Genomic DNA, 57,671 nt, shown 5'->3' with positions numbered 1-57,671 from the left:
TCTTTGTCAATAGCTCCCTTAGTGGCATTTGTATATCTCCTTTCTTTAAAGACTTTTGGTCTGCAGAAAACAAAAGAGGTAATTCTTCCATTAATTGCCGATTTTTTCCCTCCCAATTTTATAGAGGTAATAAAGTTTTTGCTGACAAGGGAGAAAGGTTTTCCACCTACTGATAAATCAACCTTTGCAGGTGTTACCATCGTAACGTTTATACTTGGAACGGTTAATTATTTTGCACAGCTTAAGGATTCTATAGAACTTATTTGGGGAGATATCCGAGATCGCTTTGGTGTTATAGAAGCAATTAAAAGAAATTATGATGATGTTAAAACTACTGTGTCTTCATTATTTGTTGTTACCATCTTTGTAATAATAAATGGCATATTGCCCCATCCTTATTTAGGCCATTCGCTGGTGATTTCCCTTGATCATGATTTTGGCATTGAAATATTGAAAGTTGTAATACAAATAGTTTTTATATCTGTTCTCTATACATTTTTCTTCAAATCGATGCCTCCCCATTCTGTAAGCATAAGGGAAGCTCTTCCTGCCGGAATTCTTGGAGGGATACTGCAGGAAATAGGAAGAGAAATTATGATTGTAATTGTAGGGAAAGAAACAGATACCAGTATAACTGCATCCTTACTGGCATTCCAGCTTTGGTTCTTTTACAGCAATTGTGTACTTATGTATTCAGCTGAGTTTTCTAAGGTATATGTGTTTTATAAAAGGAATACTACATTGAAGAATATAAAATCTTTTTACCCTAAAAATGAGTGAGAAGAAGAAGCATAGTGGAAAAAGGCTGAAGTTCCCTGAGGATATAATAGCAGCAGCTACTGGAGGGATTGCGGCCCTTCCTGATGGGATGGCTACCGGAGCTATGGCTGGTGTAAATCCGGTACATGGATTATATGCAGCAATTATTGGTCCCTTTGTTGGTGCCTGGACTACAGGCTCCGTATATATGGCTATATCTACAACCGGTGCCCTGGCTCTTGCTGTAAGAGGATCATTGAATGGTTTAGAAGAAAAGGATAAACTTTCTGCTTTAGTATTGATAACGATACTTGCTGGGATTATCCAGTTTCTGATGGGAGTCTTTAAAATGGGCTTTCTAATGAGATTTGTATCAAACTCAGTCATGAGAGGATTTTTAAGTGCAGTTGCGATATCTATTGTCCTAAGTCAGTTTGCAGATGTCTTTGGTTACTATAGAAGTAAGCATAGTAATAAAATATTACAGACCCTGGATATAGCCTTACACTATAAGGATTTTAACCTGGCTGCAATGGGAGTAGCTGGGCTGACAATTATATTGATACTTTTTCTTGATAGAACAAAATTGAAGAACTTCTCTATGTTTTTTTCTTTAATAGCGGTATCATTCCTCAGCTATCTGATGAAAAATTCATCTCTCAAGCTCGTGGGGCATGAAAATCAAATACCAAATGAATTGCCAAATTTTGTTTTACCACAGTATGAAAATATCACTGACATAATAATTCCTTCTATAGCCATCGCATTGATTGGATTTATTCAAGGGGCAGGAGTAAGTCATTTGAAAACAAATCCTGATGGAAAATACCCTGATGAGAATAAGGATCTTAGAGGAGAGGGACTTGCAAATGTTGCTTCAGGAATATGCACAGGAATTCCTATATGTGGGTCAGTAGGTCAAACGTCTTTAATGATTTCTGCAGGAGCTTATTCAAGATGGGCTAATTTTATATCAGCAATTATCATTGCGATAGGCGTATTCACAATGGGTGAATTAATTGAGCAAATACCAATGGCTACTCTTGGAGGAATACTTATTATTTCAGGATTCTCTTCTCTTAAATGGGATGACATTGCCACTATATGGGATACAAGTATTCAGGCAAGGTGCATGATGGGGTTTTCCTTTATCGCAACCCTCATCTTACCTGTTCAGTTTGCAGTACTGGGTTCTGTAGTCCTTACATTTATCCTGCAGATAGTTAGGTCTTCTAATAGAGTAAGGTTAAATTCTTTGGTTTTATCCGAAGATGGTTTTCTGAAAGAAATACCTTCTCCTAAAGAAGTTAAAAATAATGAGGTTATTGTGCTCAATCCATCGGGAAGCCTTTTTTTTGCAGGATCTTATGTCTTGGAAGATCTTTTGCCAACAGCCGACAATGCTAAAAATTCTGTAGTGATAATAGTTTTGAGAGGAAGAAAAGAAGTAGGAAGTACATTTATTTCTGTGATCAGAAAATATCAGAAACATCTGAAAGACCATAATTGTATTTTAAAATTAGTAGGAGTAGATAAAGGTGTTCATGAGCAGCTTGACCGGACAGATCTGGAAGAGGATATAGGAAGGGAGAATATCTATAGGTTCGATTCTGAAATCGGAAAAAGCCTGATTCAGGCCCGGAATGACGGATATGACTGGATTAAAAAGCAACAATAACTTTTAAACATATCTACGAGCTTGTATTATTCGGAGGTTCTAAAGTATACTGGGAATAACTAACCTACAAAATATAAAATCTTTTTACCCTAAAAATGAGTGAGAAGAAGAAGCATAGTGGCAAAAAACTGAAGTTCCCTCAGGATATAATAGCAGCAGCTATTGGAAGCATTGCGGCACTTCCTGAAGGTATGGCCCTTGGTGCTATGGCCGGTATGAATCCTATTCATGGTTTGTATGCCTCTATTATCGGCCCTTTTATTGGATCCTGGACTACTAGTTCTGTATACATGGTTGTGTCAACCACCGGGGCACTTGCTTTGGCAACTAGGAGTGCACTGCATGGCATTAGTGAAGATGAGAAGATTGCCGTGCTGGTATTGATTACAGTTCTAGCTGGTCTTATCCAGATACTGATGGGTATTTTTAGACTTGGCTTTCTCATGAGATTTGTTTCAAATTCTGTGATGCGAGGCTTTTTGAGTGCAGTAGCTATAACTATTGTTCTGAGTCAGTTTGCCGATGTTTCCGGTTATTATGGAAGTAAGCATAGTAATAAGGTAATGAAGGCTGTGGATGTTATTTTACACCACAAAGAATGGAATCTATATGCAATTGGCATAGCAATGTTGACAATCCTTCTGATACTTTATCTAGAAAGAACCAGACTCAAAAATTTTGCTATGTTTTTTTCTTTAGCAGTAGCAACGCTTATAACTTTTTTTGTAAAAATATCAACCCTCAAACTTGTAGGGAATGAAAATAAAATTCCAAATGAATTGCCTTCATTTGTATTACCCAAGTATGAAATTATTCCAGACGTTTTAATTTCATCTTTAGCCATTGCTTTAATAGGTTTCATACAAGGTGCAGGTGTGAGTCATATGAGACCAAACCCTAACGGAAAATATCCGGACTCGAGTAAGGATTTAAGAGGTGAAGGAGTTGCTAATGTCATTTCTGGAATTTTTACAGGAATCCCGGTTGGTGGGTCAGTAAGTCATACGTCAGTATTGACTTCGGCAGGAGCATATTCAAGATGGTCTGGTTTTATTTCAGCCATATTGATTGCATTGCTTGTATTTACAATGAGTGCCTTCATAGAACAATTACCAATGGCGGCTTTAGGAGGAATATTGATCATCTCCGGTTTTTCATCTCTTAACCGGGAAGGGATTTTTACAATATGGGAAACAAGTATTCAGTCCAGATGTATTATGGGGGTTACTTTTATAGCTACTCTCTCCGTCCCTATTCAGTTTGCTGTGCTTGGATCTGTGATACTTACTTTTATCTTGCATACAGTAGAGGCTTCTAATAGAGTTAAGTTAAAAGCAGTGACAGTGGCAGATGATGGTTTTCTTAAAGAAATTCCCCCGCCATCCGAAATCAAAAGCAATGAAGTGATAATGCTACATCCATCCGGTAGTCTTTTCTTCGCAGGAGCATACGTGCTAAAGGACCTTTTGCCAAATGCTGATAATGCAGAACATTCTGTAGTGATTATAGGATTGCGTGGAAGAAAAGAGATTGGAAGTACATTTATTACTGTTATTAAAGAATATGATGAACATCTTAAAGAACATAATTGTATTTTGAAATTGGTGGGAGTAGGCCAGTTAGTTTATCATCAGCTGGACAGAACAGATTTGTTAGAAGAGATAGGGAAAGAAAATGTGTATCGTTTTGATTCTGAATTAGGAAGACCTTTGATGCACGCCCGCAGAGATGGATATCAGTGGATTAAAGAGCAGCAGTAACTTTTAAACATATATTTTTACAGGAGGTTTGTATCATTGGTTTACAACAGATGCATACCTATGAAAGATATTACTATTCGTCCTGATAAATCTGATATAGTTAATGATGCCCCTCATCCATGTATGGTCTGGGTGCCAGGTGGGAAGTTTACGATGGGATCAGATAAACATTATCCAGAGGAAAGTCCTGCTCATGAGGTTCAGGTAGAAGGATTCTGGATGGATAAGTTCAATGTTACCAATCAGGAATTTGAAAGATTTGTACAGGAGACTTCCTATGTTACCGTAGCGGAAAGACCTCTAAATGCGGAAGACTATCCAGGTGCTGATCCTTCCATGCTTCTGCCTGGTTCGCTTGTTTTTCAAAAGCCTTCCAAAAGAGTTGATCTGAATAATTATATGAACTGGTGGGCTTTTATACACGGGGCAAACTGGAGACATCCAGAAGGTCCCAATAGTGATCTGGAAGGTAGATGGGAACATCCAGTAACACATGTAGCCTGGGAAGATGTGGAAGCTTATGCTAAATGGATTGGCAAAGAACTTCCTACAGAAGCAGAATGGGAGTTCGCATCAAGAGGTGGCCAAGAAGGTAAAATTTTTGAATGGGGAGATGAGATGACCCCAAACAAAAAGATGATGGCTAATTTCTGGCAAGGAGAGTTCCCATGGCAGAACTTTAACCTTGATGGTTATGAAGGAACTTCACCTGTAGGAGTATATCCACCAAATGGTTATGGCCTGCATGATATGTGTGGCAATGTATGGGAGTGGACCCAGGACTGGTTTGTCTCAAGGCATAAAGTAGATAAATCAAAAGCATGTTGTATCCCATCTAATCCTCGGGGAGGAGAAAGAGATGCTAGTTTTGATCCTCATCAACCTGATATAAAAATACCACGAAAGGTTCTTAAAGGAGGAAGTCATCTCTGTGCCCCCAATTACTGTTTTCGTTTCAGACCGGCAGCCCGCTCTCCTCAAATGATTGATTCAGGATCCTGCCACATAGGGTTCAGATGCATTGTAAGAGTTGAAAACAAAAAGGTGTAAGTTTTAAGAAAAGGGAGTAATACTTAAGCGGAATGTGAAAACCGTAAAGCTTAAAAATAATCATCATCATCAATGAATGTAATATTTAAAAGGATCATGCTGTTGCTTCTTTCAGTAGCAACAGCAATTTTATTTTCCTCTGTTAATTATTTAAATAGTATTGATCCCCTTCCTTCATGGAAGGAAGGGATGAATAAAAAGGCAATCCTTGGATTTGTGGAGAAGGTAACAAGAGAAGGTAGTAATGATTATATAGAGACTGAAAACCGTATAGCTGTATTTGATAATGATGGCACGTTATGGCCGGAACAGCCTCTTATAGAAGGGGTGTTCCTACTAAAGACTGTGAAGGCAATGATTGCCAAAGATCCTTCTTTGAAAACAAAAGAACCCTTTAAAGCTGTGATCGAAAAAGATACAGCTTTCTTTGAATTGAATAACCACAAAGGAATCATGGAATTGGCATTAGCTGCATATGGCAATAAAACTGAGGGAACATTTGAAAAAGACATTACTACCTTTCTTCAGAAAGAAAAGCATCCAAGATTCAATGTACCATTTACTTCATTAGGATATCAACCCATGCTGGAACTTTTAGCATTTTTGAGAGATAAAGGGTTTGAGACTTGGATCTGCTCAGGGGGTAATGCAGAATTTATCAGAGCTTTTTCAGATGATATTTATGGAGTACCTGTACAGCAGGTAATAGGTAGTAAATTGAAATTGGAGTTTAAAAAAGTGGACGGGAAACATGTATTATGGAGAGATACTGTAATGCAAAGTTTTAATGATAAAGAAGAGAAGCCTGTCAATATCAGCTATCATATAGGAAAGGTCCCAGTGTTTGTTGCAGGTAATGAAAAATCAGGAGGAGATATCGCTATGCTTACCTACTCAGATGAAAGAAAAGGAGCTTCATTTCAACTTTTAATCAACCACAATGATGCAGTAAGAGAATTCAGCTATCAGGAAAAAGACAATGCTTCTCTCCAAGCTGCCGCTGCAAATGGCTGGAATGTTATAAGTATTAAAGATGACTGGAAAATAGTTTTTAAAAATAAATAAACAAGGTTGAAACGTAAGTTCTTATTTATTAGAGTTAAAAATGGATTCGTATTTTTAATAAACCCATTCCTTCTGATGAAATGAACTAAGTTTTAAAGAAGCTTCTTTGAAAGTATACCTTTTGGTATAAATAAGCTCTCCATGTCTGTCAAACCTGAAATGTTCGCTTTCACTTACAGAAAGATCTAAAAATATAGAGGAATTGCTGCTTACGATGGTCCAGATTTTGCCAAAAGTAAATTCGTCAAAATAGAGATAAACCTTAGCCTCAGTTTCGGCCTGGCTATCATTTTTAATAAATTCCCCTTTTATAACAGGGTTTTTTACCGATCTGATCTGAATATAGTAAGGCTTTGTTAAATCATTATGATTACCATAGAATTCAAGAATTCCCAGGTCTGAAGCATCATTATTAATCATAAGGTAATTTTCTTTGTGACTTTTGAGCTCCATTAACATTTTAGCCATAATTGAAAGTTTTAGAAGGTTAATTGCCTCTTTTACTTGAATTTACAAATTAACGTTGCAATATTCTAATTTATTATAGTATTTTTCAATACCGTAAATAGGTATTTTTATAAATAATACAATTTTTTAGAATAAAAATCCTAATTGGAGGTTGAAGTAGCTTTTATCTGTACTTAAACCGTATGTTCCCGTAAAGGCTAATCTATTATGTATCTGTAGATAAAGTCCTGGTCCGTATCCGTAATGAAGTTCGTGTGACGTTTCGTTATCAGCCCATACACGACCGTAATCGAAGAATAAAATCAACCCTATTTTACCTGGGAAGAGGTAAAAGTTCACATCAGCTAATTTTATCCTGGCTTCGATGTTTTGATAGAAACTTGACCGTCCATAGTATCTGGTTCTTCTATAGCCTCTCAAATTTGTAGTACCTCCCAGGGTATTGGACTGGAAGAATTTAAATGAGCCAAGATTAGTACCTCCACCGATTCTTGTGGCGAAGGTTGTAAATTTCATGAACTTGGGAGTGTAGAAGAATGATATATCAGGAGCTATGTTTACAAACTGCTGTGTCTTGCTTATTTCTTTGAAATAAGTGATTTGAGTATTGAATCTTATCCCCCTTTTAGGAAAGATATTATTATCAAGGGTATTGTACTGATAGAATAATTTCACTCCCAGATAATTGTTTCTGTCGAAATCAGCAGGTGTAGTTTCTGCTTGTGGAGTGGAGATAAAACGACCAGGTGTATCTTCAATTTCCACATACTGAAATTGTGGACCTATTCCAAAGATCATTTTGGTATTTAAATTTTTATAGAAGAGCGGTGCAAACCTGAAGTTATGGGCTTTTACCCTGTAATAATCAATAGAGGTGTCTGAGGCAATTTGGGTTTCATTGCCCATTCCAAAATAATTGAGTGCATATTTGGGACCGAATACCAATGCATCCAGCATGAGGTTCCACTTTCCTGCTACTTTCTTGAAATCCCCGAAATAGTTAATTGAAAAAGCTTGCGTACGAGTTGAATAGTTGATGGTTCCCGAGTGGTACGTTGCATATGGATACTTTCGGAATCCAAATGATTTTCGCAATAAACCTATTCCCAAAAATATTCCGTCATCAACGTTGTATTGAATTGAAGGTCTGATTGTGGTAAGATTATATTCATAATCGGATCTATCGTATGCAGGTGATTCCGTATTTCTCGCATCGGACCTCATGAAGATGATCTTTGTATTGTTCATTAACTGGTTCCCCAGATTTCCCGTTACATATGAGTATTGATTGAAGAAACTTGCATTATTGATACTATCATTTAGTTCTTTCGCATGGTCGTCTTTTATAACTCTCACTTGAGAATGCCTACTGTGTCTTCCTGTGATGTTGAATACATCATCTCCCCCTAGTCCATATAACCTGATTTCTCTGGTTTCTTTTCCGAATACCAATCTGTGAAATATGGTGTCGGAATCACTGTTTAATACCGTTACTTCTGTATTGTGACCTTCCAGTCTGTTGACGATAAAAGTTTCCTTTTTTGATGAGCCAACTACATCTATATCTTTTGCCAGAAGTTTGTAATACTTTACAGCAGCCTTACCCAGCTCGTCACGGCGTGATTTTAACTTTGCGGTAATTTCACTTCCATGAAGAGGATAAATATTCTCAGGCATATGTTTAACGGCATCTTCAATAACCTTATCTGTCAATTCAGCTTTTAGGCTATCAGCAATATCAAGCCAATCTTGTCTTGTTAGAGCAGCGAGCAATGGCCTGTCTAGAGATTTTGCACTCATGTTGAGCCCTATAATATCTTTATATTTATAAGTGAAGTTTTCATTGTTACGAATGGCCCATTTTTGGCTGGCTATATAAGGAATTACTCCATCGGCTTTATAAAATACATGGTCTCTATCTCTTGGAATAGGTTTGAATAATGTTCCGTTTCCATAGTCATAAGTAGCCCATCTCCACTGGTCTTCATGTCTTCCCCAATCACCAATCAGCATATCAAAAAGTCTGGTTCTGGCAAATAATCTATAGTCAACAATGTTGTCATTGTCCTTGAATTTTTTCTCAAACATTTTTCTGGTGCTTACAACATTCTTTGAATTTCCTGAACTGGCAAGATGAGACATGTCTTCATCAGGTCTTTCTTCTATAAAAGCAAGCATGTTTGCAAAGGTGGGGGCAAATTTCCCTAATGAAGAATCATAAGGAATGTAGATGAGTTTAGGGTTTGTATAAAAAACTCTTGCTGCTCTGGCAAGTGGTGGAATTACCAGTTGGCCATATGGGTTTTCTGAAGAGGCCTGATCTTGCAGAATTTTTGCAATGACAGTTTTCTGAAATTCATCTTCAAGAACACGTGTTGGAGTTTTGTTAATAGATCTGATCACATATTGTCGTCCGATTGAATCTTTGAGGTGCAGGTTGGTTGTTTGTCTGCTGCCGCCTTGTTTCATAGGAGTAAGACCTCCAAAAGCAGTGTCGGCTTTGAATACTTTTACCTGTATAGGTGTTGTCCACTCTTTTCTATAGTGAGTGCCGAGAAGTATTCTTTTTACAAAACCTGCTTTATAATTTTTGTTAGGAATAGTGGTAATCAGAATTCCTTTGGGTTGTTGGCTCTCTTGTGCAATGCCTTGATGTATCCCGAAAAACCAAAGTAACAAGGTTATATAATAAAAATGTTTATATATCAATTTCACGTTGTCGAAGAGAAGATTCTTATGTTTAAACAGGGGCTTCAGGGAAATGTTAAAAAAATGTTAATTGGAATAGGTTGAGTTGATTGGGTTTTATCTTTGAATAAATTTCATTTTTACATAGTATGCTCATTTTCTGAATCATGTGAAATTCCAATAATCTCTTATCTTTAGTAAAATTTTAATTTTTGTTAATTTATTTTCTATGAAAAAACTTTTATCTAATCAATTGGCATCCATAATGCTTGTCGGCGCTCTTTTTTTTAATCTTGATGCGGTCGCTCAAACATTTAAATTTCCAACTTCCGGGAGTACAACAATTACAACCTGTTCAGGTCATTTGTATGATGATGGCGGGGCTGATGGAAATTATACTCCCGAATCCGAAGGAATAGTAACGATACTTCCTGAAAACGGAAAGTTTGTTAAACTTACACTTAATGATTACACTGCTTATTTTTCAGAACTTGAAATTTATTTCGGTGATAATACCAGTGCAAAGTCATTGACATTTGAAAGCTTTCTTGTCCCAAGCTCTGGACCTTATGATGTATTCTATGGTTCTCCCGTCAATGGGGCGATTACTTTAAGATTCAAAGCAGGATATGAAGCATCTGGTCTTGATTTTACTATTGAGTGTATAGATGAATATCCTGCTTATGATTTTTATCTGAGCGATGGTTCTGGAATGATTTCCGATACTGTGTCTAAGGGAGTAAATCTCGGAACGGAATCGTCTCCACAAAATGGATCAGAGACGCCTACAGGGCCTTTTAAGATGAGTTATTTTATTTCCAAAGATAAAATGCTGGATGCAAGTGATCTCAAAGTTTACGAAGATGTCTATACTTCTATCTATAAAGGAACACTCACGTATATCAATGAAGGCATTTTACAAATTCCATTGGAAGTTCCTGTAGGGAAGTATTATTTTTTCACCGTAATGGATTATGATAATTTATTTCCGGAGTCAGATGAAACCAATAATTTTACAATAGATAGTATTTATGTTGTAGAACCTAATATTTCTGCGTCTATAGAAGACTGGGAGCTTGTTCCGGGAGCTAATAATGCAGATAATAAGTTTAGTTTTGAATTTAAAGCTGAATCTGACGGAGAATTACAGACTATTCCAAGTCTTGACTGGGTGGTAAAAGCAGGTACTACAAAAGATATTAAAAATACCTCTGCACAATTTGCCGCAGGAACATTTACTGATGTAGATAGCTATATGTTTGATCCTTATGTAGGTTCATTTATTCCTTCAGAACACGGTTTTACTCAGAATGGAACATACTATGTTTTTCTTCAGTTAGACCCGGAAGGGAAGTTATCACTGGTAGGAGAGAGCGTATTGATAGATTCCTTTAAAGTTGATAATAGTATAGCAAAAGCTTTATTACTACCAGTAACAGGTAATACCGTAATTCATACTTGCACAGGACTTGTTTATGATAATGGAGGTCCTGATGATATTTATGAAGTTCCTACAGATGGAAGTATGACAATTTATCCTGAAAGCTCTGATAAGCTTGTTGCGGTTACTTTAAATAATGTGAGCCTTGGTATCTTTGATGATTTAAAGATTTATGATGGGGATGGAGGTTCTTCTTCTAATCTTTTGGAAGAGATCACTGATGATTTTACTGAAGAGAATAAAAAAACGTTTACAGCTTCAGAACCGGGCAAGCCTTTGACCATACTGTTAAATTCTTCTAACTCGTTTGCGTCTATGAATAACGGATTTGAAGCTGAAATTTCTTGTCCTGCGGTAGCATCAACAAGAAATAGTTTTATAGAAGAGTTTACAATAGGTCCTAATCCTGCAAGTTCTTTTCTTCAGATAAATATGCCACAAGGCATAAATCAGTTTGTAGGAAAGGTTTATTCTAATGATGGAAAATTGATGAAGTCATTTTCTAATGAATCAATTTTGGATCTTGCTGATTTTGGATCTGGAAATTATTTATTGTTGCTGACGTTGCCTGATGGCTCTGTAGAGACAAGAAAATTTATAAAGAGATAGATTGAAGATTCTATTTATAATATTTATATAATCCAATTTTAAACAAGGCTACTATGCAAATGGTAGCCTTGTTTATTGGTAGAATACATTTTCTGATATTTTTTAGCTTGAATTGATAGCTTGGAAAAGTTATCCACATCTTTTAAATTATTTATTTTCCAAGCTTCATTTTTTGATTTATTTAAGTCTCTGAGTAAACAGAATTCCTACTTTGAAGTAATAATGGTATTTATATTGGAAAAAATATAATTTTGCAAAGTAGGATAATCTCGTAAATTTGTTATTATGAAATTGATTACAATTGCACTCAGAACAATAAAAGCTTCAGCAGGTGGTTTGTTTTTCATTTCTATATTCTCGATTCTTTCTTCCGATCCTGCTTTCGGTCAGCAACCAATTGAAACAAATAATGAGCTGAAGCTCGAAGCTGAAAGACTATGGTCTTCAATTGATATTGGTCAATTGAAGAATGAAATAGCTGCAGAAGCTAAGGTTAGCAAGGCTGATGTTAATCTTTTCTTTCGATACCTCGAACCTCAATGGGGTAAAGACAAAGTTATTTGTTTCAGAAAAGTACTGAATGGTGAAATTACCAGTTCAAATTTTGGAGAGTATCTCTCAGATCTTAAGTCCAGGTATGTTTCTTTGTATGCTTCATTTGCTTTAGTGAAGACTGAATACGCAAACGAAATTTCCGCTATTGAAAATCATGTTATGGATGCTACAGGCAAATGTGTTAACATGGATTTTGAGGATGGAAATTTTAATGGCTGGCAAGGTCAAGTGCAGAGCAGAGGTGGACTGGGTGGAACCGGAACAATTGTTACGCGTCCTGGATTTGGCCAGCATTGTATCATGACTAAAACACAAAAAGATCCTTATGTACCCAATTTATCTGTTGTAGCTCCTGGAGGAAATTATTCTGTAAGGCTTGGCAACACTGAAGCCGGTGGACATCTGGCTAAAATGACACAGTCTTTTAAAGTTGATACCAATAATGCCATTCTTACTTACCGCTATGCCGTTGTACTTGAAACACCGACAAATGACCCGAATCACCAGGGTTTAGATAGTCCGCATTTTCAGACAAGACTATATGATAAAGATGGAAATGAAATTACTTGTGGGGAATATACCGTATCCGTTTTGGGGTCAAACCTATCTTCTTATACACATATTTGTGTAAATGCTAATTCAGAGGAAGTGCAGATTACTTCAAACTCTGGATGCGGAAATACAACTACTCTTCCTGCAACTTCAGTTTCAAATCCTAATGCAAATAATCAGTGTGGTAACAACAGAATGGATTTGTATTATAGAAATTGGACGACTGTTGCAATTGCTTTAAAAGATTATATCGGACAAACTGTTACTGTTGAATTTGTGGCTTCGGATTGTGAACCAGGTGGCCATTTGGGCTATGCTTACATAGATACTCAATGTAGTTCAATAACTTCTCCGCAGAGCTCAACCATTTGTTCATTCAAAGAGACAAAAGTACTTACTGGTCCTGCAGGGTTTAAATCATACGAATGGGGGCCAGCAGGAAGCTTTCAGGGGCCAGCTACCAATCAATCTGTTACTATTGACAGAGCAGGGGTATACACTTTGAAAGTAATGACTGTATCAGATAATCCTTGTGTAGTTACTTTAACTTATACAGTAAAAGATAAATGTACTCCCAGAGCCTATAAGGATAGTTTGTGTGAAACAGTGAAAGGCTCAGGCAAGGCTGACGAGGTTGATCTGAATTTCTATAATAGCAAAGTTACTGAAGCCGGAGCATGGGGAACTGTCCAGTCTTGGCACTCCCAAAGACCAACGCCAGCAGATAGTCATGTGATGCCTTCTGTGACAGGTATTACCATTTCTGATGGTGATGTTTATTACGCAGTGACAGTTTTGCCAAACAGAAAAGATACAGTTTCTATCACATTTAATGTTAACAGTCTTCCTGATATTACATTCCCAGATATAAATCCTGTTTGTGTTGGAAGTCCTGCTTTTAAAATTCCAGGTATACTGCCTGCTGGTGGTGTATTTTCCGGAACAGGTATAAATGCTACAGGTACATTTACTCCTAGTACTGTAGGTAGTTTTGATTTGAAATACACATTCACTGATAAGAATACTTGTAAGTTTTTCGTGACTAAACCTATCGTAGTAGAACCTAAGCCAACTGCGGAAGCCGGTCCTCCTCAGGTTTTGTGTGAAAATGCGTCAACCATTAATTTAAGCGGCTCTGTTACCAATGCAACCAGCGGATCCTGGAAAGGGGGAGCAGGTGGTGGTTTTAGTCCTAATGGTCTGACTTCTTCATACACCATAACAGACGCTGACAGAAATACCGGTTCTGTTCTATTTACCTTAACTAGCTCAACAGGTATTTGTCCTCCTGCTACTGATCAGGTTCTTGTTACTTTTGAAAAAATGCCAGTCGCTAATGCCGGAAGTCCTCAAAGCTTTTGTGAAAATACACCTTCTGTAACCCTCAGCGGAAAAGTTACCAATGTCCTTTCTGGAATTTGGGAAGGAGGCATTGGTACTTTCCAGCCAGACAGAATTACTCTCAATGCCACCTATATTCCTCATGCATCAGAAGTAAGTGCTGGTACTGTAAAGCTCACGCTTAAGACTAAAGGTCAGGATAAATGTCCGTTAAATCAGTCTGATGTAACTTTTACATATGAAAAACTTCCAACAGTAGATGCAGGAACAGGAAGTTTGTTGTGCGAAAACGCTACCAATATTAAGCTGAATGGAACATATACCAATGCAATCGGAATATTATGGTATGGAGGAAGTCAATCATTTAATGATCCTACAAAAACAGATGCAGTTTATTCAATATATACCAAAGATAAAACGCTTGACAGCCTCCTAATTTCCATAAAAACCACTGGAAACATATTGTGTCCTCCTGCAATTGATACGGTCATTTATCATTTTGAAAGACTACCAGTTGTAAATGCCGGTACTGGAAGTACTTTATGTGAAAGTAATCCTGTTATCAAGCTTTCAGGAACGTCTTCTAATAGCCCAGGCGTAATTTGGGAAGGGGGAACAGCAAGCGGATTTGTTTCACCATTAAGCCTGAGTACGGATTATATACCAACTGCCACTGAAATCAATGATGGTGCTATTGCTTTTATACTAAGCAGTACTGGAACTAAGGTTTGTCCAGAGTCACAGAGTATTGTGGTTTTTAATTTTGAAAAAATGCCTGAAATCAATGCTGGCCCAGATATCAGTGTATGCGCAAATAATATAAATATTCCTCTTAAGGCGGATGTTAAAAATATTACTGGTGGAATTTGGAATGGAGGAGAAGGTTCTTATGATCCTTCAGTAAAAAATCTTGAAATAATTTATCATCCTACAAAAGCAGAAATTGAATCCGGAAAAATTAATCTAGCGATTTCATCAGAAGGTTCCAAAGTTTGTCCACCTGTGACAGATACTGTTCAGATTTTAATTACTCCTGCACCAACTGTGGATGCCGGCCCGGATGATACAGTCTGTATAGGTTTGCCTCAAGTTCAATTAAGTGGAGTATCTTCTACTGGCAGTGCTATATGGACTGGTGACGGTACTTTTGGGGCAGGGGCATCTTCGCTTGAATATACACCTTCAGATAATGAATTAGCATCTGGAAAAGCTATGCTGATATTAACTTCCGATCAAAATGGTAATTGCCTTCCGGTATCGGATACAATGGAGATTAAGATTGAACCACTACCTTCAGTTGATCTTGGAGAAGATTTAGTTGGCTGTTATGGAAGTGAATTGTCTATCACTGCTGTTAACACTACGAAACTTAAATATATTTGGGAAGAGTCCGGTTCACTGCTTCCGGATACATTAGGTACAATTTCTGTTTCTGTTAAAGATGAAAAAGTAACTTATGTGGTCAAGGGAAAAGATAGACTTGGTTGTGATGCAACTGATAGTATTGATGTTATTGGTATTCCTGAACCTAAAGTAAGTCTTTCAGATACTGCTGTCTGTCTGGGTAATTTAGTAACACTAGATTCTAAACCTTTGAATATAGATAATAATGTTTCTCTAAATCCTTTCTTTACCTGGTACAAAGATGGTATTAATCTAAATGCTAATAATAGTCAGATCCTGTCCGTATCCGAGCCTGGCTTATATTCAGTGACTGCAAGCCTTGGTGCTTGCACCGGAACAGCACAAGCCAGAGTTAATATTTATCCTTTACCAGCAGGCGCTTTGCCAGATAAGATCAAACATTGTTTTGAGACCGGAAAAGACTTAGAGTTGAACGCAGGCACAGGAAAATATTATTTATGGAATCCTTCGGGAGAAACTACCCAGAAGATACTAGTAACTATGCCCGGCACTTATAGTGTAGAGATTACCAATGAATTTAATTGTACCGGAATTGATAAAGTTGAAGTAGATGCGGTTTGCCCTCCAAGACTTTTTATATCAAATTCCTTTAGTCCAAATGCAGATGCTGTCAATGATTTGTACGATGTATTCGGTGCACATATTGGGAAATTCCGAATGCTGATATTCAACAGATGGGGAGAAGTGATATTTGAGAGCAATGACAGGTATGTCTTTTGGGACGGAATATATAAAGGCGAACCAATGGTAGAAGGTGTATATCCTTGGACTATCGTATATGAAGGGGATTCTGAAGAATACAAAGGCCCTTACACAATGACAGGTAGCGTAACAGTAGTGAGATAATAGTTTATGAGTAAATTTATTTTAATCATATTTACAGGAATGTTTTTGTTATCTTGTGCTCCGGAAAGGTACAGGAGGGATAAGGCTAATCGCTTATCAGACAAAGCAGATCTGGCAAGTGATTTTCATGCCAAGCAGGCCGTAAATTTTACTCAGAGGAATATTGATCGTAAGGATAAAACAGAAAGAAAGACAAATAAAAGAAAGGAGAAAATTCAGGATCAGCTTAATGAACTGAATGCTCCTAAGAAGGTTGCCAAAACAACCAGAAGACATACAGGTAGATTTAATCTGTATTAAAATATGAATTACAGTAGGAGTTTAAATAAGGCTATGTGGATACTTATACTGTTTTGCAGTATAAGATTTTCCTATGCCCAAGATATTCAGTTTTCTCAGTTTTATGCAAATGTCTTATATCTAAACCCTGCTTTTGCCGGAAGTGCGCACAGTGTAAGAGCTATAGCTCATCAGAGATTGCAGTGGCCAGGTCTGGAAGCTAGATATACGACCTCATGTGTTTCAATTGATAACTTTTTTAACAGAACTGGCGGAGGTTTAGGTCTTATGTTTTTGAAGGACTGGCAAGGAACAAAAAGGATCAGTTCAACTGAGATCCGCATGCAATATGCCCAGGAAATTAATTTGTCTCCGAAGCTTTCAGCTCGTGCAGGTGCCGAAATAAACTATATCAACAGGTATCTTAATTATTCCTATCTCACATTTCCAGATCAGTTCAATGATGACGGCTTTACTAATACTCAAACGAAAGAACCTTTCGGAGCTACTCAAAAAGGATTTTTCGATATGGGAGTTGGAACGATGCTCTATTCAGAATATTTCTGGGTAGGTTTTTCGGCCCACCATGTAAATACTCCTGATCAGTCTTTTTATGGAAATGGGTCTGATTTGCCAGCAAAGTTTGCCCTAATCGCAGGGTATAAGTTTATGCTTGAGAAAGGAAAAACCAAGGGAGATATACCATCTGATGAAGATGTCTATGTTACCCCAACTATACATTACAAATCTCAAGGGAAATCTGATCAGTTGGATCTTGGAGTTTATGGGCTATATCATAGATTACTTCTAGGTGGCTGGTACAGAGGAATTCCTTTATTAAAACATTACAGAGTTGGCATACAGAATAATGAATCTGTTGTACTTCTGATAGGTTACAAAGTACATCCTATAAGCATTTCATATAGTTATGACTGCACGGTTTCGGACCTCACCAGGGCGGGAACACGTGGTGCTCATGAGCTCAATATCACATATGTATACCACTGGCCCCCAAAAAGACGAAAGCCATATAGGAAGCTTCCTTGTCCTACCTTTAAAGGGTCGTAAAAACCATTGGAGTATATTTTTATTGAATTAAAAGGGTAGGTTTCTGGGTGGGTTTTCCCTTTCGGACTTAGAATTTACACTTCCAGAGATTTTTTCAATCAGTATTATCCTTATTTTTGGATATAAACTATTTGAAAATCAAATCTCTATTTTTATGAAAAACTGTTTCATGTTATTTGCTTTTTTGATCTTTTTCAATTTTGGCTTTGCTCAATCATATGAGAAAGGGAAGTTGTTTATAAAGGTAAAGGCTTCCTATGATATACCATTGGAGTTTTCGGGTAATCGTTTTTTACATTCATTTCCTAATTCAGAAGCCCTCGAGAAAACTTTGAAAAGTCAAAAGGTTCGAGGTATTGCTTCTACCTTTAGAATTAAAAGCAGTGATTTAAACAAGGTCTATACTATTGAATATGATCCTTCAGTTTTGCCTCAGAGTTTAATAAACCTTTTGAAAAGTATCCCTTTTATTGAATATGTGGAGCAAGTTCCTGTTTTTTCAGTTTCGGCAGTTCCGAATGATGTTCATGCATCACAATGGTATCTTCAGCATGTTAAAGCACAAGAAGGATGGCAATTGTCAGGTGGAACAAGCAATGTGGTTGTCGCTGTTGTTGACGATGCTGTTGATTTGACCCATGAAGATTTGAAAGAAAATATCTGGGTTAATAACAAAGAAATTGCTGGCAATAATATAGATGATGATAAGAACGGATATGTAGATGATGTCAATGGTTGGGATGCAGCGGATGTAGATAATGATCCAAATCCTCCTACCAGCGCTGATGAGAATAATTTTTCGCATGGAACACATTGCGCCGGTATAGTAGCTGCAGTGAGTAATAATGGGATCGGTATAGCTTCCATTTCAGGCCATGCTAAAATTATGGCGGTAAAAACTAAAAAGAACAGTACAACAGGTTTGTCTGTAGATGCAGCAATTCAAGGTATTGAATATGCAATAGCTGCTAATGCAGACATTATCAGCATGAGTTTTGGGGGCTATGGTGAAAGCAAGACTTTAAAACAGGTTATAGATCTTGCCTATCAAAAAGGTATCATTCTTATTGCCGCAGCGGGAAATAATAATACAGATTTACCTATTTATCCTGCAGCCTATGAAAGCGTTATAAGTGTAGGAGCAATAGATCAGTCAAATAAGAAAGCATCATTCTCTAATTATGGCTCAACTGTGGATATATTGGCTCCAGGGGTGGATATTTATAATACGGTGTGCCATTCGGCATATGGATATAAGAGCGGAACATCAATGGCTTGTCCGATGGTCAGTAGTCTGGCTGCTCTTTTGCTTTCAAGGAATCAGGCACTGACACCTGAGCAGGTGAGAACATGTATATTGAATAATGCAACCTCTGTTGATCAATTGAATCCAGGCTTTGAAGGCAAACTTGGCGCCGGTTGCATCAATGTATATACAACGCTCACTTGCGCAAGGCCTATAACAGCCAATTTTAAAACGGATTTCACCAATGTGTGTCCAGGTCAGTCAAGAACCTTTCAGGACCTGTCAAATAACAATCCGAAAAGTTGGAAGTGGGAGTTTGAAGGCGGTACTCCATCAACATCTACATTACAAAACCCTGCAATAAAGTACCCAACTTCCGGAAGTTATAAAGTAAAGCTGATAGTCAGCAATACAGAGGGAAGCGATACCATTGTTAAGGTAGATTATATTAAAGTTGAAAGTCCAACCGCTGTACTTTCCGGAATACATGAAATTTACTCGGGTTATAACGCTTATCTGGAAGTTAATTTTTCAGGCACTCCTCCTTTTAGCTTTACATATTCAAATGGGAGTGTCAATACAACAATTTCAGGAATAACTTCCAATAATTATTTCTTTCCTGTAAAACCAACAGCTAATACAAATTATACTTTGGTAAATGCTTCTGATGAAGATTGCAGTGCTTTGATTTCAGGCACAGCTTCAGTTAAGGTTAATAATAGTCCTCTCCCTTGTTACAATGTCATAAGTCATTCCTTGATATCAAGTATAAGTCCAAACTTTTCAGGTCAGCTGGAAGATAATAACAGATTTGGTGAATCTATTGAAAATATCGGAGACCTTGACGGAGATAATATACCGGAAGTTGCTGTAGCTTCTGTAAGTAATAGTACTACGGGTGCAGTCTGGATTTTATTTTTAAATGCAGACGGATCAGTAAGGAAATTTAATAAAATTTCTGGCATAAAAGATTTGAGTAGCATGTTCGGATCCGGAATTGCAGGGTTGGGTGATATGGATAAAGATGGGGTTCCTGATATAGCCATAGCTGACAATTTTTACTGGAATTATAGCGGAGGTCCGAGAGGCGCGGTGCATGTGCTATTCTTAAATAAAGACGGAAGTGTTAAAAAATCAAATGTAATATCAAGTGCAGATGAAGGTTTTGTTTATCCCGCAGATCCGGAACTTGATTTTATAAAACTGGGGCAATCCGTTTCTTGTCTGGGAGATCTTGATAATGACGGTATCAATGATATTGTGGTTGCGGGAGACGTATTGGCAAAACATTTTGCATATATTCTTTACTTAAATAAGAATGGATCTGTTAAGAAATATCAACTTGTAGATAATGCTTCTGCTAATATAAATCTGAACATTGAGAATAATTCTTCATTTGGTATTTCTGTGGAAGGAATCGGAGATCTTGATAAAGATGGAGTTCCTGATATGGCTTTTGGTACACCTGATGACTATGAAGCAGGCAATGGGGCTGGTGCAATTTATCTGGCTCTTTTAAAGAGGGATGGAAGTATTAAAAAATCTTTTAAGATAAATACTCTGAAGGGGAATCTTAATACAAGTACTGTCGGTTCTAATTTTGGTTTCGCTATGTCCTCTAATGGAGATATAGACGGAGATGGAACGGACGATCTCCTTGTAAGTATGTATAGAGATGGTAATTACAAAGGATCTCTGATGATGCTTCTGCTGAATCAGGATGGGACAGTAAAGAAGAAACAAAAGATAGGATATAACAGCGGTAACTTCCAGGCTCCATTAGTTATGTATGACAATTTTGGCATAGGACTTTCTTTCTTAGGTGATATCAATAAAGACGGAGGCCCCGATTTTGCTTCCGGATATCCGGGTAATAAAGATGGTGGAAGTGGAAGGGGAGCCCTCTTTATCTTAAATCTTCAGCCTAACTGTCCTGATTTTTGCAGTAGTCTCAAAGCATCCTTTGAAACTTCAAATGTTTGTATAGGTCAAGAATCAAGTTTTAAAGATATCTCCTTAGACCTTAAGAATACTATTACTTCCAGAACCTGGTATTTTGGTGATGGACAAAAGTCAAGCGGTATTGATATTGCTAAACATCTCTATGCTTCTCCTGGGGATTATCAGGTTAAACTTGTGATAGAAAATGATAATAGTCCTGTCTGTAAGGATTCTATCACTAAAGTTATTCATGTGAGCAATGATCTTGATTTCCTGCTTTCAGCAGATAAGGTAAAGGTTTGTAAAGGTGATAGCGTACATCTGAATGTTTCTGGCATTGTCTGCGGCCAAGCACCATTCAGTTTTAAATGGGGTAGTGATAATGCATCGTCTTCAGATGAGGTTACTTTCAGGCCATTGACTGATCAGAGTTATCAGGTTACTGTCAAGGATTATTTTGGAGCAGAGAAAACAAAGACAATAGCTGTGACTGTAGATCAGACTTGCTGTTCGACTCAGGCCGGAATTCAAAGTGATAAAGGTTATTATTGTAAAGGTGATTCGGTTTTGTTTGCAAATACATCCTATATAACTGGATCGGCATCATATAAATGGACATTTGAAGGTGCAGAGAATCTAACTGCTTATTCTGGAATAACACCTGCTAAAGTTTTCTATAAAAACCCGGGAGCTTATGTGGCAAGACTTATTGTAGAAGACCAATGTGGAAAAGACACGGTATATAAAGAAGTCAGAGTCCTTGAAAAACCGTTATCAGATATTCAAAGAAACGTGGAGGCATGTAAGTTAAATTATACAAGCATTGGAGCGAGCAGCGTTTCAACTTATACCTATAGATGGAATCCTATTACCGGCCTTTCAGATCCACAAAGTGGAAGAACAGATGTATTAGTTGAAAATAATATAGAATATACATTAACAATTACAGATGAAGTAACCGGATGTGTTACGCTGGATAAAGTAAGCATCAAAGCAAAAGATTGTGATCCTTCTTCAGTAAAAGGTAACACTAATAATTTTGTTATATCTGTATTTCCTAATCCTTTTGCTAATCAACTCACCATTGGTCTTGGCAATGAAAGTTATCCCATACAAGCTTCAATTATTAATACGAAAGGTCAGTTAGTGAGAAGTGTAACGCTGATAGGAAAAGAAAATGAATTAGAGTTGTCGGAACTGAATAGTGGAGTTTATTATCTCAACATCAATAACCGAGTATATATGGTTACTAAGATTAAATAATAGCTACGATGTGATTCAAGATAAAATGGCCGGCTAAATATAGCCGGCCGTTTTATTTATGATGGTTTTGATTGTATGTAACATTCTCTTAACAGGAATTTTACCGAATTATAACAATCGTAATGAATGGTGTTTAGTTATATGAGCTACTTTTGACGCTCAATCAAATTAAAAACCAGATGAAAAGATTAATTACAACATTTTGCTTATTGTTAAGCACCCTCACGTGGTTGTCAGCCCAGACAACACTCATCTCATTAGGTTCCTCCTGGAAATATCTTGATAATGGTTCCAATCAGGGCACTAGTTGGAAAAACTCAGGATTTAGTGATGCTTCATGGGCTTCAGGAAATGCTCAATTAGGCTATGGTGATGGAGACGAAGCCACTGTTGTGAGCTATGGTTCCAACTCAAGTTCGAAGTACATCACAACTTATTTCAGGAAATCTATTACAGTAGCGGATGCTTCTCTTTTTACAGGATATACAATAAACGTAAGAAGAGATGATGGAATAGTAGTTTATATCAATGGAACTGAACGATACAGGAATAATATGCCGACAGGCACCATTGCATACAATACCCTTGCAGCGAGCAACTGCTCAGACGATGGAGGAACAATTCAGACTGGTTCAATACCTTCAGGAGCTTTGGTGACAGGAACCAATGTAATTGCTGTTGAAGTACATCAATGTGATATTACCAGTTCTGATGTCAGTTTTGATCTGGAACTTAAGGGAAATACTTCTTCTGCTACAGCTGTGCTTCAAAGAGGGCCATACCTTCAGCTGGGTACATCTTCAAGTATAATTATAAAGTGGAGAACAGACATTGCATCAAATAGTAAAGTATCTTATGGAACAACTGCAGGGAGTTTAACATCTTCAACAAGTGATGCTGCTTCAGTAACCGACCATGAAGTGAAACTTACCGGATTGTCTGCAAATACTAAATATTATTATTCTATTGGCTCATCAACGCAGACGTTGCAGGGAGATGCAAATAATTATTTTATTACAGCGCCTACTGTAGGTACAGAAAAGAAAACTCGTGTTTGGGTTACAGGAGACTGTGGTAATAACTCAACCAATCAGAAAAACTCACGAGATAAATACATTTCTTATCTTGGATCTAACTATACAGATGTTTGGCTGTTAGCGGGTGATAACGCTTATAATAGCGGACTGGATACAGAGTTTCAGACTAATTTCTTTGATATTTATAAAGATAAAATGTTGAAGCAGACTGTACTATGGCCAGCGCCAGGAAACCATGATTATGCTAATAATGCAACAAGACAAAATGATCATAACGTTCCTTATTATAGTAATTTTACCCTGCCCAAAAATGCAGAAGCAGGTGGAGTAGCCTCCAATACAGAAGCTTTTTATTCATTCAATTATGCCAACATTCATTTTGTCTCTCTGGATTCTTATGGAAAGGAGTCAAACACCTATAGATTGTATGATACTTTGGGCCCACAGACAACATGGCTTAAACAAGATTTGGCTGCGAATACCCAAAAATGGACAATTGTATACTGGCATCACCCTCCTTATACAATGGGATCTCATAATTCTGACTCAGAAACGGAGTTAATTAATGTAAGACAGAATTTTATCAGAATTCTTGAGAGATATAAAGTTGATATGGTTATCTGCGGACATAGCCATTGTTATGAGAGAACAAAGCTTATTAAAGGGCACTATGGAAATGAATCTACATTTAATGCAGGTACGCATAATCTGAGCAGCAGCAGTGGAAAATATGATGGTTCTTCATCTTCATGTCCCTATGAGAAAAACGTTTCCTCTTCCTATAATGGAACGATATATGTTGTCTCCGGATCCTCAGGACAGCTTGGAGGAACTCAGTCTTCATTCCCTCATGCAGCAATGCATTATTCAGATGCAACCAATGGCGGATCGCTGGTTCTGGAAATAGATCAGAATAGATTGGATGCAAAGTGGGTTTGTGCAGATGCAGTAGTAAGGGATCAGTTTACAGTTCTTAAAGATGTAAGAAAGACAACCAATATAACTATACAATCAGGGCAAAATACCACGCTGAATGCCTCTTGGGTTGGTAATTACAGCTGGACAACAGGTGCTACTTCACGTGCAATAACTGTAAATCCAACAAGTAATACAACATATTCTGTAGTAGATAATTTTAGTTGTGTTACTGATGTGTTCAATGTTACCGTAACACCAGCAAGACTGGCTGATCTTAATTTTGAAACTGATACGGTTGTTGCACCAGAATTAGAGGTTTTCCCAAATCCGTTTGAGGATAAAACAACTATAAATTATTCTCTACCTTTTGCCGGACAGGTTACACTTTCACTTCAGGCTCTTAATGGGGAATCGAATAAGGTTATCGTTAAAGAATACAAAGATGCAGGCCATTATTCCTTTACATTGCGTGCATCAGAATTAACTATTCCAACTGGTATGTATTTGCTAAAGCTTGTTTGTGGAGATAAGGAAATCCAGAAGAAAGTCAGTATTGTGAAATAATAGCTTTTTAAAGCTCTGAGGTTCTCTGTGTCTTCTCCGTGTTTCTCTCTGTAATTAATATTTTTTCACAGATTGCACCGAGGAGTCACAGAGCTTCCCAGAAAAATGAAAATAAATGATGTTTAAATTTTTGTATATCAGTATGTTATTGGTTGTGTTTGACGTTCAGTTGTTTTGGTTTTGATTTTTTTTTGCTAAAAACTTATTAGAAAATATAGTATATTCGTAGGCTTCGACAGCTTATTATTCAATGTTTTCTAAAGCTCATTATCCTGATATTTTAATGCCTGAAGACCTGGATCTGTATTTGGCAGATGGTTGGTTTCGATGGGGGCAATCCATATTTACTACAAGTTTCCTGAATTTTAATAGCCAATTTTACAGGGCAGTCTGGCTTAGAGTTGTCCTTTCTGATTTTAATGATGATAAGACTTTTAAAAAGCTTTCAAAGTTAAATGCTCCCTTTAGGGTGGAAATACAACAAGCTTCAATAACCTCCGAGAAAGAGGCGCTTTTTCAGGTATATAAAAAGGGGATTACATTTAAAGTTTCAGAGTCCCTGGAAGCTCTTCTTTTTGGAACTGACAAAAAGAGAATTTATGATACTCGCGAGGTATGTATTTATGATAATGATAATGATAAACTCATAGCCTGTGGATTTTTTGATATGGGAAAAGATAGTGCAGCAGGTATCAATAGCTTTTATGATCATGAATACAAGAAGTATAGTCCTGGAAAATTTATCATTTACAGTAAAATGATGTACTGTAAAAACCTTGGATTGCAATACTTTTACCCAGGTTATTTTGCTCCCGGATATCCAGCTTTTGATTACAAATTGGATATCGGAAGATCTGCATTGGAATATCTTGACACAGCCAGTGAACAATGGCTGCATATCAATACTTTTGATTCCGTAATAGGATCGGTAAGTGAGATGAGGGAGAAGCTATCAAATCTTGTCACGCATCTTAATTCAGTAGATGTAGAAGCAAGGGTGCTTACATATAGATATTTTGATGCTAATCTAGTGGCTGATTTTAATGGATACAATTTATTTGATTATCCTATATTCATTTATTGTCTTGAATTTGTTCCTGAAATAATCAATCCTGTTATCGTATATGATTTCCGTGATCAGCATTACCACCTGATCAGGAATATGAGTGTAGGGATGGCTGATAAGATAGAAGATCAGTCAACAGAGTATTCTGCTCACCTGATGAAACCCAAACAAGTAATATTCTCTTCTGATAATCCTGAAATAATGGCTAATATGATTGCGTCAGCATTCAGGAGCAATATTAAAGCTGAAAGCTAAAAGCACAAAGCGTAAAGTTAAAGTTTAAACTATAGGAACAATTTGAAAGCTTAGAAAGGTAGACTTTTCTTTGTCATCCTGAGTCCCACGAAGGATCTGATAACTATAAATAACTTACAGTATTAATCGAGAATAAACCAGATAAGTAAATTTTATTCTTTTTGAAAGCTCAGATACTCCATAAGTTCAGGATAAACAAAAATAAAGATTTACTAAGCTGGTTATTTGTTTAGAAGATTTATTATAGTTTTCAGAGTTGTTAGATATTTTTTTATTTTCATTGGTCAAGCCAAAGTTGATAAAAACTAAGCCCATCATGAAGAGTATTTTTTTCATTGCATAATAAAATTTTACAAGGGAGCTTATAGGTAACATTCACAGAATAAATTTTAATATTTTATTTAATCCTTAATTTTGTTCCGGACCCACCTGAGTTGTCACTATATGGAGTGATGGCAACCATTATTATAATCAATGCTTTCGTGTATGGAATTAAGAGATCAACCTATCTTTTCTTTTTATTCGGGTACTTTCCTTTGTGATAATTATAGTTGCTGAATTCGTTGGCCTTGCTCTATGGCAGTATGCATACAATAGGCTAACTGTGCAATCCTGCCATTGACGCAGTACCTGCTATTCAATAATGTGACCTTGAATTTATGATAGACAGATCTGAATGAGATTTGCTGAACAACCAACATTTATGAAAAAGACGAAAATAAAAAACAGAACAAAACGCATGTTGCGTTGCCTATTGGCTTCGGGGCTTTTGGTACCTGCAGCCTTTACACAGCTTGCATATGGTCAAGCAGATCCTTTGCAACCCTATCAAGGTAAAATAGGGAAGACGCTTGGTGAAACCCAGCAATTCTATATGGACAGGCGTAAGCCTTTGCAGTCCAATGGCGCGCCTAATGTTGTGTATATTTTAATTGATGACATTGGATATGCTGCTTCGTCTGCTTTTGGTGGACTCATTCCTACTCCCACATTAGACAGCTTGGCAAACAATGGTCTTCGCTATACCAATTTCCATACTACTGGTGTTTGTTCGCCCACGAGAACGGCCTTATTGACAGGTCGTAATTCTCATTCCGCTCACGTTGGAAGCAATCAACCTGCTGGTACGCCTGGCTATGACCGTTATATTCCTTTTGAAAAAGGGACAATTGCGGAGGTGCTACGCGAAAATGGTTACAATACATATGCAGTCGGGAAGTGGCATCTTACACCAACCAGCGACTTAACACAAATAGGACCTTTTAATCGTTATCCTACAGGTAGGGGATTTGATCATTATTATGGTTTCTTAGCAGGTGCTACTGATCAATACCATCCTCAGTTATGGGATGATACTAAAAAGATCGAACTTGCTGATGACAATAAAGCACACGTCACCACACTTATCACTGACAAGGCAATCGAATACATCAACAATCAAAAGTCGATTGATCCCAATAAACCTTTCTTCTTGTATTATGCTCCTGGTGCTACCCACTCTCCGCATCAGATTGATAAAGTATGGCGTGATAAGTTCAAGGGTAAGTTTGACAAGGGCTGGGACGCTTATCGCGATGAAGCTTTAGCACTGCAGAAAAAGCTAGGCGTGGTGCCTCAGAATCTTCTGTTGCCACCTTCCGACCCGAACGTGAAGAGATGGGATGACCTTCCTGTTGACGAAAAGAAATTGGCCATCCGCCATTTTGAGATCTATGCAGGATTCCTTGCTCACACTGACTATGAGATTGGGCGTTTTATCAATTATTTAAAGGAAATCAACCAGTTGGATAATACACTTATTTATGTGTCTATTGGAGATAACGGAGCCAGCAAGGCAGGAAGCAGAATCAGAGAACTAGATCCAAAAGCTACCGAAACTCAACGTCTCCAGCAAAACTTAAAAGACATTGATTTAATTGGTACCGAGTTCTCGAATGTGGACTATCCTCTAGGTTGGGCACAGGCAACCAATACTCCTTTCCGCTATTTTAAGGCTGATGCCAACTCTGAAGGTGGTACACACAACCCACTTATTATATTCTGGCCAAAAGGCATAAAGGAGAGAGGTGTGCGTAATCAATACAGCCACATCAATGACCTGACTCCAACTACCATAGAACTGGTGAATGCGAAGGTTCCTACTGTGATCAATGGGTATCCTCAAGAGCCATTTGAAGGTACAAGTTTGGCTTATTCCATTTCCAATGCATCAGCTCCTTCTCGTCATACTGTGCAGTATTATGAGATCTCAGGATCACGTTCTATTTATAAGGACGGGTGGAAGGCCAGTGCCTATCATCCCAAAGGCCAGGGCTTTGATAAAGACAGATGGGAACTATACAATCTTCAAGAGGACTATAACGAACGCATAGATCTGGCGGCTAAAAATCCGGAGAAGCTGCAAGAGTTAAAAGAGCTCTTCGATAGTGAAGCTTATAAATACAACATTTACCCACTTCGGGATGGTACTGAAAATAATCCTATCAATGCTCCATCTGCTTTTGATGGGAAAGATAAATTGGTCTTCTATCCTGGCATTGCTCAAATTACAGAAGTACCAAATTTTACCAATAAATCTTTCTCACTTGTAGCAAACGTAGAGATTCCCTCCAAAGGTGCAGAAGGAGCCTTGTTTGCTTTAGGAGGCCGCGCAACAGGATTTAGCTTTTTTATCCAAAACAAGCAATTGCAGGTGGTCTACAACTATGGCTTTGAAAAGATTGTGATCAATTCCGGTAAGGCGATATTACCCACAGGCAAGACAGAATTGAGATATGACTTTCAACTGGATGGCACTGCTCAAAATCCCACTGGAATCGGTATCTTATATATGAACGGAACCAAAGTAGGAGAGGGTAAGGTAACAAGGCAGGCCAAAGGAACCTATTATGAAGGGATCAGTATCGGAAAGGACATCATTACGCCTGTATCCGAAACCTATGCATCACCTTATGCTTTTACTGGGAAATTGAAAAACATTGTCATCAACTTAAGTCCGGCGATTACTTCAGAAAATAATCAAAAGTAACTTTTCCAAATGTCTTTTGAACGGGCTACTCTTAGAGTAGCCCGTTGTTATTTCTCAACTTTAAAAATGTTACTCTATGAAATTTAGATTTATACAAAATGTTATACTGCTGTTGATGGTTGTTCTTTGTCATTCGGCCTATAGCCAAAAGAAAAAGTACAATGTTCTCTTCATTGCTATCGATGACCTTCGACCGCAATTGGGTTGCTATGGTTTCTCCAATGTCAAATCCCCTAATATCGACAAAGTAGCCGCGGAAGGAGTTGTGTTTGAAAAAGCTTATTGTCAACAGGCATTATGCAGCCCCTCTCGTACTTCTTTACTCACAGGCCTGAATCCTGATGTGACGGGCATTATCACCATTGGTCCACACTTTAGAGACAGCTTACCCAATATAGTGACGCTTCCACAGCATTTTAAAAACAATGGTTATTTCACGCAAGGCTTAGGCAAGATCTTTCATAATGGCTTAGACGATCCCAGAAGCTGGTCTGTTCCCCATGAACAAGGTAAAAATCCTCGTTATGCACCAGAAGGTCAAGCCATCATAGAAGCCAAAAAACAAGAAAAGATCAAGCAAGGTTTAGATTTGACACTAAGAGAAAACAGAGTGTTCGGCCCTCCGGTTGAATCATATGATGTGGCAGACAATTACTTCCTCGATGGAGGCAATACAGAAAACGCGCTGAAAGCTTTGGCAAAGATCAAGGACTCAACTTTTTTCCTGGCTGTAGGTTTTTCCAATCCGCATATTCCTTATGTCAGTCCAAAAAAGTATTGGGACCTTTACGACCGCAGTCAGATCCAATTGCCCAATAACCAGTATGCTCCGGAAGGTGCTCCTGTCTGGGCCTTGCAAAGTCTGGACGAATTGAACGGATATCATAATGTCCCAAAACCTTTGACAGATGATTTTAAACGAGAATTGATTCATGGCTATCTGGCGGCGACTAGTTATGTGGATGCACAGATCGGCCTGCTCATAGATGGTCTTAAGAAAAACGGAGTGTATGAGAATACAGTCATTGTTATTTTTGGTGACCATGGTTATCAGCTAGGCCAGCACGGTATGTGGAGCAACAAACACACCAATTATGAAACCTCTGCCCGCGTGACACTCATCGTGAAAACACCGGAAACGAAGGCCAAAGGCCAGAAGAGCTCCTCTATTGTGCAATTCGTCGATCTGTATCCTACGCTTTCAGATATTGTGGGATTGCCTAAACCGGCTCAAGGACATGGCCACTCGTTTAAACCGTTGCTTACTGATCCTAAGAAGAAATTGAATACTTATGCCTTTAGTCAATACCTCAAAGGTGGCTATTATGGTTATTCTGTTACAGATGGTAAATATCGATTGGTCCAATGGAAAAAAGGAAACGAGACTGTTCTGGAACTGTACGACCACACTTCTGATCCGGATGAAAATAAAAATGTGGCAGGAAATCCAGCATTAAAAGCAGTGGTGACTTCATTGACCGCACAAGTCAACCAGCGAATTGAAAATGATAAGAAAGACAGAAAGATACTTGGACACACATCCCAAGCATTTAATTCAGAGAAATGAAGTTGTTATAATTTCAAAAAAAATAAAAGCCCTATTTCAGGGCTTTTATTTTTTATAGGTGGCTTTTTTATTTTTAATACTTGAATCTTGTAACGATTCATAATTTTATTGTTTATTATTCCAACCCTGTTGCTATCAAAAGATGCGCATAGTGATGTTTCACATGCCAGGCAGACATGGCAATTGCTTGCTTCTGATTTAATGTGATCTTGCGGATAGGATGATAATATGATAACTCAAGTTGTTCAGGAGTTAAAGATCTTATTAAGTTAGCAAATCGTTTAGCTATGCCTTCAAACATCAGAAGAGAATCATCAATAGATGATTGCACACCATCATGCGTATTAGCCCATGCATCAATATTTACCAAAGTAATTTCTTTATAGTCATTTTCAGTGAGTACTTTTTTTAATCTGAAGAAGTGCAACAGTTGCATATCAGCCACGTGGTTGTACAATTGTTGTACATTCCAGGATCCTTCACGATAAGTTGTTGTCAGATCCGTAGAAGAAAGACGTTTGGCTAAATTACGATAATTAGAGGGTGCCTCTTCTATTGTTTTTACTAATGCTTCAAATTCTGCACTGCTTAAGTTCTCAGGTGCAACAAAAGGGCCAATGGGGAATTTAAGTTTGGATAGTTCGGCTTCTGGGGTCATGTCGGGAATCAGTTTATAAAGTTTAAAGTTCAAGATTGAAATTTTTGGGTATTCTGCAAAATTTTTATATTGAATAGTTGGGACTTTTTAATCTTTAGGTAACATGGTTTATATTGGTTAAGCTTATTTTTATGCTGAAGATGAGCATGTTTGGAAAAGTTGAAAGGGGCAAAGGTCAATGAAGAAAAGCGTTATAAATTCGCTATGTAAAAAAGTCTGATTTATATGTGAAGTATAAGACTCTCATCATAAGTTTAATTGAAGTTGTAGAATAATTCCCAAATAAGAGAAAAATTAATGTACTAATTGATCGTATTGTGAACTATCTTGTGTAGTATTGGTAGGGAAGCAGGATGAATTGAAATTCCCCAGTGAATTTAAATAACATGACAAAATCACCCTATCGATACCAGAATAAATAGTGTCTTTGTTAAAATTAAAAAAAAATATACCTTGCTGATACGGTATCCATAAGACAGCAGCACATTTAACCGTATAATTTTTATTTGAATATATGAAGTAGTTGGCGGGAATAGGCGGATTGTAAACGCTCTTGAACCGGAACATTTTTACATTTATTGTTAACTGTATTGATTAAAGAGGAAAGTTAACAAGATAACGGAATACAAATTAGGCCCATAAGCCAATTCTTAAAAGAAATCACTTGAGTCGCACACATTATATGGTAGTGCAGTTGCAACGCAATTTACTTTGCCCCCAACGATATTAAATTATAAAGAATGAAAGAGCAATCCCAAAATAACTCATCTTCTCAATTCCTAAAAACGGATGGCGGGAAAACCAGATCCAATGCTATTGAGGTTCCATCTATTTCTTTACCAAAAGGGGGAGGGGCAATAAAAGGTATAGATGAAAAATTTCAGGTGAATGCTGTAAACGGTACTGCCTCTTTTTCTATTCCACTCCCATTTTCTCCAGCGAGAGGAGCTTCACCTTCGTTAACTTTATCTTATAATTCGGGAGCAGGAAATGGTATTTTTGGTTTGGGTTGGAATTTAAGTTTAGGCTCTATCAAACGAAAAACTGACAAAGGCCTACCTCAATATTTAGATGCTGTTGATTCAGATATTTTTTTGTTTTCTGAAGCTGAAGATCTCGTGCCTGAGTTTAAAAGGAACTCGGATAGAAGTTTTCAATTGGATACAGATGGAGATTATATTATTAATGAAAGAGACTCTTCAGACGGACTTTTTACTATCAGAAATTACAGGCCTCGTATTGAAGGATTATTTGCACGAATAGAACGGTGGACAGAGAAAGCAAATGGCAGAATAAATTGGAGGGTTATTACAAAAGATAATATAACGACTCTTTTTGGATGGACAGATAATTCTATCATCTCCAATCCAGATAATGATACCAATATATTTGAATGGTTACCGGAATTTGTATTTGACGATAAAGGAAACTGTTCTCATTACATATATAAAAGGGAGGATGATAGTGGGATTGATAAATCTTTATTGCATAATCGAAATAGGCTAAAAGGTGGAAACATCACTTATACAAATCTCTATATTGACAAGGTTCTCTATGGTAATATAACTCCTTACAAAAGATTTGGTGATGCCTTTCTAATTGAAACAGACTATATGTTTCAAACTGTTTTTGATTATGGATCACTATTGGCCAATGATTCATTTGAAACAATCAATAGCTGGGATTTTAGACCTGATGCGTTTTCGGATTATAAAGCAGGTTTTGAAATAAGAACAACTCGATTATGTAAGCGAGTCTTGTTGTTTCATGTATTCGAGGAATTGGCTCTATCGTCTGATAATTCTGACAAAAAAACACTCATTAAGTCGGTCAATTTTGACTATGATACTTCTACTGAACAAGATTTTACTTTTCTTAAAACGATTACTTCATTTGGTTACATAAAAAAGCTGGATGGAACTTATTTGCATAAAAAACTTCCACCAATGGAGTTTGAATACCAGAAGCATGATTGGAATAATGAAGTAAAGACAATTTCTTCTGAAGCTTTGGTGCATGCTCCTTCAGGATTGGACGAACAACAACATCAATTCATTGATTTATTCAATGAAGGTTTATCTGGCATTCTGACAGAGCAAGCTAATGGATGGTATTACAAACACAATTTGGGTAATGGGAAATTTGAAGAGGCAAGATTAGTTTCTTCTAAACCTAATTTTGTGGGGTTGGGTGGACAATTTCAATTAGCAGATCTGGATGCAGATGGTGGTAAGCAATTGGTAAGTTTAGGCACAGAACCCAGAGGCTATTTTGAGTTGGATGATGATGATAACTGGCATGGTTTGCATTCATTCAAAACTCTGCCAAATATAAATTTGGGAGATGCCAATACTCGAATGCTGGATTTGAATGGGGATGGAAAGCCTGATGTATTGATTTCAGATGATCAGGTTTTTACATGGTACACTTCTAAAGGAAGAGATGGATTTGCTGCAGGGAAAAAAACTAGTAAATTTTTTGATGAAGAAGAAGGGCCGCATATTGTTTTTGCGGATGAAAAACAAACCATTTATTTGGCCGATATGTCCGGTGATGGCTTGACTGATATAGTGCGCATTAGAAATGGAGAAGTGTGCTATTGGTCTAATTTAGGATACGGTAATTTCGGTCCGAAAGTAGCTATGGACAATGCACCTCTCTTTGATTATCAGGATGCATTCAATCCATCCTATCTGAGATTGGCAGACATCGATGGCTCCGGTACTTCTGACATCATTTATTTAGGTAAAAATAAAATTACCTGTTGGAAAAATCTGAGCGGGAATCGTTTTAGTACAATCCCTTTTGAAATAGACCCTTTTCCGGAAATACATTCTCAAGCTAAAATAACCGTAACAGATTTATTGGGCAATGGTGTTAGCTGCATAGTCTGGTCAAGTCCATTATCAAAAGATGTCAATGCTCCCTTGAAATACATTGACCTTATGAATAACAGGAAACCACACCTCATGGTTTCTTATAAAAATAATCTTGGCAAAGAAGTTTCATTGGAATATACCGCTTCTACTAAATTCTATCTTGAGGATAAGTTAGCTGGTAAGCCCTGGGCAACAAAATTACATTTCCCGGTTCATCTTTTAACCAAAACTACAGTAAGCGATAAATGGAGAAATACCCGGTTTACTTCACAAATCAAATATCATCATGGGTACTATGATCATGCAGAAAGAGAGTTCCGAGGATTTGGCAGAGTAGAGCAGATAGATGCGGAGGATTTTGGAATATTTGCTGCTGCACATGCAAACAGTCCTTACATAACGGATGACTTTTCGCTGTATCAACCGCCCATCAAAACCATAACCTGGTATCATACCGGTGCATTTTTAGATCGTCAAAAAATATTAAATCAATTTCAGGACGAGTACTTTGCTCCGGAATCATTGGATTTTCATGAAAATGCATTACCTGAAACTGATTTAAATATAGAATCATTGTCTAGTATCGAATGGCAACAAGCCTTGCGCTCTTGCAAAGGAATGATCTTAAGACAAGAAGTGTATGAGTTGGAGGTTGATGCATTTAGCAGAGGCGAAGAAAAACGAATAAAACTATTTTCTACTGCTTACCATAATTGTAAAATCAATCTGGTACAACCCAAAGCGTTTAATGAATTTGCTGTTTTCTTCGCTACTGAAAGTGAAGCTATCACATATCAATACGAATTAGATTTAACATCTGATGTACTAATACCTGATCCGCGAATCGCTCATTCATTTAATCTAAAATATGATGAATATGGCAATCTTCTTCAATCACTGGCAGCTACCTATCCTCGAATTGGACAACATACAGAAACCGGTATTGCAGATGAAACGTTAGCACTTATTCAGGAGGTACAGAGAACATCATTGCTTATATTTTCCGAAAATCACTTCAGCAATGATATTATTACAGATCATAACTATCGGTTACGTGTTCCTATTCAGGCAAAGATATTTGAAATTACAGGGATTATTCCCAATAATGGATTTTATTTTTCAATTGAAGAATTCAGGAATTACAATATCTCCGAGGTAGTTGAGGAGATTCCTTATCATTTGCTGCCCAATAGAACCAGCCCGCAGAAAAGATGTGTAGAGCATTCGAGAATACTTTACTTTGCTGATGATTTAGTAAATCCTTTGCCTTGGGGAGAACAAAGCGCTTTGGGATTTTCTTATGAAACCTACAAATTGGCACTCACAGCCGACTTACTTTCTGCAGTGTTCAAACAAGGTCAATTAACGACGGAAATTAAAGATGAGTTGAATGATTCAAGTGTAAGCGGGTACTTGAGTGGAGCACTTCTTCAAGAAAGATTTCCGGACATGAATACATCCGGACAATATTGGATACGATCGGGTATTGCGGGTTTCAATGAAGATGCACCTTTACATTTTTATTTGCCGGAAAGGTACACAGACTCTTTCAATAACATTACACAATTGACCTATGACAGCAGAAATTTATTTATCGAATCTTCTACTGATCCAATTGGAAATATAACCAGGATAGAACACTTCAACTACAGAGTGCTCGCTCCAGAACGTATGATTGATCGTAATGATAATATCTCCGAAGTGGTTTTCGATATTTTGGGCATGCCCACCGCCACAGCCTTATTGGGCAAAGGTGACGAAGGAGATAGTTTAATAGGTTTTGATTACACGCTCCTTCATCCAACTCCTGAAACCATCATATCCTATTTTACTGAAGCGTACAACGAAACTCTTTCCCGCAATCTATTAGGCAATGCCAGCTCCAGAAGCCTATATTATTTTGGAGAACAAATAGAACCGGATGGAAGCATCAGTTATGGTCATCATCCTGCCTGTGCTGCAGGTATTGTGAGGGAAAAACATGTTTCTCAGGAGATGGGTACTCCCGGTTTATTGCAAGCGGCCTTTGTATACTCAGATGCATCAGGCAATGTGATCGTTACTAAAAAGCAAGCGGAACCAGAGCGGGAGGGCCTACATTTACGTTGGCTGGCTAACGGAAAAACTATACTCAATAACAAAGGCAAACCTGTAAAGCAATACGAACCTTATTTCAGTTCAGTAGGCCACCAATACGAAGAGCCCAGAGAAGAAGGTGTAACCCCTATAATATATTACGATGCGGCTGGTCGTCAAATTCGTACTGAAATGCCTGATGGAACTTTTACAAAAGTAACATTTACTCCATGGTTCTCCGCTACCTGGGATGCCAACGATACCATTTTAGAACCGAATAATGCCTGGTTCATAAGAAATTCAACCGGTTCTCCAGCTCAACAAAAAGCAGCAAGGCTCTCAGCTATTCATGCCAACACACCTGCTATAGTTCATTTTGATGGATTAGGAAGGGAAACAATTTTTATAGCTCACAATAAATTAGATCGCGGAGGAAGTATTGTTGAAGAAAAACTGGTTACTTATTCTAAACTAGATACCGAGGGGAAACTCCTGTGGATAGAAGATGCTCGAGGTAATAGGGTGATGGAATACATAAATAGGCCAGGGGCCATCGAAGGTTATTCCCCTTGTTATGACATTGCTGGTAACCTCCTATTCCAGCACAGCATGGATGCAGGAGATAGATGGGTGATTATGGACAGTATGGGCCAGCCATTTTATGGATGGGATGAAAATGAGCATCAGGAAGGTACATCTTCAGTGTACGAATATAGAGTGATTCATTCTTCCTATGATGCTCTTCGCAGGCCTTTAGAAATGCGGTTAAAAATTAACGAAAGAGATTGGCAAGTTATTGAAAGGGTAACCTATGGGGAAGTATTACCTGATGCAAACGAAAGAAACCTCAAAGGGCAGATTTATCAGCATTTCGATTCTGGAGGATTAACCAGTAACATACATTTTGATTTTAAAGGGAATTTACTGGAAGCAACAAGGCAATTGACAGCTTCCTATAGCAACTCGATTATTGATTGGAGTCATGAGATACCTTCCTCCGAGAGATTTGTACAAAGAACTCAATACGATGCCATTGGCAGAATGGTCTATATGGAGAACTGGCATCTTGAAGATAGAACTCCATCTACCTACACACCCTCTTATAACCAACGAGGCGTTTTAAAGAGTGAAATAAATACTGTTAACGGAGTTCCCACAGAAGCTGTGCTCCATATAGAATACAATGCCAAGGGGCAGCGTATCCGTATACAATATGGCAATGGTACTACTACTCGTTATCATTATGATCCTTTAACTTTTCGTTTGGTGCAACTCAGAACTACACGAACAAGTCCTGGAGACATCTTGCCTAATGCAGCAGGCAATTTAAGTGATCCTAATGTTTTACAAAATCTTTACTATACCTATGACCCATCAGGCAACATTACGGAAATATTGGATGGTGCTTATGAACCAATATTTTTTAATAATCAAAGAGTCGAGCCACGAAGTCAATATACCTATGATGCCCTCTATCGCCTTATCAAGGCTGAAGGCCGGGAAAATAGCAGTTTAGATCGGGCTCCCAATCATGGAAAAACAACAGATGCATCTTCTGTTTCTTTTCCTGTAAACGACCCGCTGGCAAGCCGCAACTACATCCAGGAGTATCATTACGATGCAGTTGGAAATATTTTGCAGATGAGGCATCGAGCTGGCGTAGGTAGTTTTGCAGAACGGTGGACCCGTACCTATAGCTATGCTACTGATAGTAACAGGTTACTCAACACCCAAACAGGAAGTGGAGAAAGTACGTCCATCCATTATGCTTATGACACCCATGGAAGCATGCTCAACCTCGGTAATGTTGCAGATGAGTATAGTATGCAATGGGATTTTAGGGATATGATTTATACAGCCAATTTAGGTGGTGGAGGACAAGTATTTTACAACTATAATACAAAAAAAGAACGTTGCCGCAAGCGCATTGAGCGGCTGGATGGCATTATCGAAGAAAGAATATATCTGGGGGGAATGGAACTCTACCGAAGATGGAATGGGAATATTTTACAAGAAGAAATAGAAACCCACCACCTGTTTGTGGATGACCAAAGAGTATTGATTACTGAGCATATTTTACAAACCAACAACTACCAACTTTCTACAGGTATAGTGTATCGCTACCAATACAGCAACCATTTAGGTTCTGTCGGCCTGGAATGTGATGGAAGTGGCAGCATCATCACCTATGAAGAATACCACCCTTTTGGCACTACGGCATTTCAAGCTAAAAATGCAGGCATATATACCACAGCTAAACGATACAAGTATACAGGGATGGAGCGTGACGAAGAAACGGGAATGGCTTATCATACTGCAAGGTATTATTTGCCTTGGTTGGGAAGGTGGGTTAGTAGTGATCCGATTGGAATTGGTGATGGGGTGAATATTTATGCGTATGGTCATTGTAATCCGATATCGAATTTAGATATCAAAGGAAAACAAGCTACCAGTTGGCGGAATCGACTGTCATGGGGACAGAGAGTTGCCCTTTGGATTGATGAGACTGTCGGAACAGAAAACATTCAAGCGGTCGCAGATTTTAGTGCTGGAATGGGAGATACCTTGTCATTAGGAGGAACCCGGGATGCTAGAAGGCAGATGGGAACCGATGCAGTTGTAGATACCAATGGTAGAGCTTATACAGGTGGGCAAGTTACAGGCTTAGTAGTAGCTGCACCGTTAATAGTCGAAAGTGCCGCTATTGCTGCTCCTAGAATTGCAGCAGCAGCAACAACACTGGCTGAAACAACAGTAGTACCATTGATTCAGGCAGCTACAACCGGTACAATAACAATACAGACTGTTGCAGCTTTAGAAACCACTTTTGAAATTGGTGTTGGCCTTCTTACAGAACCAGGGCAAGTGCCCGATATATCACCGTCTCCGGCACAAGAAATAGCCCAGGAAATCAGAGCCACAGCCAGAGCAACTAGTTCTGAAATAAGGGTTGCAAGAGAATCTGCTAGGACAGAACGAAGAGTTGCAAGAGAAGCTACCAGGACAACACGAGTAGCTGACGATATTGCAGAAGGAATTGCAGGTGCGGCACCACTAAGCGACACTGAATTGATTTCAAGGGCACGACAAATTCAAAGACAATTAGCCATTGCAGAACTGGAGTCAAGGGGGGTGGCAGTTACTGAAGAGGCCATTGGAAGAACGTCTGGCTTGGGTACTGTTTCAGTAGTAGAGACCCAAGTTAATGGTCAGACAATTAGAATTGTTACTACAAACAGACCTCAGTTTCAAAGCTTGCTAGATAATAGCGGAAGTAGTTTTTTGCAGTCCGGGGAACAGTTAGGAAGTAGAATTACAAGAGTCTATGGGCCAGTTGGGAGACAGCAGCAATTAGTTCATGCTGAACAGCTAGGCGTTAATGATGCAATTGCTTTAGGGGGGACTGAAGGGCGTGTTGCAACATCAAACCTGGGATGCGAAATGTGTACTTCGCTTATTAATGAATTTTTCCCGGGTTTTAGACATGTAAATCCACGACAAGCTCAATAGGTAACTGGTCGTAGCGAGAGCTACGACCAAATTTAATTTTCAACCATTGTTGGTGTTTTGACCAGCAAGTTTTAAGATCTAAACCATAACTCCTTTTCCATCATGAACAGTCCATCCGATCTATTCTCTCTTCACTTTTGCGTGTAATGAGATTTTTGGGGACATGCAGACTCGTCTGCAAATTCACTACTTATATCGGACTATATTTCTAATTAAAAATATTCACAAAAACATGACAAAGCAAGTTTACACCATCACGGGCTCGTTAAAGGATAGCACACAACAGGCTCTAGCTAATCTCAGCATAGAGGCCTGGGATAAGGATATACTTGTTGATGATTTTCTAGCAGAATCTACCAGCAACAAGGAAGGAAAATTTACGCTCACTTTCTCAGCGGAACGCTATAAGGAATTTTTTAATGATCGTGATCCTGATATCTATTTCAAAATATTTTTAAAAGGTAAGCTCATTCATGATACTAGAAATTCCGTGTTATGGAATGTTCATAATGAAGCTCAGCCAATAGAAATTGTATTACCAATAAAGTCGTATGATATTGAATCTCTCGAAGATTCTTCATCTGCAACTTTCAAAGGCACTGTAAAGCACAGTACAGGAAATGCTGTTGAAAATATAAAAGTTGTATTGAGTGAAAAATTGCTCCGCGATAAAAAGAAGTTATCTGAAACGGTTACAGATAAACAGGGTATTTATTCCATCACTATTCAGGGACTCCCGAAGAATACAGGCTTCATCCTTGAGGTCATAAATGAAGAAGGTAAACTGCTTGTCACTTCAGAAGTGATCTTCAATACTACGGGATTGGTTTCACACGATTTTATTATCCGAGAAGTTCAATATAAAGGTGCTCCGGTTTTTACCTTACGCCAGCCAGAACTTAAGAATTATTTTGAGCAATTAAATGCTGGAGGGAACGAAAAACCGCTCACTGTAGAGGATGTACACTTTGTTGCAAGACAAACTGGTTTAGAACCCAGAGATACGTTTCACTGGCTCCGTGCCAATGAGTTGGAGAAAGAAACTACAATTCCTGCAGAAGCATTTTATGGATTATTTAAACAAGGCTTACCAACCAACCCCAAAAACCTTTCTTCAAAAAATGGCGATGAAATAGGAGAGGCGATAAAAAAAGCCGCAGAGTCAAATTATATCTCAGACAAGGTTGCTGCATCAGTTCAGCAAATGGTGAGTATATGGAACGATTACATTGTGGATAAAGCATTGGATGAAGTGCCTCAAAAAATGGATGCTTCTCTCAGCCAGCTGTTGTCTATTGCCATAAAAGACAAACCTACTCAGAAGAAAATATTCACCGCTTACCTTAGTCACGAAGGAAGTATTTCAGATTTCTGGAATGATCTGGAGAAAATTTCAGGTGATAAAGAAAGTGCACAGAAAATTCAAGATGTATTGAAACTCGGCGCACTCACCGCCAATCAAACGGATGTAATGGAAGCATTGGTAAACCGGAGTCATGGGTCCTCGTCTGTTTTTTATGACTTGGCGTCTCTTGACGAAGAAGACTGGACTTACATGCTGAATAGTCTGACAAAGCAGAAAAACAAGTCTGTGGTGCCCACATTCATCGAAGCAGAAAGCGAAGACGAACGTATAAAAATGTATGCGGGGAGAATGGCGAAAATCATAGAACAAAATTTTCCTACTCATTCTTTCTTTGGAAAATTATCGATGCCCAAAAATCATGACTCTGCTTTTAAATCAACTCAAACAGATCTCCTGCATTTCTTCGGCAACAATCCTTCTTTTGATCTTAAAAAAACTTCTACAATTTCTTTAACAGAAGACAATTCGGGATTTAATTTTAACGGAATCAAAGACAAAACACTTTTGGTTTCGGAACTTCAGAGTATTCAACGTCTAAGTGCCTATACTACTGATTTCAAAACCATGAGTCTGTTGAAATCCGACAACATGGATTCGGCTCACAACATTGTTTCTCTGCCTGAAAACACTTTTATTAATACCTATTCTCAAAGTATCGGCAGCACTGAAAGTGCCCGAAAGATATACAAGCAAGCTGAAAAGAGTTTTATGGAATCAGCCCTATATTGGTCTGTCACTCATCCAAATCTTTCTTTTCACACTACTACTACACCTAATCCTGTTTCGGCGCCCACACTGCGAACTATGTTTGGTACATTGGATTCCTGCGAATGTGAGCATTGTACTTCTGTATTCAGTCCTGCAGCTTACTATACCGATATTCTGAATTTCCTCTATAGTCGTACGCCTGATGTATATAATGAGCTTATTCGCAGAAGACCTGATTTGGTGCATATAGAACTCACCTGTGAAAATACGAACACTCCACTTCCGTATGTGGACCTTGTGAATGAATTGCTGGAGAATTTTATTCTCACCCACAAAAGTGTTCCTGTTACAGTTCCCGATTCTTATCAAACCAGCTGGCAGGCAAAAGAGCTGGCAGCAAACCCTGAACATATTAATTATGAAGCTTATGCAGAATTAAAATCAGCAGTATACCCACAAGCATTACCTTTTAATCTGCCGGTGGAAGAAGCGCGTATTTACCTGAAACATTTAGGTATTGAGAAGTGGCAGTTGATGAACAGCTTCTTTGCAGGTTCTAAAGAGGCGGCATTTGATAATTTTGAAATCAACATGGAACGCTTGAATTTAACACTGCAAGAAGCAAGAATTCTTTCTGGCGAAACCGCTGGCGATGGTAGTGCAAATTCCGGGTTGTGGAATTTTTATGGTTTCGATAAATCCAGCGGATATAAGGCTCTGACAGATCCTGCCGATTCAAGTAAACAAATTACTGGAGGAAATTGGGAAACTGCTGTTACAAGCCGCGTGGATGTCTTTCTGCAACAATCAGATTTAATTTATAAAGAGCTCCTCACGCTTTTACTATGTGATACTATTAATCCTATTACAGGAACAGATGGCTCCGGAAATCCGATGAGGGCAATCGCTATTGTTTCCATAAACGGAGACAATGCTAGCTGTGAATTGAATAATCTCAAATTGACAGGTGTTACTACCAATCACTTACAGAAAATTCATCGCTTCTTACGTCTATGGAGAAAGCTGGGCTGGACGATGTTTGACCTTGACAAAGCCTGCGTAACATTCAATATAGATTTCGGAGGCAACATCGCTCAAAACAAAATCAACCTGAGCAAAATCTCACAAACCTATTTCTTATCGAAGCAGCTCAAGCTTTCCATTGAATCTACGCTTATTTTTTGGAGTACTATTGGCGTTACATCGTATACTGATTATTTTAAAGACAATTATCCTCCTGTTGTTTCACTATATAAAAAGTTATTCAGCAATAAGGCTGTACTCAATCCTGTGGATCCCGCATTTGAGAACCCAGCTGCACTGACTGGATTACTGGATGATCATATCGCGACCATAGTATCGGCATTGCAGATCAGCGATGAAGACTATGGTTATCTGAAAACTGAATTACTTGATAATAATTTAATATTGAGCAATCTCAGTATCTTATATAGATATACGCTACTCTCCAAAAAATTAAAACTGAGTATAAAAGATTTCCTTTCACTGAAAAAAATCATCGGTGCAGATCCTTTTGCTTCTCCGGTTGCGACATTCTCCTTTCTGTTAAAAGCAGAAACGGTGAAAACTTCCGGTTTCAGCATTGATCAGATCAACTATTTATTGAACCACGATTACCTGGAAGAAACGGGAGTAGCTCCACTAGATGCCTCTCTCAGTGTCTTCCTGTCAGAATTGAGAAGTGCGGTACGTGCTATTGAAACTTCATCAGCCGATGAGCAGCGGAATACCATTGTGCAGAAATTTTCAGAGAAACTAAAAATTTCTGCCACGGCTGCAGGGTTATTAATACAAACCTATGTAAGGGGAATCAGCAATCCCACAGCAATGGTAGTGGAAGATTTTCGTGCCGATGATTTCTCTTCTTCCAATTTCCTTAAAACATACATAGATTCTTCGGATCCTCAGAATCCAAAGGACTATGAACCGATCTTCGTCCGATCCAATCCAACAGCCGATGTCACGTTAGCTGCTGTACCAACTTTGTTTGATGATTGTATACGGCTTGAAAAAATTGCTTCTGTTATCAATAAACTTAAACTGAGTGATACTGACCTGGAGAATATACTGAAGCATCATGCATCCATGCTTTGTATCAATCTTGCGGTTCTTCCTGTTACAGCCACAGCAGGTAATTTTACTTTATTTGAAACTCTGGTAAACCTTATCAAAGGACGGGATACCATGCCAGTGGGAACACCTGATTATTTTTATATCGTATTACATTCCATTTCTAATCCTGATAAGACAAAATGGCTTGATGATCTCTGCGCACGCACCAATTGGGATAGAATAACTTTAGAAGCCCTGGTTGGCAATGGATCTACAACCACTAATGCCGGTATTCTCAGAACAAATTTCCCTGCTGGTTTTGTTAATGGCGATCTGATTTTACAAATAAAAAATTGCCTCACTACTATAAATCGCATCGGATTAAATACTGCACTTATTCAATCTGCAATTGTGGCAGATTTTAATAACGATGTTTCCGATGCAATCAAAAATGCAGCAAAAGCAAAATATGACGAAGCACAATGGCTTAAGCTTGCAAAAGCATTACGTGATGATCTGCGTGAAAAACAACGCAGAGCACTCGTGGCCTATGTGGTAACCCATGCTAATTACAATCCTTCTACTTCTTCTTTTGAGCGCTGGAAGAACAGTGATGAATTGTACGAGTATTTTCTGATTGATGTGGAAATGAAACCTATCAGCATGACCTCCCGCATCAAACAGGCAATTTGTAGTGTACAGTTGTACGTCGATCGTGTACTACTTAATCTGGAGCATGCGAATTCTAATCTTACTGCTCCTGCTCTGAAGTTGGAAGGTGGTCAGGTTGAAGAGTGGAAGGAATGGAGAAAGATTTACCGTATATGGGAAGCCAATCGTAAGATATTCTTATATCCGGAGAACTGGCTGGAACCGGAATTGCGTGAAGACAAATCTCCATTTTTCAAAGACCTTGAGACGCAACTCAAACAAAACGAATTGAATACAGACAATGTTGAAGATGCCTTTCATTACTACCTGAACCAGCTCGACGAAGTGGCACGGCTGGAAGTTGTTGGTATGTATCATCAATTGGAAACTGATCTGGAGGATGAAGATGATATTGATATCCTGCACGTATTTGCACGTACTTCTTCCAATCCACATCGTTACTACCACCGTACGCTTGAAAACGGAGAATGGACAGCCTGGTTGAAACTGGAAATTGATGTGGATGGCAACCATATTGTTCCAGTTATTTTTAATCGCAAACTTTGTTTGTTCTGGCTGTTTTTTGTTCAGGGGTCGGAGGAATCTGCAGACCTTACAGATCCTGCACCGAAGTTTTGGAAAGTACAGGCTGCCTGGAGTGAATACAGAAAAAACAATTGGACTGCAAAACGGCTCTCTAAAAATTTCATTACTTCTCAACACGTTGAAACCATTGCAAGTCTTGAAAGCATAAGATCAGGGTGCCAGCTAGAGGCATCTGTTCAAGACTCAAAGCTACATCTTTTGGTAGGTGGAGATTTTTCCGGAAGTGAAAGCGCATTTGTATTTAACAATACTTCCGAAGAACCTTTCTTATCAAATTCAGAGACCTTTCTTGGCGGAAATCCTTTGATATGGGTGGGGTTTGAGGGAACTGATACCAAGAATGAAATGGAAGTTTCTCTGAATGTGGATGGTCCGCTTTCAATAAAAATTGATCACGATGATATTGATGGCGGCTATATTGTGAGTACAGAACATTTGAAAATACTGGAGAAAGGGAACGGCGATAGGTTTAAACTTATCGTTCCTTCAACTGGTCCGCACAGTATTCCGGGGGCTTTCTTCTTTCAGGACAAAGACCAAACTTTTTATGCAAAACATAGCGTGGTAAATATTCCAATGCTTTCAACGCAGGATTTCGGGATCAACAATTGGTATAGCGCAATTCAGAACAACTGGGGAGGCTATTATACCTACAACCCCATTCAAGATCCGGAAGGTCCTATAATTAATCCTGGTGTTTCCATCGATGAATATTTCAGGGAGCCATTGCAGATCAAAAATGACCTACCCAGAAAAGTCCGGAAAGCACAAACCATAGAATTCAAATATGCCACTGTTAATCTGCATGGAAATGAAACAATGGAATTAGAAAACACTGCCACTACTGTCCAGCCCAAGGCTTTACGAAGTATAAAAAACAATTCTTTAGCGGACTCCGGATATAGGGACACTATTCCTATGTATGGATCTAATCCGAAAATCATGTTGCTGTCCAATGCTAACAGTATGAGATTAAAATACAAAGAAGAAGATCGTTTTGCATTCAGCACATTTTACCATTCACATGTAAAAACATTCATCAAAGAATTATACAAGCTGGGCGTTGATGGTCTGCTGACACGAGGTGTACAAACCCAACCTGATACCATTTCATTCAAAACTATTTATGACCCAACCAAATTGGTATCAACGCCATATCCAACCAGCGAAGTTGATTTCACATATGGCAGTGCTTATTCACAATACAACTGGGAGTTGTTTTTTCATGTGCCTATGCTTATCGCATGCAGGCTAAAAGACGATCAGCGATTTGAAGAAGCAAGGGAATGGTTTCATTATATTTTTGATCCCACACAAAGTGAAGGAGGAGATAAAAAACGTTTCTGGCAGTTTAAGCCATTCTATGACGAAGCAGGTTCTGAAATTGAAACACTTGATGATCTGTTACGCAATGAAACAGAGCTATCGGCACAGGTTAATAAATGGATGAAAAATCCATTCATGCCTCACGTTATTGCCCGCATGCGTTTAAGCGCATACATGAAAAATGTAGTAATGAAATATCTTGATAATCTGATTGCCTGGGCTGATAATTTATTTAATCGTGATACTATTGAAGCCATTAATGAAGCAACCAACCTGTACATTATGGCTTCGAAAATTCTGGGCGAAAGACCACAGCTAATTCCACCCAGGGCCGAACATGATGATACAACTTTTGATGAGATCAAAGATGAGCTCGATCCGTTTTCGAATGCCCTGGTGACCATTGAAACCATGCTTGCTCCATCAGCTCCTTCCGCTTCCGGCAGTGGATCCGGAAGTAGTAATGCGTTGGGGAAAATGTTCTATTTCGATGTGCCGCGTAATGAATTTTTGATGAAATACTGGGACGCCGTAGCGGACCGTCTCTTTAAAATTCGTAATAGCATGAATATAAAAGGGGTAGTGCGTACACTGCCACTATTCGAACCGCCGATCGATCCTGCTATGCTGGTTCGCGCTGCAGCAGCCGGAATGGATCTGAGCAGTATACTCAGCGATATGAATGTTGCCTTACCTCATTACCGCTTCAATTTTATGCTGCAAAAAGCAATGGAGTTTTCCAATGAAGTAAAAAGCCTGGGTGCAGCATTATTACAGGCTTTGGAAAAAAGAGATGCAGAAGCCTTTGCTTTGTTGCGCTCCGGTCATGAGCTGAAACTACTGAATGCAGTTCTGGAAATGAAAAAGAAACAAGTGGACGATGCTAAAGTACAATTAGAAAGTATCAACCTTTCTAAAGAAGTTACTCAGCTTAAATACAATTACTATAGTTCGCGTGAATTCATGAATATACATGAATCACAGCAACTCATGAGTATACAGACCGGAATGATTTTCTCAATGATTCAGGGAGGCATTAGCACCATAGGCGGTGTTCTTTCAGCTATACCGAATTTAAAAATAGGAGCTCCTACTTCAATGGGCGTAACCTGGGGAGGCGATAATTTAGGGGCTATGATGAATGCCATTAGTACTTATATGGGAATTTTCTCCGCCATTAATAATGCGCAAGGCTCTATGGCCGGGACACTTGGAGGGTATTCACGCAGAATGGACGATTGGCAATTCCAGACGAGTACAGCAGAAAAGGAACTGGAACAAATAGAAAAACAAATTATTTCTACTGAAATAAAACTTGCTATTGCAGAAAAAGAGGTGCTGAACCAGCAACTGCAAATTGAAAACAGCAAGGAAGCTGATGAATTTATGCGCAGTAAGTTTACCAACCAGCAATTGTATGACTGGATGATCGGGCAACTTTCAACCGTGTATTTTCAAAGCTATCAGCTGGCTTTTGATCTGGCCAAAAAAGCCGAACAATGCTATCAATACGAATTGGGCGAATTTGGAAATACCTCCTTTGTGCAATTCGGTTATTGGGATAGCTTGAAAAAAGGTTTGCTCAGTGCAGAAAAACTACAGTATGATTTGAGAAGAATGGAAAGTTCCTATTATCATCAGAACGATCGTGAACTGGAAATCACGAAACATATTTCCATACTAATGCTTAGTCCTCAGGCCATCCTGGATCTACGTTCTAACGGAACTTGCACGTTCATTGTTCCAGAAGCGCTTTACGACCTGGATTTCCCTGGACATTTTTTCAGAAGGATTAAATCGGTTTCGATAAGTATTCCATGCATCGCTGGTCCTTATACTTCTATCAATGCTACGTTGCAATTACTGAAGCACACCACTCGTCTCACTGCTTCCGAATCCAATTATGGTTATGAAGATTATTCTGCAGAAGATCGTTTCAGACATGTTACTACCAAAATCCATTCTATTGCAACCAGCACTGCGCAAAACGACAGCGGTGTATTTGATCTCAATTTCCGGGATGAACGCTACTTACCTTTTGAAGGTTGTGGTGCATTCGGAGAGTGGCAACTGGAGCTGAATACAGAAGCTGAATTGCGCATGTTTGATTACAATACCATCAGTGATGTAATTGTTACAGTGCGTTACACTGCCCGGGAAGATGGTGCGCTAAAGGGTACAGTGAACAATTACCTGAAAGGGTTAATTCAGTCAACTGTTGCACCAACGGTGAATGCAAGCGGATTAGAACTGAATCGCTTGTTTAGCCTTCGTCATGAATTCTCCAGGGATTGGCACAAAATGTTTTATCCTGCAGGCGAAGGTGCGCATGTTATGAATTTTGAAATTACCAGAAATTACCTGCCATTTTTTGTTCAGAACAGAGATATTGAAATTACTAAAATTTCTATTTATGGCTCATTTAATAACAGCACAGATAGTTACGAAGTGGAATTAACATCTAATGGAGGAGCAACAGTAAGCTTTGCATTGACACCAGGTAACAGTTATAATATGAATAATCTTGACTCATTACCTTCAGGTTTCGGACTTGGTAACTTTACTTTAACAATAAAAAAATCTGGTGTTGATGCTCCGGAAGCGGAAGTAAAAGATATTGGTTTTGTATTGAATTACCAATGTGTTTGATGGGTTGGTGGAGATTGTGATAAAGTTATAATCGTGTTAAGTAGTGTACTTAACACGATTATATTTTGCCAATGGTGGTTGGCTTTAACTATTTTCCGTGGTATCGGATCTTTTGATCATAGCCGTCAACTTAAACATTGTTTTGTAAAGGACAATAGGTTGTTTTGTCATCCTGAGCCCTGCGAAGGATCTGATAGTCACAAAAAAAATTGTTATTTAAACTACCATTCTGCCAGATAGCTTAACTTTATTCATTTTGAAAGCTCAGATTCTTCGCAGGCTCAGAATGACAAAGAGAAGATTCTGCTAAGTTGACGGCCATGGTCTTTTGATCCGACAATTCGTTCAATTGACACAGAAATATAATGTCACAGATAACTTTCAAAAGTGTCAGGTCGAAAGACCTAGCATCACAGAAATTCCTCTAAACACTAGAGATTTTTAAAGCATAAAAAAAACTCTGCCGTTTTCAGCAGAGTTTTTTTATGCATGTATCTTGTCGCGATTATTTTGTAATTAGAACTTTAGAATTATATTCAGTATTGTCCTGTGAAATCACTTTCACTAAATACATTCCGTTTTCCAATGTTTTGATATGGATGCTAGGATTTCCATCTGGTATGTTATTCTCAGTATATACCAGATCCCCAACAGAATTATAAATATATACTGTTTTTAAATTTCCATTTTTCAAATCTATGTCAAATGAATTTGCAGAAGGGTTTGGATAAACCATCAATTCCTGTATTATAGAAATTGACTCACTCATAGGATCTGCAGAAGATGCCGTACGGAAATTGAATGTACTTGTTGTTGGTTTGTACATGGCTACATCAAATTTTCCACAATTTTTCCTAAGAGCTATTAAGTTGTCTATGCCTGGTGTTTGTGCTTTTACAAGTAAATATTTAGAATCTGTTCCTGTATTAGGATTGGTAGGCCAGTTGCCTATGTAAGAATTTACCTGATAATGTGTCGTCCAGTTTTGTAATGAATTATCGTAATCCATAGTCATTATTTTGGAGTTACTGATGGAATAGAATAAAATTTCCTGTTTCGCATCTCCGTCCAGATTGCAAATTCTGATTTTGTCTGTAGAGGCCAGTGGGTAAGTCCAGTTTCCGATTCTATTGGTTGTACCACTGCTCCATTTTTGTTGCCAGGTATATTTACCAGTAGAGGATATGTATATAGGTTGGTACATAATTGCAGATGAACCAAAAATCATAATTTCTGTAACGCCATCTCCGTCAAAGTCTGCAATCCTTAAGTTGTCTCTATAGTCTTTAAATGGGTTTGATGAAACAACTCCGTAGTCAGACCAGCGCCACTCAAAATTAGATCCAGTCCATTCGAAGGTTGTTGTCCATCCTCCATTGCCAAAATCACACCCGAGAATTTCATCTTTGGTATCACCATTCAAATTAATAGCATACATTTTACTTATATAAGGGCGCATCGGATGGCTTGGATTATCGCTCCATTTAGATTCAAATAATTTTGTAGTAGTGTTGAATTTAAATAACGTGGTTGCATAGCCACTCTTATAGCCTACAATTTCATCTCCGATAAGTCCGTCAAAATTACCTACTACCAGTTGATCTCTTAAATTAATAATGCCTGTTGTACTAGTATTTGACCAGATAGTTGTCCAATCCTTTTGAACTGGGTCGTATTTTAGCATAATAAGTGAAGCAGATTCAGTTAAAGGAGATCCGATCAATAATTCTTCTATTCCGTCTGCGTCAAAATCACCTGCATAATAAAGTTCCGGGCCAGTCATTGTGCGTGGGCCCCATATATTTAACCCGTGATTGGTCCATTGAACGAGAAAGTCATTGTAATAAGGGGACTCCGGTACTTGATTTCCTTGTTCATCCAATATGGAAATGTCAAATCCATTTTCTGCCCATATTGTTGGTGTAACAGTACTACGCACACGTATCCGGTATTTGTTGCCAGGTAATACATCGGCTGGAATTATGGCTATGATATTACTTATAGGTTGGCCTGCATTCTGGGCAGAAGAATCTATTGCTATAACAGTAGAATTACAAGCAAAACTTCCCTCAGGGTTTGATAATTCGACGATCCATCGATTTGGAGTTTTTATTGTCACACCACAAGCCGTATAAGATACTGATGCAGTTTGACCAGGTTTAAATTTTTGTTGACATGAGACAACAAATTGGCCGGGATATGAAATCGCTTTTTTTACGATCATAGGTATTGAAGTATAGGTTCCGCAAGAGTTTGAGAACGTCACATTATAACTCCCAGGATCTTGAACAGTAATACTTCTTCCTACTTTTCCATTCATTGGTATTTCATTCTGGTACCATTGAAATGTAGTGCCAGATATTACATCGCTTGGAACAGACAATACAGCCCCCATTTGTGAACCTACGCAGTATGCAAGGTTTTTTGCGCTTATAGTAGCATCATTAATAGTAATCTTTGCAGGTTTACTATTGATAAATGATTTCGATACACAACCATGTATATCGGTAATTTCAACGTTATATTTGCCTGACTCTGTTACTTTGAAAGTAGAGGAGGAGCCAGGTTGAATAAATCCGTAATTACTCCATTGATATGTGTTTCCGGAAACTGCAGGTGCATTTAGTATAACAGTACCGCTGCATAGTTCAATTGTTTTATCCTGAGCCACCGCCGTATTATAGGCAATGGTGTTGGCTGCCCTGATTGTAGGGTCACTATCAGTTGCAGTAACCTGTATAGTGCTATTCGGTAATGAATATACGGTAACCGGTACCGCTGCTGAAGTTTTAGTAATACCGCAGTTGGTTGTACTTACAGTAACTGAATAGCTGCCATTTTTTGTAACAGAATATTGAGATTCATTAGCTCCGGCAATAGGGCCGTCTGAATTATTCCATTGATAAATAAAGCCATCTCCGATTGCAGAGGACGTCAGTTTTAATGAATATCCATCACAGATTGCAGTATTGCTGATTGGTGGATTTGCTGTTAATACAGAAGGACTGTTTGCATTTACAGTAACCTTAACAGCAAGTGCCGTAGCTGAACAACCATTTTGAGTAACCTTTACAGAATACATTCCTGAGGTTGTAGCTGTATACGAAGATAAAGTAGCTGAGGTAATAGCTGTACCGTTTTTGTACCATTGGTAACTTAGACCAGTTCCTGTATTGGCCTGAAGTGTGATACTTCCTCCTGCACAAAAAGTTGTATTTGCTCCGGATGGATATGATATGACAGCGGTTGGACCATTTGCCTGTACAGCAATAGGCGAGGAGGTAGCGGATGGATTGCAATTATTACTTACAATCACTTTATAATTTCCGGTTTCAGTTGCAACATAAGTTCTTGTTGTTGCACCGGCAATATTATTATCATTTTTTGTCCATTGATACAAAAAATCTGTGCCGGCATTTGCTGTAAGTGTTACGCTTCCGCCTTTGCAGAAAGTAAGAGGCCCACTAGCTACTGTTGCGGCTGTTGGTATTGTGGAATTTATAATAACGTTAGCCGTAAAAGCTGCATAATCAGTATACTGTGGTAACCAGTATATTTCTCTTGGATTTGCACAAGTCATGTTACTGTATTGAGGTCTGTAATAACCTGTAGTTGTTGCTAGATAGCTTGTACCCGTACCTACTTGATCCCAAACTAAATCATGGCCCGAATATTTATACCATATGACAATAAAGTCAGGCGGAGATGGAGGGTTGTTTAGAGTTAATTCAACTGAACCTCCTGAGCACATGTTATAAGTATAGTCATTTTGGAGTGATTTTTTTAATGATGGTCTTAGTGGTAAATTGTCATTAATGGTTACAGTTTGGATACCTGATGTTAAAGCAATTTGTCCATTGCAAACAGAAGTACCATTTATTGTATAATTATAATCGAAGGTCCCGACATCTGATGCGGTAAAGGAACTTCCGTTTGCGTTAGGGATAGCTGCTCCGTTTTTGTACCATTGAAAAGAAATAGATCCGTAAGAATCAGGATTGTTTAACTTTGAAGAAAGGCTAACGGGAAAGCAACTTTGTATAGAAATATTATCGCTTATATTGGTGGGGAGAACTTGTTGGATTATTACTTGGATTCCTGCTGATAAGCTGGAACAGCCAGAAGAAGATATAACCATTACTTTGTACCATCCAGCAGTAGTGACAGTATATGTTAGGTTCGTTGCTCCCGTTATCTTACCTGTGGGGCCGTACCATTGGTAGGTGCATCCTGCCACCGGATCTGTACTCAGGACTACACTCGTCCCTGCACAAACAGTAGTAGGTCCTTGTGCTCTAATTACTGCAGTGAGAGGATAAGGCGAAACTGTAACTGAAGTGGGAAGAGAAGTTTGACTTCCGCAACCGCCAGAGCTGCTTACTTGAACAGTATAGGATCCGGTCTCAGTGGCTGTATAAGATATATTTGTTTGGCCACTTATTGCAACCTGGTCTTTAAACCACTGATATGTAAAATTGCTTCCTTGATTTTGGGTTGTAAGAACAACACTACTACCGGAACAAAATGTAGTAATGCCAGATGGAGTGATAACAGGTGTTGCCACTGGTGTATATTCTACCACATGCACCGATGGTGAATTCGATGGACATATATCATTTTTTTTAACCTGAACATAGTAGTCTCCGGATGCTGTTGCTGTATATGAAGACCTAGTTTCATTTGCAATGACGCCGCTTGAATTAAACCATTGATAACTCAAGCCTGCTCCGGTATTAGCATTCAATTCTACACTATTTCCATCACAGAAATTTGTGTTACCTGCAGTAGTGATGGAAGATGGGGTAGTGTTTTGAAATGCAGCCTGTATGACATTATTGGAAGAGCAGCCTAAACTATTCGTTGTTTTAAGACGATAATAGCCAGGTGTCTCAGGACGGAAGGTATTGGAAGTAGCACCAGCTATCGGAGTACCTTGTGCATCCTGCCATTCATAGGTATAGCCGGTTCCTGTATAATACGCACTCAATGCCTCATTGGGACAGAGAACGCCTGTAATAGGCATAATTGCCGAAGCACATGTTTCAACCGTGATAGTCCAGCTACCCGATAGCTGGATTCCACACTGCCCATATTCATTGTACCCTTGTCCTGTATAATTTAATCTTACTGTTTTAGGACTGTTTGTAGTATTGTAAAAAATAACCTTGGCTCGTCTGTCATTATTCATTGAGGTTACTACTCCAAATGCCTGTGGATCAGAAATCGCATCAACGTTCCAGGAACCTGTATTGAAACAGATATTCATTCCTGTTTCATCTACCAGAAAAGTATATTCCTGGTTAGGATTCACGGAACCAGGAACTGTCCCCAACAGATTTATTGTTTTAGGCTGGGCAAATGCAGCTACACTCCATAGAAGCAGGGAAAAAGAAAATAATGCTTTTAAATAATAAAAGCAGTTGTTTTTTTTCATAAGAAAGTGTTTAGGAAATCTTGAAAAGAAATTAGGTGTTGAAATTTTACTAAAATTTTCTCCCCAAAAGTATCTCCGAAGGCAACTGAAGACAATAGCCAATTTTAGTCATTTTTAGGTAAGGTTTAATAATTAGGGGGTTACTAAATGTATTATTGTTTGTTGATTAAACTTGCGAAGGTCTTGATATTAAGGGTGGAGGGAATTGAGGTTAAATCATTATCATAGATTCTGTCCGGTGCAGACACCATAGCCGCCAACTTTCTATTATTTAGTAAATCACAATCAGCTCCCTTGTCATCCTGAGTCCCGCGAAGGATCTGATAGATACAAAATAGCTTGCAATATCATCAATCTGCCAGATAGGTGAGTTTTTATTCTTTTGGAAACTCAGATGTTTCGCAAGCTCAACATGACAAGGATTGGCTTTGAGAGCATATTTTTCTTTGTCATCCTGAGCCCTGCGAAGGATCTGATAGATATAAAATAGCTTGCAATATCAATCATCAATCTGCCAGATAGGTAAGTTTTTATTCTTTTGGAAACTCAGATGTTTAGCAAGCTCAACATGACAAGACTTGGCTTTGAGAGTATATCTTTCTTTGTCATCTTGAGCCCTGCGAAGGATCTGATAGATACAAAATAAGTTGTTATTTAAACTAGCATTCTGCAAGATACCTCAAGTTTAATTCTTTTGGAAAGCTCAGATGCTTTACTAGTTTAACACGATAAAGTAAAGATTCTTTATGTTGACGGCTATGGTGCAGATACCAGCCGGGGAGTGGAAAATTAAATATCATCATTCAGAAACTTCCATCCAGGATTATATTCATCAATCAATTTTACCTTTTTATCCCTTGTCCATCCTTTTATTTCTTTTTCTCTTTCTATTGCATGATTAATATAAGAATGCCTTTCAAAATAAATAAGGTTATAGCAAAAATATCTCCCGGCGAAGGTTTTCTTTTTCCCCTTACAATCCTCATAGTGCTGATTCATTCTTGTATAAAGGTCATTTGTAACACCGATATATAAACCGTCTTTTTCGGGTTTGTGGTTATATAAACGAAGAAATTATAATCTCTCAAAATATTTAAATTTAAAAACTTGTAGCTTTGGTATAGCTGATATTATAATTCAGATCCTCCGCAAGGCTCAGGATGACAAAGAAAGAAGTACTCTCAATCTCAAAGCCAAGGCTTTGTCATGTTGAGCTTGCGAAACATCTGAGCTTTCAAAAAGAATTTACTTGATCCATCTGGCAGACTCTTAATCGATATTGCAAAACTATTTTATGACTATTAAATCCTCCGCAAGGCTCAGGATGACAAAGAGAGACGTACTTTCAATCTCAAAGCCAAGGTTTGTCATGTTGAGCATGCGAAACATCTGAGCTTTCAAAATGAATTGAACATGAACGATCTGGCAGACTCTTAATCGATATTGCCAATTTATTTTATAACTATCAGATCCTTCGCAAGGCTCAGGATGACAAAGATGAGCATATTCTCAAAGCCAGGCTTTGTCATGCTGAACTTGTGAAGCATCTGAGTTGTCAAAAGGAATGAAGCAAATATTTGATAATGGTATTATTCAAGCATCGTTAAGTTAACTATGATAATAAAACCTGAGATGATAAGTCCGATTACAAATCTGTGCACAAATGTAATGGACTTATCTTTCAGCGGCCCGCCAATACTCAGGTTATCAAAAACTCAAAATACTTAAGAAACTTTGTGCCGGATGATGAAGCTTTCTAAAAAATCATTCATGAATAGAACTCCGGCACTTGCTGATTAGATAGCATATTTAGTTGCCGGATCACTCCACGCACTTTGACCTGCTGCACCTACTGCAGCCACTTTAAACCAATATTTTTTTCCGCTTTCCAGATTCTTTATAGTAGTTCTGGACTTGGTTGAAACAATGGCCACAGTCCAGCTATCATCTTTGCTCAAATCTGATGTAAGTTGTACTATGTAACTTTTGGCACCTTTTACCGAATCCCAGGAAAGTTCTATTTCCTTTTCATTGGCTGCCACAGCCAATAAGCCTTCCGGTGCAGAAGGAATTCCTGCAGGAGTCTTTGAAGCTTTTACGCTCATTCCCGCCAGCTTAATTTTGGTTTCATCTCCCTTTGCCGTGCTTTCTACATAAGCACCTAATTGATTCAGTACAGCATCAAGCTCTGATGATTTGTCATCTAAAATACTGTACTTGGTTGAAAGGGTTTGTCGGGCTAGCTTTACATCTGCATGTGCTTTTTCCAATTCCCCAATAGCAGAACCCACTGTTTCCAGTGATGGAATGGGTGAAGGGAATTGTTCGTTTGCTGTAAGTGCCTGTACAATTTGTCTGGCGAGAGTAAGTTTTTCTTCTACTGAAGATCCTCTAAGGTTAAGCTTAACCTTTGCTTTTTTAGCGGTTGTCATTAGCTGATTGTTTTTTGTTGTTAAAAAATTGATGGGACAAAAATTTATATATTGTTAATCAAATGCAAGAAATTTTTGAAAAATATTTTACTGCATCTGTTTAGATATCAGATGCTTTTATGATTTTTCCTAGACGAAAGCAAACTCTACTTGTATATAAGAAAAAATAGAAAATAAATAAGAAAAAAAATATCTATGACAAAATCAATTTCAGAATAAATATCTCTTTCACCTATCTGAAATTTTAAAAAAGCATAAAATTATATTCATCCAGGTAAGTAAAAAAACAATTTTATTACTTGTAAATAAGAATTACAGTCTTGCAAATCAGAATTACAAGCTTGTAAACTGAAATTACAGTCTTGCAAATTGAAATTACAAACATGTAAATTGAAATTACAAGTATGTAAACTGGAATTACAAGCATGCAAATCGAAATTACAATCTTGCAAATTGGGATTACAGTCTTGTAAATTGAAAATTCAAGTTTGAAAAATGAAATTACAAGCTGGCAAAAGGAAGCCTCTTCATTAAAATCATTATTTCTTTGTGTGAAGTGTTACATACATGAACGTTATTCCCTGTGATGTCAGGTCTTTCGACCTGACACTTTTGAAAGTTACCAGTGATATTATATCTCAATATCAATTGAACGAAGTGTCGGATCGAAAGATCCGACATCACGGAAGCTAATGATGGAGCAGAGGTAAACTTCATCAATCATTAATAATTTCTTCTTAACCCCTCTGAATTTCTGGTTTTTCATCTTTGCCCATCTTCCTGTGATGTCAGGTCTTTCGACCTGACACTTTTGAAAGTTACCAGTGATATTAT

The 57,671-nt window shown here is 38.1% G+C and carries 23 protein-coding genes (1 of these 23 running past the window's edge); 16 read left to right on the top strand and 7 right to left on the bottom strand.

Going from position 1 to position 57,671, the window contains the following annotated elements:
* The 5 genes from J7604_RS12020 to J7604_RS12000 form a co-directional block, all read left to right on the top strand.
* Positions 1–780, top strand: the 3' portion of a protein-coding gene (locus J7604_RS12020) for a YihY/virulence factor BrkB family protein (RefSeq protein WP_293896149.1). Its footprint begins 129 nt before the window's first position; 780 of the gene's 909 nt are visible here — the last part of the coding sequence; its start codon lies beyond the left edge, outside the window; the stop codon is at positions 778–780.
* On the top strand, positions 773–2,437 hold the full coding sequence (locus J7604_RS12015) for a SulP family inorganic anion transporter (protein WP_293896146.1): 1,665 nt from the start codon (positions 773–775) through the stop codon (positions 2,435–2,437). The genes J7604_RS12020 and J7604_RS12015 overlap by 8 nt, the downstream gene beginning before the upstream one ends.
* Positions 2,438–2,532: 95 nt before the next feature.
* Positions 2,533–4,197, top strand: a complete 1,665-nt coding sequence (locus J7604_RS12010) for a SulP family inorganic anion transporter (RefSeq protein WP_293896143.1) — start codon at positions 2,533–2,535, stop codon at positions 4,195–4,197.
* A 60-nt stretch (positions 4,198–4,257) separates the two neighbouring features.
* Positions 4,258–5,247: a formylglycine-generating enzyme family protein gene (locus J7604_RS12005; protein ID WP_293896140.1), complete on the top strand. Its 990-nt coding sequence runs from the start codon at positions 4,258–4,260 to the stop codon at positions 5,245–5,247.
* Between the two features lie 72 nt (positions 5,248–5,319).
* Complete coding sequence (locus tag J7604_RS12000) at positions 5,320–6,312, top strand: HAD family hydrolase (RefSeq protein ID WP_293896137.1); 993 nt, start codon at positions 5,320–5,322, stop codon at positions 6,310–6,312.
* Between the two features lie 54 nt (positions 6,313–6,366).
* Here the strand turns inward: J7604_RS12000 and J7604_RS11995 are convergent, their stop codons facing one another.
* Together J7604_RS11995 and J7604_RS11990 are read right to left on the bottom strand one after the other, a co-directional pair.
* Positions 6,367–6,780, bottom strand: coding sequence for a hypothetical protein (locus J7604_RS11995; protein WP_293896134.1), 414 nt, complete (start codon positions 6,778–6,780; stop codon positions 6,367–6,369).
* Between the two features lie 126 nt (positions 6,781–6,906).
* Entirely contained in the window at positions 6,907–9,459 is a 2,553-nt protein-coding gene (locus J7604_RS11990; protein WP_293896131.1) for a BamA/TamA family outer membrane protein, read from the bottom strand.
* Positions 9,460–9,697: 238 nt separating this feature from the next.
* Between J7604_RS11990 and J7604_RS11985 the strand changes: the two genes are divergently transcribed.
* The 9 genes from J7604_RS11985 to J7604_RS11945 all read left to right on the top strand — a co-directional run bounded on the left by J7604_RS11985 (position 9,698) and on the right by J7604_RS11945 (position 30,469).
* The gene (locus J7604_RS11985) at positions 9,698–11,518 is read left to right on the top strand and encodes a T9SS type A sorting domain-containing protein (protein WP_293896128.1); all 1,821 of its coding nucleotides are present in this window, start codon (positions 9,698–9,700) and stop codon (positions 11,516–11,518) included.
* Positions 11,519–11,803: 285 nt separating this feature from the next.
* Positions 11,804–16,237 (top strand): gliding motility-associated C-terminal domain-containing protein, encoded by a 4,434-nt coding sequence (locus J7604_RS11980; protein ID WP_293896125.1) that lies wholly within the window; start codon positions 11,804–11,806, stop codon positions 16,235–16,237.
* A gap of 6 nt (positions 16,238–16,243) precedes the next feature.
* Positions 16,244–16,537 carry a hypothetical protein gene (locus J7604_RS11975; RefSeq protein WP_293896122.1) on the top strand — a complete coding sequence of 98 codons (294 nt, stop codon included), beginning with the start codon at positions 16,244–16,246 and terminating at the stop codon, positions 16,535–16,537.
* A 3-nt stretch (positions 16,538–16,540) separates the two neighbouring features.
* A complete protein-coding gene (locus J7604_RS11970; protein WP_293896119.1) occupies positions 16,541–17,584 on the top strand; it encodes a type IX secretion system membrane protein PorP/SprF in 1,044 nt (347 codons plus the stop codon).
* A 154-nt stretch (positions 17,585–17,738) separates the two neighbouring features.
* Entirely contained in the window at positions 17,739–22,034 is a 4,296-nt protein-coding gene (locus tag J7604_RS11965; RefSeq protein WP_293896117.1) for a S8 family serine peptidase, read from the top strand.
* 179 nt (positions 22,035–22,213) lie between these two features.
* Complete coding sequence (locus J7604_RS11960; RefSeq protein ID WP_293896114.1) at positions 22,214–24,553, top strand: metallophosphoesterase; 2,340 nt, start codon at positions 22,214–22,216, stop codon at positions 24,551–24,553.
* Positions 24,554–24,803: 250 nt separating this feature from the next.
* Positions 24,804–25,874 (top strand): arginyl-tRNA--protein arginylyltransferase, encoded by a 1,071-nt coding sequence (locus J7604_RS11955; protein WP_293896111.1) that lies wholly within the window; start codon positions 24,804–24,806, stop codon positions 25,872–25,874.
* Positions 25,875–26,577: 703 nt separating this feature from the next.
* Complete coding sequence (locus J7604_RS11950; RefSeq protein ID WP_293896108.1) at positions 26,578–28,902, top strand: arylsulfatase; 2,325 nt, start codon at positions 26,578–26,580, stop codon at positions 28,900–28,902.
* 76 nt (positions 28,903–28,978) lie between these two features.
* The gene (locus J7604_RS11945) at positions 28,979–30,469 is read left to right on the top strand and encodes a sulfatase (RefSeq protein WP_293896105.1); all 1,491 of its coding nucleotides are present in this window, start codon (positions 28,979–28,981) and stop codon (positions 30,467–30,469) included.
* Between the two features lie 115 nt (positions 30,470–30,584).
* Here the strand turns inward: J7604_RS11945 and J7604_RS11940 are convergent, their stop codons facing one another.
* Positions 30,585–31,160 carry a DinB family protein gene (locus J7604_RS11940; RefSeq protein WP_293896102.1) on the bottom strand — a complete coding sequence of 192 codons (576 nt, stop codon included), beginning with the start codon at positions 31,158–31,160 and terminating at the stop codon, positions 30,585–30,587.
* Positions 31,161–31,867: 707 nt separating this feature from the next.
* Between J7604_RS11940 and J7604_RS11935 the strand changes: the two genes are divergently transcribed.
* Positions 31,868–39,592: a SpvB/TcaC N-terminal domain-containing protein gene (locus J7604_RS11935; protein ID WP_293896099.1), complete on the top strand. Its 7,725-nt coding sequence runs from the start codon at positions 31,868–31,870 to the stop codon at positions 39,590–39,592.
* A 232-nt stretch (positions 39,593–39,824) separates the two neighbouring features.
* Positions 39,825–48,971 (top strand): neuraminidase-like domain-containing protein, encoded by a 9,147-nt coding sequence (locus J7604_RS11930; protein ID WP_293896096.1) that lies wholly within the window; start codon positions 39,825–39,827, stop codon positions 48,969–48,971.
* 505 nt (positions 48,972–49,476) lie between these two features.
* Here the strand turns inward: J7604_RS11930 and J7604_RS11925 are convergent.
* From J7604_RS11925 to J7604_RS11910, 4 genes are all read right to left on the bottom strand, one after another.
* Positions 49,477–54,405 (bottom strand): T9SS type A sorting domain-containing protein, encoded by a 4,929-nt coding sequence (locus J7604_RS11925; RefSeq protein ID WP_293896093.1) that lies wholly within the window; start codon positions 54,403–54,405, stop codon positions 49,477–49,479.
* Between the two features lie 789 nt (positions 54,406–55,194).
* The gene (locus tag J7604_RS11920; RefSeq protein ID WP_367113565.1) at positions 55,195–55,404 is read right to left on the bottom strand and encodes a GIY-YIG nuclease family protein; all 210 of its coding nucleotides are present in this window, start codon (positions 55,402–55,404) and stop codon (positions 55,195–55,197) included.
* A 797-nt stretch (positions 55,405–56,201) separates the two neighbouring features.
* On the bottom strand, positions 56,202–56,837 hold the full coding sequence (locus J7604_RS11915; protein WP_293896090.1) for a fibronectin type III domain-containing protein: 636 nt from the start codon (positions 56,835–56,837) through the stop codon (positions 56,202–56,204).
* A gap of 631 nt (positions 56,838–57,468) precedes the next feature.
* A partial coding sequence (locus tag J7604_RS11910; protein ID WP_293896087.1) for a hypothetical protein occupies positions 57,469–57,671 on the bottom strand: 203 nt, incomplete at its 5' end.

It is taken from the genome of Sporocytophaga sp. (assembly GCF_017745095.1).
Taxonomy (GTDB): domain Bacteria; phylum Bacteroidota; class Bacteroidia; order Cytophagales; family Cytophagaceae; genus Sporocytophaga.
The sequence above is the reverse complement of the archived record's forward strand: the minus strand, read 5'-3'. Positions and strand labels throughout refer to the sequence as shown.

Bases quoted from the DNA above. Each gene is read 5' to 3' on its own strand.
- J7604_RS11985 (WP_293896128.1), top strand. From the start codon at position 9,698: ATGAAAAAACTTTTATCTAATCAATTGGCATCCATAATGCTTGTCGGC.
- J7604_RS11935 (WP_293896099.1), top strand. From the start codon at position 31,868: ATGAAAGAGCAATCCCAAAATAACTCATCTTCTCAATTCCTAAAAACG.
- J7604_RS11915 (WP_293896090.1), bottom strand. From the start codon at position 56,837: ATGACAACCGCTAAAAAAGCAAAGGTTAAGCTTAACCTTAGAGGATCT.
- J7604_RS12000 (WP_293896137.1), top strand. From the start codon at position 5,320: ATGAATGTAATATTTAAAAGGATCATGCTGTTGCTTCTTTCAGTAGCA.
- J7604_RS11930 (WP_293896096.1), top strand. From the start codon at position 39,825: ATGACAAAGCAAGTTTACACCATCACGGGCTCGTTAAAGGATAGCACA.
- J7604_RS11945 (WP_293896105.1), top strand. From the start codon at position 28,979: ATGAAATTTAGATTTATACAAAATGTTATACTGCTGTTGATGGTTGTT.
- J7604_RS11995 (WP_293896134.1), bottom strand. From the start codon at position 6,780: ATGGCTAAAATGTTAATGGAGCTCAAAAGTCACAAAGAAAATTACCTT.
- J7604_RS11970 (WP_293896119.1), top strand. From the start codon at position 16,541: ATGAATTACAGTAGGAGTTTAAATAAGGCTATGTGGATACTTATACTG.
- J7604_RS11955 (WP_293896111.1), top strand. From the start codon at position 24,804: ATGTTTTCTAAAGCTCATTATCCTGATATTTTAATGCCTGAAGACCTG.
- J7604_RS11975 (WP_293896122.1), top strand. From the start codon at position 16,244: ATGAGTAAATTTATTTTAATCATATTTACAGGAATGTTTTTGTTATCT.
- J7604_RS11920 (WP_367113565.1), bottom strand. From the start codon at position 55,404: ATGAATCAGCACTATGAGGATTGTAAGGGGAAAAAGAAAACCTTCGCC.
- J7604_RS11980 (WP_293896125.1), top strand. From the start codon at position 11,804: ATGAAATTGATTACAATTGCACTCAGAACAATAAAAGCTTCAGCAGGT.
- J7604_RS11960 (WP_293896114.1), top strand. From the start codon at position 22,214: ATGAAAAGATTAATTACAACATTTTGCTTATTGTTAAGCACCCTCACG.
- J7604_RS11925 (WP_293896093.1), bottom strand. From the start codon at position 54,405: ATGAAAAAAAACAACTGCTTTTATTATTTAAAAGCATTATTTTCTTTT.
- J7604_RS11950 (WP_293896108.1), top strand. From the start codon at position 26,578: ATGAAAAAGACGAAAATAAAAAACAGAACAAAACGCATGTTGCGTTGC.
- J7604_RS12015 (WP_293896146.1), top strand. From the start codon at position 773: ATGAGTGAGAAGAAGAAGCATAGTGGAAAAAGGCTGAAGTTCCCTGAG.
- J7604_RS11965 (WP_293896117.1), top strand. From the start codon at position 17,739: ATGAAAAACTGTTTCATGTTATTTGCTTTTTTGATCTTTTTCAATTTT.
- J7604_RS12010 (WP_293896143.1), top strand. From the start codon at position 2,533: ATGAGTGAGAAGAAGAAGCATAGTGGCAAAAAACTGAAGTTCCCTCAG.
- J7604_RS12005 (WP_293896140.1), top strand. From the start codon at position 4,258: ATGAAAGATATTACTATTCGTCCTGATAAATCTGATATAGTTAATGAT.